Source organism: Bacteroides muris (ex Fokt et al. 2023), from assembly GCF_024704895.1.
Lineage (GTDB): Bacteria > Bacteroidota > Bacteroidia > Bacteroidales > Bacteroidaceae > Bacteroides > Bacteroides muris.
In genome coordinates, this window is sequence record NZ_JAMZEE010000012.1 from 57,672 (window position 1) to 103,412 (window position 45,741).

At 45.7% G+C, this 45,741-nt stretch carries 42 protein-coding genes, 2 tRNA genes and 6 pseudogenes (1 of these 50 cut by a window edge); 26 read left to right on the top strand and 24 right to left on the bottom strand.

Features of this window, described 5'->3' with window-relative positions; all coding sequences use genetic code 11:
- Window positions 1-2,458: the 5' portion of an ATP-dependent chaperone ClpB gene (clpB, locus tag M1B78_RS06895; protein ID WP_136011073.1), read on the bottom strand. The gene continues 137 nt to the left of window position 1, outside the view; 2,458 of the gene's 2,595 nt are visible here — the first part of the coding sequence; its start codon is at window positions 2,456-2,458; its stop codon lies off the left edge, out of view.
- 538 nt (window positions 2,459-2,996) lie between these two features.
- On the opposite strand from clpB, the gene M1B78_RS06900 reads away from it, so the two are divergent.
- The 8 genes and pseudogenes from M1B78_RS06900 to M1B78_RS06935 all read left to right on the top strand — a co-directional run bounded on the left by M1B78_RS06900 (window position 2,997) and on the right by M1B78_RS06935 (window position 8,492).
- Window positions 2,997-3,563, top strand: coding sequence for a Crp/Fnr family transcriptional regulator (locus tag M1B78_RS06900; protein WP_016272831.1), 567 nt, complete (start codon window positions 2,997-2,999; stop codon window positions 3,561-3,563).
- A gap of 83 nt (window positions 3,564-3,646) precedes the next feature.
- Window positions 3,647-4,393: a hypothetical protein gene (locus M1B78_RS06905; protein WP_257940239.1), complete on the top strand. Its 747-nt coding sequence runs from the start codon at window positions 3,647-3,649 to the stop codon at window positions 4,391-4,393.
- Between the two features lie 184 nt (window positions 4,394-4,577).
- Window positions 4,578-5,168, top strand: a complete 591-nt coding sequence (locus tag M1B78_RS06910; protein WP_257940240.1) for a DUF6621 family protein — start codon at window positions 4,578-4,580, stop codon at window positions 5,166-5,168.
- 80 nt (window positions 5,169-5,248) lie between these two features.
- Window positions 5,249-6,268, top strand: a complete 1,020-nt coding sequence (locus tag M1B78_RS06915; RefSeq protein ID WP_257940241.1) for a YeiH family protein — start codon at window positions 5,249-5,251, stop codon at window positions 6,266-6,268.
- 263 nt (window positions 6,269-6,531) lie between these two features.
- A pseudogene (locus M1B78_RS06920) lies at window positions 6,532-6,627 on the top strand (XRE family transcriptional regulator); the annotation flags it as partial.
- Window positions 6,628-6,754: 127 nt separating this feature from the next.
- Window positions 6,755-7,270, top strand: coding sequence for an RNA polymerase sigma factor (locus M1B78_RS06925; protein ID WP_257940242.1), 516 nt, complete (start codon window positions 6,755-6,757; stop codon window positions 7,268-7,270).
- Window positions 7,251-7,775 carry a hypothetical protein gene (locus M1B78_RS06930; RefSeq protein WP_257940243.1) on the top strand — a complete coding sequence of 175 codons (525 nt, stop codon included), beginning with the start codon at window positions 7,251-7,253 and terminating at the stop codon, window positions 7,773-7,775. The genes M1B78_RS06925 and M1B78_RS06930 overlap by 20 nt, the downstream gene beginning before the upstream one ends.
- Before the next feature lie 6 nt (window positions 7,776-7,781).
- Window positions 7,782-8,492, top strand: a complete 711-nt coding sequence (locus tag M1B78_RS06935) for a DUF4252 domain-containing protein (RefSeq protein ID WP_005832692.1) — start codon at window positions 7,782-7,784, stop codon at window positions 8,490-8,492.
- Between the two features lie 67 nt (window positions 8,493-8,559).
- On the opposite strand, the gene recA is transcribed toward M1B78_RS06935, so the two are convergent.
- From recA to M1B78_RS06950, 3 genes are read right to left on the bottom strand one after another with little or no spacing between them, the layout of a single operon-like run.
- Complete coding sequence (gene recA / locus M1B78_RS06940) at window positions 8,560-9,597, bottom strand: recombinase RecA (RefSeq protein WP_136011067.1); 1,038 nt, start codon at window positions 9,595-9,597, stop codon at window positions 8,560-8,562.
- 18 nt (window positions 9,598-9,615) lie between these two features.
- A complete protein-coding gene (bcp, locus tag M1B78_RS06945) occupies window positions 9,616-10,062 on the bottom strand; it encodes a thioredoxin-dependent thiol peroxidase (RefSeq protein WP_257940244.1) in 447 nt (148 codons plus the stop codon).
- A 24-nt stretch (window positions 10,063-10,086) separates the two neighbouring features.
- Window positions 10,087-11,280, bottom strand: coding sequence for a saccharopine dehydrogenase family protein (locus M1B78_RS06950; protein WP_257940245.1), 1,194 nt, complete (start codon window positions 11,278-11,280; stop codon window positions 10,087-10,089).
- Window positions 11,281-11,475: 195 nt separating this feature from the next.
- On the opposite strand from M1B78_RS06950, the gene M1B78_RS06955 reads away from it, so the two are divergent.
- Window positions 11,476-12,267, top strand: coding sequence for an META domain-containing protein (locus M1B78_RS06955; RefSeq protein ID WP_257940246.1), 792 nt, complete (start codon window positions 11,476-11,478; stop codon window positions 12,265-12,267).
- Window positions 12,268-12,350: 83 nt separating this feature from the next.
- Here M1B78_RS06955 and M1B78_RS06960 read toward each other — a convergent pair whose 3' ends face one another.
- Both M1B78_RS06960 and M1B78_RS06965 read right to left on the bottom strand, forming a co-directional pair.
- Entirely contained in the window at window positions 12,351-12,926 is a 576-nt protein-coding gene (locus M1B78_RS06960) for a Crp/Fnr family transcriptional regulator (RefSeq protein ID WP_035457723.1), read from the bottom strand.
- A gap of 53 nt (window positions 12,927-12,979) precedes the next feature.
- Window positions 12,980-14,380: an MATE family efflux transporter gene (locus M1B78_RS06965; RefSeq protein ID WP_257940247.1), complete on the bottom strand. Its 1,401-nt coding sequence runs from the start codon at window positions 14,378-14,380 to the stop codon at window positions 12,980-12,982.
- 443 nt (window positions 14,381-14,823) lie between these two features.
- On the opposite strand from M1B78_RS06965, the gene dnaK reads away from it, so the two are divergent.
- From dnaK to M1B78_RS06995, 6 genes and pseudogenes are all read left to right on the top strand, one after another.
- Window positions 14,824-16,743 (top strand): molecular chaperone DnaK, encoded by a 1,920-nt coding sequence (gene dnaK / locus M1B78_RS06970; RefSeq protein ID WP_005831748.1) that lies wholly within the window; start codon window positions 14,824-14,826, stop codon window positions 16,741-16,743.
- A 155-nt stretch (window positions 16,744-16,898) separates the two neighbouring features.
- On the top strand, window positions 16,899-17,285 hold the full coding sequence (locus M1B78_RS06975) for an ISAon1 family transposase N-terminal region protein (RefSeq protein ID WP_257940248.1): 387 nt from the start codon (window positions 16,899-16,901) through the stop codon (window positions 17,283-17,285).
- Window positions 17,286-17,352: 67 nt separating this feature from the next.
- Window positions 17,353-17,808 carry a transposase gene (locus tag M1B78_RS06980; protein WP_257940249.1) on the top strand — a complete coding sequence of 152 codons (456 nt, stop codon included), beginning with the start codon at window positions 17,353-17,355 and terminating at the stop codon, window positions 17,806-17,808.
- Window positions 17,809-17,904 (top strand): annotated as a pseudogene (locus tag M1B78_RS06985) (helix-turn-helix domain-containing protein); the annotation flags it as partial. It abuts the gene before it with no gap.
- Window positions 17,891-18,184, top strand: coding sequence for a DUF3876 domain-containing protein (locus tag M1B78_RS06990; protein WP_257940250.1), 294 nt, complete (start codon window positions 17,891-17,893; stop codon window positions 18,182-18,184). The pseudogene M1B78_RS06985 and the gene M1B78_RS06990, both read left to right, overlap by 14 nt.
- Before the next feature lie 53 nt (window positions 18,185-18,237).
- Window positions 18,238-18,531: a helix-turn-helix domain-containing protein gene (locus tag M1B78_RS06995; protein WP_257940251.1), complete on the top strand. Its 294-nt coding sequence runs from the start codon at window positions 18,238-18,240 to the stop codon at window positions 18,529-18,531.
- Between the two features lie 282 nt (window positions 18,532-18,813).
- Here M1B78_RS06995 and M1B78_RS07000 read toward each other — a convergent pair whose 3' ends face one another.
- Both M1B78_RS07000 and M1B78_RS07005 read right to left on the bottom strand, forming a co-directional pair.
- Window positions 18,814-20,031: a site-specific integrase gene (locus tag M1B78_RS07000; RefSeq protein WP_257940252.1), complete on the bottom strand. Its 1,218-nt coding sequence runs from the start codon at window positions 20,029-20,031 to the stop codon at window positions 18,814-18,816.
- A 271-nt stretch (window positions 20,032-20,302) separates the two neighbouring features.
- Window positions 20,303-20,375 (bottom strand) — tRNA-Lys (locus tag M1B78_RS07005).
- Window positions 20,376-20,514: 139 nt separating this feature from the next.
- On the opposite strand from M1B78_RS07005, the gene ettA reads away from it, so the two are divergent.
- The 3 genes and pseudogenes from ettA to M1B78_RS07020 form a co-directional block, all read left to right on the top strand.
- The gene (ettA, locus tag M1B78_RS07010) at window positions 20,515-22,212 is read left to right on the top strand and encodes an energy-dependent translational throttle protein EttA (protein ID WP_136011126.1); all 1,698 of its coding nucleotides are present in this window, start codon (window positions 20,515-20,517) and stop codon (window positions 22,210-22,212) included.
- 310 nt (window positions 22,213-22,522) lie between these two features.
- A pseudogene (locus tag M1B78_RS07015) lies at window positions 22,523-23,412 on the top strand (transposase); the annotation flags it as partial.
- Window positions 23,411-24,049: pseudogene (locus tag M1B78_RS07020) on the top strand (ISAon1 family transposase); the annotation flags it as partial. The pseudogenes M1B78_RS07015 and M1B78_RS07020, both read left to right, overlap by 2 nt.
- 251 nt (window positions 24,050-24,300) lie before the next feature.
- On the opposite strand, the gene M1B78_RS07025 reads toward M1B78_RS07020, so the two are convergent.
- The 4 genes from M1B78_RS07025 to M1B78_RS07040 all read right to left on the bottom strand — a co-directional run bounded on the left by M1B78_RS07025 (window position 24,301) and on the right by M1B78_RS07040 (window position 30,890).
- On the bottom strand, window positions 24,301-25,650 hold the full coding sequence (locus M1B78_RS07025) for a DNA/RNA non-specific endonuclease (RefSeq protein ID WP_176469656.1): 1,350 nt from the start codon (window positions 25,648-25,650) through the stop codon (window positions 24,301-24,303).
- A gap of 85 nt (window positions 25,651-25,735) precedes the next feature.
- On the bottom strand, window positions 25,736-27,220 hold the full coding sequence (locus tag M1B78_RS07030; protein ID WP_257940253.1) for a BACON domain-containing protein: 1,485 nt from the start codon (window positions 27,218-27,220) through the stop codon (window positions 25,736-25,738).
- A 27-nt stretch (window positions 27,221-27,247) separates the two neighbouring features.
- Window positions 27,248-30,517, bottom strand: a complete 3,270-nt coding sequence (locus M1B78_RS07035; RefSeq protein WP_257932532.1) for a TonB-dependent receptor — start codon at window positions 30,515-30,517, stop codon at window positions 27,248-27,250.
- A gap of 190 nt (window positions 30,518-30,707) precedes the next feature.
- Window positions 30,708-30,890, bottom strand: a complete 183-nt coding sequence (locus tag M1B78_RS07040) for a hypothetical protein (RefSeq protein WP_257940254.1) — start codon at window positions 30,888-30,890, stop codon at window positions 30,708-30,710.
- A 377-nt stretch (window positions 30,891-31,267) separates the two neighbouring features.
- On the opposite strand from M1B78_RS07040, the gene M1B78_RS07045 reads away from it, so the two are divergent.
- The 6 genes from M1B78_RS07045 (at window position 31,268) to M1B78_RS07070 (ending at window position 35,065) form a co-directional block, all read left to right on the top strand.
- Window positions 31,268-31,355 (top strand) — tRNA-Ser (locus M1B78_RS07045).
- 273 nt (window positions 31,356-31,628) lie between these two features.
- The gene (locus M1B78_RS07050; RefSeq protein ID WP_257940255.1) at window positions 31,629-32,858 is read left to right on the top strand and encodes a site-specific integrase; all 1,230 of its coding nucleotides are present in this window, start codon (window positions 31,629-31,631) and stop codon (window positions 32,856-32,858) included.
- 672 nt (window positions 32,859-33,530) lie between these two features.
- Window positions 33,531-34,064, top strand: a complete 534-nt coding sequence (locus M1B78_RS07055) for an antirestriction protein ArdA (protein ID WP_257940256.1) — start codon at window positions 33,531-33,533, stop codon at window positions 34,062-34,064.
- Between the two features lie 92 nt (window positions 34,065-34,156).
- The gene (locus M1B78_RS07060; protein WP_257940257.1) at window positions 34,157-34,333 is read left to right on the top strand and encodes a hypothetical protein; all 177 of its coding nucleotides are present in this window, start codon (window positions 34,157-34,159) and stop codon (window positions 34,331-34,333) included.
- Between the two features lie 19 nt (window positions 34,334-34,352).
- Window positions 34,353-34,571, top strand: a complete 219-nt coding sequence (locus tag M1B78_RS07065) for a DUF3873 domain-containing protein (protein WP_257940258.1) — start codon at window positions 34,353-34,355, stop codon at window positions 34,569-34,571.
- Window positions 34,572-34,582: 11 nt separating this feature from the next.
- Entirely contained in the window at window positions 34,583-35,065 is a 483-nt protein-coding gene (locus M1B78_RS07070; RefSeq protein WP_257940259.1) for a DUF7258 domain-containing protein, read from the top strand.
- A 219-nt stretch (window positions 35,066-35,284) separates the two neighbouring features.
- On the opposite strand, the gene M1B78_RS07075 is transcribed toward M1B78_RS07070, so the two are convergent.
- From M1B78_RS07075 to M1B78_RS07125, 11 genes and pseudogenes are all read right to left on the bottom strand, one after another.
- Entirely contained in the window at window positions 35,285-35,605 is a 321-nt protein-coding gene (locus tag M1B78_RS07075) for a hypothetical protein (RefSeq protein ID WP_010799827.1), read from the bottom strand.
- A gap of 6 nt (window positions 35,606-35,611) precedes the next feature.
- A complete protein-coding gene (locus M1B78_RS07080; protein WP_257940260.1) occupies window positions 35,612-36,079 on the bottom strand; it encodes a DUF3872 domain-containing protein in 468 nt (155 codons plus the stop codon).
- 13 nt (window positions 36,080-36,092) lie between these two features.
- Window positions 36,093-36,674 (bottom strand): conjugal transfer protein TraO, encoded by a 582-nt coding sequence (locus M1B78_RS07085; RefSeq protein WP_257940261.1) that lies wholly within the window; start codon window positions 36,672-36,674, stop codon window positions 36,093-36,095.
- A gap of 2 nt (window positions 36,675-36,676) precedes the next feature.
- Window positions 36,677-37,612 carry a conjugative transposon protein TraN gene (gene traN / locus M1B78_RS07090; RefSeq protein ID WP_257940262.1) on the bottom strand — a complete coding sequence of 312 codons (936 nt, stop codon included), beginning with the start codon at window positions 37,610-37,612 and terminating at the stop codon, window positions 36,677-36,679.
- Window positions 37,613-37,641: 29 nt separating this feature from the next.
- On the bottom strand, window positions 37,642-38,967 hold the full coding sequence (traM, locus tag M1B78_RS07095; protein ID WP_257940263.1) for a conjugative transposon protein TraM: 1,326 nt from the start codon (window positions 38,965-38,967) through the stop codon (window positions 37,642-37,644).
- Entirely contained in the window at window positions 38,945-39,241 is a 297-nt protein-coding gene (locus tag M1B78_RS07100; protein ID WP_257940264.1) for a TraL conjugative transposon family protein, read from the bottom strand. The genes traM and M1B78_RS07100 overlap by 23 nt, the downstream gene beginning before the upstream one ends.
- 4 nt (window positions 39,242-39,245) lie before the next feature.
- Window positions 39,246-39,869: a conjugative transposon protein TraK gene (traK, locus tag M1B78_RS07105; RefSeq protein WP_007653041.1), complete on the bottom strand. Its 624-nt coding sequence runs from the start codon at window positions 39,867-39,869 to the stop codon at window positions 39,246-39,248.
- Window positions 39,870-39,889: 20 nt separating this feature from the next.
- On the bottom strand, window positions 39,890-40,885 hold the full coding sequence (traJ, locus tag M1B78_RS07110) for a conjugative transposon protein TraJ (RefSeq protein ID WP_004326113.1): 996 nt from the start codon (window positions 40,883-40,885) through the stop codon (window positions 39,890-39,892).
- 19 nt (window positions 40,886-40,904) lie between these two features.
- Window positions 40,905-41,531: a DUF4141 domain-containing protein gene (locus M1B78_RS07115; RefSeq protein WP_257940265.1), complete on the bottom strand. Its 627-nt coding sequence runs from the start codon at window positions 41,529-41,531 to the stop codon at window positions 40,905-40,907.
- Complete coding sequence (locus tag M1B78_RS07120; protein WP_215682849.1) at window positions 41,528-41,884, bottom strand: DUF3876 domain-containing protein; 357 nt, start codon at window positions 41,882-41,884, stop codon at window positions 41,528-41,530. The genes M1B78_RS07115 and M1B78_RS07120 overlap by 4 nt, the downstream gene beginning before the upstream one ends.
- A gap of 11 nt (window positions 41,885-41,895) precedes the next feature.
- Window positions 41,896-43,107: pseudogene (locus tag M1B78_RS07125) on the bottom strand (TraG family conjugative transposon ATPase); the annotation flags it as partial.
- A 453-nt stretch (window positions 43,108-43,560) separates the two neighbouring features.
- Here M1B78_RS07125 and M1B78_RS07130 point away from each other — a divergent pair.
- The gene (locus tag M1B78_RS07130) at window positions 43,561-44,142 is read left to right on the top strand and encodes a Crp/Fnr family transcriptional regulator (RefSeq protein WP_007656457.1); all 582 of its coding nucleotides are present in this window, start codon (window positions 43,561-43,563) and stop codon (window positions 44,140-44,142) included.
- A 154-nt stretch (window positions 44,143-44,296) separates the two neighbouring features.
- On the top strand, window positions 44,297-44,707 hold the full coding sequence (locus M1B78_RS07135) for a hypothetical protein (RefSeq protein WP_007656455.1): 411 nt from the start codon (window positions 44,297-44,299) through the stop codon (window positions 44,705-44,707).
- Between the two features lie 794 nt (window positions 44,708-45,501).
- Here M1B78_RS07135 and M1B78_RS07140 read toward each other — a convergent pair.
- Window positions 45,502-45,741: pseudogene (locus M1B78_RS07140) on the bottom strand (hypothetical protein); the annotation flags it as partial.

The following is a 45,741-nucleotide window of genomic DNA, read 5'->3' on the forward strand; positions in this document are numbered from 1 at the left end:
GGGCGCCGAATTCAGGGTCATAACCTGCATTGGCAAGGAAGTTTATGGCGGTATTTGTCAGAACCAGTTCCACACCGTTATCGGAAAGCATCTTCTGCACACTCTTGATTTGGAGTACCACAATCTGCTTGATTTCGGACTCTGTCAGCGGCAGAAACATGATGGTTTCGTCGATACGGTTCAGGAACTCCGGACGGATGGTCTTTTTCAGCATATTCATCACTTCCTTCTTGGTTTCCTCTACGATTTGCTCCTTATTGCTACTGTTGAGCTTCTCCATCTGGCTTTGGATATAGCCACTGCCCATGTTGGAGGTCATGATGATAATCGTATTTTTGAAGTTGACCGTACGTCCTTTGTTGTCCGTCAGACGTCCGTCATCCAGCACTTGCAGCAAGATGTTGAATACGTCCGGATGCGCTTTCTCGATTTCGTCAAACAGAACGACAGAATATGGTTTCCGCCTTACGGCTTCTGTCAGTTGTCCGCCTTCATCGTAGCCCACATATCCCGGAGGCGCTCCGACCAGACGGGAAACGCTGTGTTTCTCCTGATACTCGCTCATGTCGATGCGGGTCATCATCGTCTCGTCGTCAAAGAGGAACTCCGCCAGTGCCTTTGCCAATTCCGTCTTACCCACACCGGTGGTTCCCAGGAAAAGGAATGAGCCGATAGGACGTTTCGGGTCTTGCAGTCCGGCACGGCTGCGGCGTACGGCATCGGATACGGCCTCGATGGCTTCGTCTTGCCCGATAACCCGCTGGTGCAGTTCCGCTTCCAGATGCAACAGTTTCTCCTTTTCACTTTGCAGCATCTTGCTTACCGGTATGCCGGTCCAGCGGGATACTACGTCGGCGATGTCTTCAGCATCCACTTCCTCTTTAATCATGGCCTTGTCGCCCTGCATTTCGTGCAATTTTTGCTGTGTTTCCTCAATCTCCCGGTTCAGCGTTTGCAGTTTGCCGTAACGGATTTCGGCCACCCGGCCATAGTCGCCTTCCCGTTCTGCCTTGTCGGCCTCGAACTTCAGGTTCTCTATTTCCACCTTATTCTGCTGGATTTTGTTGACAAGGGTCTTTTCACTTTGCCATTTCGCCTTGTACGAATTTTCCTGCTCCTTCAGCTCGGCAAGTTCTTTGCCGATTTGTTCCAGCTTGGGCTTGTCGTTTTCGCGCTTGATGGCTTCACGTTCAATCTCCAGCTGCTTTATCTTACGCGAGATTTCGTCCAGTTCTTCCGGAACGGAATCGACCTCCATACGCAGCTTGGCAGCGGCTTCGTCCATCAGGTCGATAGCCTTGTCCGGCAAGAAACGGTCGGTGATGTAACGGTTGCTCAACTCTACGGCGGCGATGATGGCATCGTCTTTGATGCGGACGTGGTGATGGTTCTCATAACGTTCCTTCAGACCTCGCAGAATGGAAATGGTGCTCAGCGTGTCCGGCTCGTTCACCATGACAATCTGGAAGCGGCGTTCCAACGCTTTGTCCTTCTCGAAATACTTCTGATATTCATCAAGGGTAGTGGCCCCGATGCTTCTCAGTTCACCGCGTGCCAGGGCGGGTTTCAGGATGTTGGCAGCATCCATGGCGCCTTCGCCCTTACCTGCACCCACCAAGGTATGGATTTCATCAATGAAGAGGATAATCTCTCCTTCGGACTTCTTTACTTCGTTGATGACGGCTTTCAGGCGTTCTTCAAATTCGCCTTTGTACTTGGCGCCAGCTACCAGTGCACCCATATCCAGGGAGTAGACTTGTTTGTTCTTCAAGTTCTCGGGGACGTCTCCACGCAAGATACGGTGGGCAAGTCCTTCTACGATAGCAGTTTTACCGGTACCCGGTTCACCGATAAGAATCGGGTTGTTCTTGGTACGCCGGCTCAGAATCTGCAGGACACGCCGTATCTCTTCGTCACGACCGATGACGGGGTCCAGTTTGCCGCTGCGGGCTGCTTCGTTCAGATTGATGGCATACTTTTCCAATGACTGGTAAGTGTCTTCGCTGGATTGTGAAGTTACTTTTTCTCCTTTCCGTAGTTCGTTGATAGCTTCCCGCAGTTCGCGTTCCGTCATTCCGGCATCTTTCAGAATGGTGGATGCAGTGCTTTTCACGTTCAGCAAAGCCAGCAGCACCGGCTCCAGGGAGACGAATTCATCACCCATTTCCTTGGAATATTGGGTGGCTTTCTGGAACACTTCGTTCGTTTCACGGCTCAGGTACGGTGTTCCGCCGGACACCTTGGGCAGAGAATCAATTTGCTTGTCCAGTACAAGTGCTATCTGCTGACCGTTCATGCCCAGCTTCTGGAAGATGAAGTTGGTGACATTTTCGCCTACTTTCATCACACCTTGAAGCACATGCACGGGCTCGATGGTCTGCTGTCCACGGCCTTGTACCAGGTTCACAGCTTCCTGCACTGCTTCTTGCGCTTTAATGGTAAAGTTGTTAAAGTTCATATTTTTGTTCTCCTTTCTATTTTATCAGTTTCGTAACGCTTTGGAAGGCGCAAAAGATTTGCCATTGGCATATTTCGGACAAATTGTCTGCATATAAGTCTTGTATTGTGACAAATTGTCTGTAAATCAGTCGTTTTGTTCCTTTTCTTTCTACTTCTTTAGAACAGGAGTTGGAGCAAAGTTCCTTTTCGCATTGAACTCTATTGGATAAGGAGAAGGACAATAGATGTGTTGTGCATGAGATGTACATCTCATGTGTGACGAGATGCACATATCGCGATACACGAGATGCATATCTCATGCAGTAAGGGACTTGTGCTTTAGTAGCTAAGTCTTCGTGTTCTCCCCTTCTCCGGGAAGGAGGGGTGCCCAACGGGCGGGGTGGTAGGGAGCACAAAACTTAGGAAAGAAGGCTTGAATGGAATTTGAAGCAGCTTCTAAAGTCTCATAATAGTTTCCAAAAGAATTGCGCATGTCATTGATTATTCCGATGTTTGTATCCGACAATTATTTACGCACTGTATGTCCCTAAGTACGTATGGAGAATTTCAACACCTATCTGGCGAATATTGATACCGGTTTCTGGCGCAACATCTGCGCTGAGAATGGAATGTTGCGTCGTTATAAGAAAGGAGACTGTTTTTGCCGGGCTGGTGAGGCAAAGAGCCTGCTCGGTTTTATCACGACCGGCATCTTCAAGTATGTTATCACTGATTCCAATGGAAATGAATGGGTTACCGGATTTGTATTTGCTGATACTCCGGTAGGTGATTTCTTGAATCTGGTTTCGGACGACCTTACCCGAACGGACATCATTGCCGTTACTGATGCCGATGTTTTTGTATGCGAGGGCTTTGTGGTAGGCTGTTTGTTTCGGGAAAATCGGGCATTGTTTGCCCGAACGGCCGAAGGGCTTCTCAGGCAGACTTACAACCGTTTTCTGAATTTATACGGCCAGTCACCGAAAGAACGTTATCTGGCTCTCGTTGCCCAATGCCCTGAGATTTTGCAACAAGTATCTTTGAAAGAGTTGGCGTCTTATCTGCAAATCACGCCGACACACCTGAGTCGTATCCGCAAAGAAATCACTTTCAACAGGGAATAGGGTATCCGGAACCTGCAACTCTCAACTTAGGTTGAGAACATTTTCGCTTCGTGTCCGTAGCTTTGCGGAAAAAGTTCTCGGTTATGAAAAGAATATTTGCGATGTTATTCGTTGGCATTCTTTGGTGGGGGTGCCTGAGTGAAAATGAAGATGAAAAGTTTGTGCTGGCCGGCCGCTACAAGTTGCCTTCGACCGCAACGTTCGGAAAAGTGCGTATGTACACATCCCAAGGGGCAGTGACTGATGAGGCAAAAATCAGGAAGTTCTTGTCCGGGGTGCCTAAGCCGGACTTGCAAGAGGGTGCCGTGGATTATGCGGAACTCTTTTCTTTTGATACCTTCTCACGCCCCGTCGGCGATGGAGAGCAGTTGGATGTTACATTCTATTCGGATAAAGCCGTTGTGCAGACAAACCTGCTGTCCGGTTTCGGGGTGGCTCCTGATGAACCTTACGAAGCATCTGTTTTTAATTCCGGCAACCTGTTTATAGTAAGTAAAGGGAAATCTGCTATGGATGTGCCTATAACGAGCATAACAGAATTCTTCGAGAAAGATGGTGTGAAGAGAATCAGTACGGAGTCCCACTACCTGCGTACTCCTGTCACCTATATGCCCGGCAGAATAAATTTTGCCTTGCTGGAGCAAAACGGACAGCTCATCTTGCCTTTCTTGCATTACGTGCATGGGCGGCATTTGCAGCACGATATCCGTAGCTACAGTGCAGAATCGACGTGCAACCTGCTTAATGCGGACTTTATAAAGCATATCCCTGTGGGTGATACAATCGTAGTTCGGGAAAGCTGGGGTGTCTTGCAGAAGCAAAAGCACTGACAGGCCGGTCTGGTTCAGGAGCTGTCCTTATTTTGTTCCGGCTTTCTTCTGAGAGTTGTTTTTTAATAGAAGATAAACTTCATGGCCGGGACTGAAAGAATACTTCCTGTATATTGATACTTATGCCGACATTTTCACTATCTTTGGGCGCTTGAATTATTTATGGAGCAATATGGAAAATAATGTGAAGTTTTCAAAGAATGTGATATTGGTGGACGTTTCGTTTCTTGACGAAACGGTTTCGGACATAAAGTCTTTTTTAGGAGAACGCTTGGGGCGCACCCTGCCCGATGTGGACTTGCCTGCCTGGCTCAGCTACTTGGCTCTTGATGCCGGATTGCGCGAGGGAGACAACGAGATACAAGTACTGTTGGTACACGGTGGAGAAGTGTCCGCATTGCCTCACTGCCGGCCTGCGGATTTGAAAGAACTGGACGGTGTGGCTTGTCGCACGCCGTTAGGCGAGTTTGCCTTTTCGCGCGTCAGCTCTGCCGGTATGGCCGCTTCCTCGGATTTGTTTATAGACCTGATGCATCTGGCCTTGGACTCGGCCGATGTGGAGTGCCTCGCACTGGTCCCTTTCCATCGCTTGTATGCCGGCAAGGTGGAAGAGGAGTTGCGGAAATGTTTGGGCAAGCAGGAAAAGCAGAAAGAAGCCGGACGGGTGGTTTACTTCATGATGGCTGCTCCGCAAGTTCCTATTCCCTGTGTGACGGACTCCGTACTCTATTCGCTGTCGCACGTATTGGGCATAAAACCGGAAGAGCTGGAATAACAGCAGCCCCCTTGCTCCCTTGGCAAGCTTGCTATTGATAAAAGTCGAATGAACAATAAAATAAAATATTATAAAGTATTATGGTTTCAAATCAAATGTCAACCAAAGGCTTGATGCCTTTTCTGCAATACCACCGAAAGACGATTTACGTATCTCTCTTGGCCTTGCTTTCTCTCTTCCTGTTGTTGGATTATCTACCCGGTATGCATGCCTATTCGGCGTGGGTCACTCCGCCGGTAGCCTTGTTCTTAGGCTTGGCTTTTGCCTTGCTGTGTGGGCAGGCACATCCGAAGTTCAATAAGAAGACTTCAAAGTACCTGTTGCAATACTCTGTCGTAGGGTTAGGATTCGGAATGAATCTGCAGGCTTCCCTGGCTTCGGGCAAGGAAGGAATGGAGTTCACGATTATTTCTGTAGTGGGGACATTGCTCATAGGCTGGCTCATTGGGCGTAAGTTCTTGAAAGTGGACCGTGACACTTCTTATCTTATCAGCTCCGGTACGGCTATCTGCGGAGGCAGTGCCATTGCGGCTGTGGGTCCGGTGTTGAAGGCAAAGGACAGTGAGATGTCTGTGGCATTAGGCACCATCTTTATATTGAATGCCATTGCATTATTTGTTTTCCCGTTGATAGGCCACGCTTTGAACATGAGCCAGCATGAGTTCGGCACATGGGCGGCCATTGCCATACATGATACGAGTTCGGTAGTAGGAGCGGGTGCCGCATACGGCGAGGAGGCATTGCAGGTGGCAACGACCATAAAGCTGACACGTGCCTTATGGATTATTCCTTTGGCTCTGGTAACTTCGTTCATCTTTAAGAGTAAGGGACAGAAAATCAGTATCCCCTGGTTCATCTTCTTCTTTGTGCTGGCTATGATTTTCAATACTTATGTGCTGGGCACTACCGAAACGGGTGCCATGATTGGGGAGGGAATCAATTCTTTGGCCCGCAAGATGCTGACCATCACTCTGTTCTTTATCGGTGCCTCTCTGTCACGTGATGTACTGAAGGCAGTAGGTCTCAAGCCTTTGATACAAGGCACCTTGTTGTGGATAGTGATTAGTGTGGGCACGTTGGCATATATCTACTTGTTCTGATGGCATCGGTCCGGCAGTTCTTGAAGTATGACTTCCGGTTGAAGAAGTCGGTAGGATTTTTGTAATGTATTTCTTTCCTCATTGGATATATAGACGAATACACATCTCGGGATGACCGGGGTGTGTATTTCTTTTAATATCCTTCTCCATCGACGCCGGACCGGAGCAAGTGGAAGCCAGGTTATGATACCTTTTGCTTCCAGCATTGCTTTTGTCCTCGGTTCGGCGTGCTGACCAGTTAATACAATGTTCCAGAAAAGTGGCTCTCCACAGCGAAAGTGTTGGTGGAGCTTGAGCTGAAGCCTGAAGAGATTGCAAAATTGAATCTCAAAAAGCGGATTGCTGATGTCTTGAAATAAGCGTATTCTTGGACTGGTGCTGTTGGTGTTTTCATTTTTTCCCATTTTTTCTTTCTGATCGTGTAACAAAATCCTTTCCTCCTACGTCTGAAGGGTATAAACAGAATCTACTATTGATAAATAGCCCATGGACGCTGAAAGTTTTAAAAAAGAGTTTCTGCCATATCACCGCAAGCTGTACTGCATAGCTTATAGGCTATTGGAGAATGCTGCCGACGCTGAAGATTTGGTGCAGGAAGCTTATCTGAAGTTGTGGGACAAGCGGGAAGGACTGGCCATAATCAGCAATCCGGAGGCATTCAGCGTTACTTTGGTAAAAAATATGTGCTTTGATTTGCTTCGCTCGGGAAAGTACACTTTGAGCAGGCAGAGTGTGGAGTTGGCCGAAGTGCATAATGTGTCTCAAGCAGATAACTTTGAAGCGCGGGATGAAGCGCGGCAGGTAAGGCACATCATTGCCCGTCTGCCGGTGCAACAGCAGAAGATAGTAACGTTGCGTGATGTCAAGGGATGCTCTTATGAAGAGATAGAGCAGGTCACCGGATTGAACGCCACCAATGTTCGTGTACTGTTGTCCCGGGCAAGAAAAAAGATACGTGAGGAATTTAATAAATGGAGTAACTATGAAAGTCGAGGAAATTGAAAGGCTGCTCGCCGAATTTTATGAAGGGAATGCCAACGAGCAGGAAGAAGAGTTGCTGAAGGAAGCTTTCAGAACCGAAGAAGTGCCCGAACGCTTGCAGACGGACAAGAAACTCTTTCTCGGTTTTTTCTCCGGGGAAGTGGCGGATAATGTTCCCGCCGGATTGGAGGATAAACTGAGCCGGATGATTGATGAAAAGGCTGAAGAGGAACAACTTTTCTTCCACCGTAACAAGTCCAAACGTAATTGGCGTTGGATAGGAGGTATTGCTGCCACCATTCTGGTTCTTGTAGGTGTAGGTTATGGCATTACGAACATGGGGGAGGATATGCGTCCTCCTACGCCTCAGGATACTTTCTCTGATCCGGAAGCTGCTTATAAGGCATTGCAGGCCACTTTAATCGAGGTGTCTGCGAATCTGAACAGGGGAATTGAGCAGATAGAGGAAACACGGATAGACGTAACGAAGGTGAACCAGGAAGTAAGAAAAGAAATTCAACAATAATCTGATATGAAAACAATGAAAATGATTTTGGCAGGTGTACTGCTGATGTTGCCTTTGCTTTGCCAGGCACAAAAGAACCTATTCAACAAGTATGGAGATATGAAAGGCGTGTCGTCCGTCTACATATCCAAGGCAATGATAGAAACGAATCCCAACTTGTTTACTAAAGATGTTTATATTGGGAAAGTGTCCGGACAGTTGAACTCTGTGCAGGTACTTTCTACAATGGATAATAATGTAAAGAAAGAAATGCGTAAGGATCTTCGTTCTTTGGTGCAGTCTTCCAGATATGAATTGCTGATGAAGCAGAAGGGAACAGTCTCCAGTTCTGAATTCTACATGAGCCGTAAAGGGGAAAAGGTGAAGGAGCTGATTATGATTGTAGATGGTGCAGCCACTTTGAAATTTGTTTATCTGGAAGGTGATATGACTTTGAAGGATATACAGAATATCATGATGTATCAGAATACCAGCTGGAATGGGAACAATGTGAATATACAGCTTCCGGATATAAACTGGGCGGAGATAGAGAAGCTGAAGAACCGCGATTGGCTTGGAGAATTGAAGCATTCGCAAGAACTGGCATTGAAAGGGCTGGAAAATGTAGCTAAACTGAAAGACAACAAGTATCTGAAAGAACAAATGGATACCGATACATGGAAACGTTTTGAAAAAAGCATGGAGGCTTTGGAAGAACGTTTGGAAAAGATGGAATAGGAAGCGGTAACCTTTTAGGGAAACTTGCCAATAGAATGTTTTGTTTTTCTATTGGCAAGTTTTTTTGTTATTTGTCTTTTCTCAATTCTGCAAAGATAAGCCCTTCCAGCTCTTCTGCCAGTTCCGGATTGTCAAGGATGACCTGCTTGGCGGCGTCGCGTCCCTGGGCAATTTTCGTCTCGTTATAGCTGAACCATGAACCGCTTTTCTTGATGATGCCAAGCTCTGCACCCAAGTCAATGATTTCGCCTGCACGGGAGATGCCTTCACCGAACATGATGTCGAATTCCGCTCTACGGAAAGGAGGAGCTACCTTGTTCTTCACAACTTTCACTTTGGTCTGCTTGCCGATTACTTCATCGCCGTTCTTGATGGCTTGGCTTCCACGGATGTCAAGACGTACGGAGGCATAGAACTTCAGTGCATTACCGCCGGTAGTTGTTTCGGGATTGCCGAACATGACCCCGATTTTTTCGCGCAACTGGTTGATGAAGATGCAAGTGGTGCGTGTTTTGCTGACAGCTGCCGTCAGTTTACGCAAGGCTTGTGACATGAGCCGGGCTTGCAGACCTACTTTGTTGTCACCCATATCGCCTTCAATTTCAGCTTTCGGGGTCAAGGCAGCCACAGAGTCCACTACAATGATGTCAATAGCGGAGGAACGGATCAGTTGCTCTGCGATTTCCAGTGCTTGTTCGCCATTGTCCGGCTGTGATATCAGCAGATTGTCCACATCCACACCCAGTTTTGCTGCATAGAAGCGGTCGAAAGCATGTTCTGCATCAATGAATGCGGCAATGCCTCCTGTCTTTTGCGCTTCGGCAATGGCATGAATGGCAAGGGTTGTCTTACCGGAAGATTCGGGGCCGTAAATCTCGATGATACGTCCGCGGGGATATCCTCCTACGCCAAGAGCCACATTCAGGCCGATGGAACCTGTGGGAATAACCTCTACTTGTTCGACACTCTCGTCGCCCATTTTCATGATAGAGCCTTTACCAAAGCTCTTTTCTATCTTGTCCATGGCAGCCTGTAGGGCTTTCAGCTTTTCGCCCGATGCCAGATTGCTGCCATTTTCAAAATTCAGTTCGTCTTTTTTTGCCACGTTGTTAATGTTTAATGATTATAAAATTTGTGCCGCATGGTCTTTGGTCTTCACTTCTTTCGGAGTGATGATGCGTTCTACAATACCTTCTTCATTAATGATGAAAGTCGTGCGGAACGTTCCCATATATTTGCGGCCATACATGCTTTTTTCGCCCCATACTCCGAATTGTTCTACCAGATTCTTGTCGGTGTCTGCAATCAGAGTAAAAGGTAGATTGTTTTTCTCAATAAATTTCTGGTGTGACTTTTCGCTGTCCACACTGACGCCGATGACTTCATAGCCGGCTTTGCATAGGTCGGCATAATTATCCCGCAGGTTGCAGGCTTGTGCCGTGCAGCCGGACGTCATGTCTTTGGGATAGAAGTAGAATACAATCTTTTTTCCCTTATAGTCGCTCAAACGGATTTCTTCACCTTTTTCGTTGATGCCCAATACTTCGGGTGCTTTATCTCCTATATTCACTTTGTCAATGATTAATGTTTAATATCAAACTTCCAAGTCTCCGTCGATAATCTCATGCCAAGGCAGGCCTTGCTTGTTGAGCTGTTCCATGAACGGGTCCGGATTGAATTCCTCGACATTCCATACCCCCGGCTTTTTCCACAGTCCCTTGAGGAACATCATGGCACCAATCATGGCAGGTACACCGGTGGTATAGCTTACGCCCTGCATGCCGGTTTCCTTGTAGGCTTCCTGGTGGCTACAGTTGTTGTATACATAGTAGGTACGCTCTTTGCCATCCTTTAGTCCGCGGATGCGGCAACCGATGGATGTTTCGCCTTCGTAGTTTTCGCCCAGGTCTTGCGGGTTGGGGAGGACGGCTTTCAGGAATTGCAGCGGAACAATCTTCATGCCGTTGTATTCCACTTCGTCTATGCGTGCCATGCCGATGTTCTGGATAACGCGCAGGTGGGTTAGGTACTCTTGTCCAAACGTCATCCAGAAGCGTGCACGCTTGATGGTGGGGAAATTCTTCACCAGAGATTCCAGTTCTTCGTGATAAAGCAGATAGGAGTCGCGCGGACCGATGTTCGGATAAGTCAGGTCTTTGTGGATTTCCAGCGGCTTGGTTGTCACCCATTCTCCGTTTTCATAATAGCGACCGTTCTGTGTAATCTCACGGATGTTGATTTCCGGATTGAAGTTGGTGGCGAATGCTTTATGGTGATTTCCGGCATTGCAGTCTACGATGTCCAGGTACTGTATTTCGTCAAAATGATGTTTGGCGGCGTATGCAGTATATATGCCGCTTACTCCCGGGTCGAAACCGCAACCGAGGATGGCGGTCAGTCCGGCATCTTCAAAGCGTTTCTTGTAGGCCCATTGCCAACTGTATTCAAAGTGGGCAACATCTTTCGGCTCATAATTGGCGGTATCCAGATAGTTGACTCCACTTTGCAGACAGGCCTCCATGATGGTGAGGTCTTGGTAGGGGAGGGCTACGTTGATGACGATTTCGGGTTTGAAACAATTGAAGAGTGCTACCAGTTCGTCCACGTTGTCGGCGTCTACCTGGGCGGTTTTGATGTTCGGGTTACCGATTGCCTTGACAACAGCGTCACATTTGGACTTGGTGCGGCTGGCTATCATGATTTCTGTAAACACATCAGGATTTTGAGCCACTTTGTGCGCAACAACGGTACCTACACCGCCTGCACCGATAATAAGAACTTTACCCATTTCTTTGTACTATGTTATTATATTAGGTTTATAAAAAATACGGAGAGCAAATATAAGGGTTAATTCTTAGATAAACATTAAAATCCTGCTAAATACTTTGGGGTAAATGCTTCAAATATTAAACAAATTATTTGCATTTGGGTTATTTTCTATATATTTGTTCCTTGAATAAATTAACTTAAACAACGAAGAACAATGAAAAAAGTATTTGTTTCCCTATGCATGGCAAGCGCATTGATGGGCTTGTCTTCTTGTGCATCAACCAAAAATGCCGCTACTCTTTCTTCCATCAGCGGTGAGTGGAATATCATTGAAGTGAACGGTACCGCCGTAGTTCCTGCTCCGGGACAGGAGTTTCCCTATATCGGTTTTGACACAAAGACCGGAAAAGTATTTGGCAACAGTGGTTGCAACCGTATGATGGGTTCGTTTGACGTGAATGCCAAGCCCGGCTCGATTGACCTCGGCTCTTTGGCAAGTACCCGTATGGCTTGTCCGGATATGACTGTGGAAAATAATGTATTGTCGGCTTTGAACAAAGTGAAAAAGTATAAGAAGCTGGGAAAGGAAAATATCGCTTTATGCGGTGCTTCCAATCGTCCCATAGTCGTGTTGCAGAAGAAAGAATCCGTTTCCAAGGTGTCTGATTTGGAAGGAAAGTGGATAATTGGTGAGGCTGTGGGCGAGGCTATCCCCGACGGAATGGAGAAGCAGCCGTTCATTGAATTTAATATTGCAGAAAAGCGCTTGCATGGTAATGCGGGTTGTAATCTGATTAACGGTGCTTTTCAGGTTGATGACGAAGGTTCGTCGGTGATTTCTTTCCCGCAAGTTATCAGTACCATGATGGCGTGCCCTGATATGGAGGTGGAAGACCGCGTGTTGAAAGCCTTGAATTCCGTTCGGTCTTTTGGCAAACTGACAGGCGGAGGCGTCGGGCTATACGATGCTGACAATAATCTGGTGATGGTGTTGGTGAAGAACTGACAAGATAGGTTGAAATAATAAAGGCTCTTACAGAAATAATCTGCTAAGAGCCTTTTTTTTGTATCTTGATATAAAATGGTCTTTTACTTTTTCTTTAGTCCTGCGCGTATCCGGCTCAGGGATTGTGGAGTGATGTAGAGATAAGAAGCCAGATACTTGAGCGGTACATCCTGCAGCAGTTCCGGACTTTCTTCCATCAGCGTCATGTACCTTTCTTTTGCAGTGGGAGGGGTACCGTAGGCTATTGTAGAAGCGTCCACCGACAGAATTTCCCGTTCAAAGATTCTTCTGCCGAAGTTGGCCATATCTATGGAATGCGAAAAAAGGGCTTCCAGCTCAGGCTTACTGATACAATAGGCGATGCTTTCATTTATCGATTCGATGTTGATGGGGGAAACTTCGCTGTCTACATATCCCCACGATGAGCAAGCTGTGTCGCCCGGTGCGGCAAACCAAAGGGAATTTTCCGTGCCGTCTGTCAGGTAGTAGGCACGCCAGATGCCTTTCTTCAAAAGATAGAAGTTGCTGTTCCTTTCCCCTTCGCTGATAATGAGTTCTCTCTTGCCGAAACGGACTTCTGTCATGTGTGACAGAAGTTCGTGCAAAGTGCTTTCCGGTAGTTTATACTTCTTGCAGAATTTCTTTATCATAGTTTCCATACAGCAAAGATAGTGCAAACCGGAGACATAACTTTTATGCTTGCATGAAAAAGTTATGTCGGGGTACAGCCTGTCTTGTCTAAAGATACGGATTTTTCTTTATCTTCTCTTTTCCCGGATATGTAAATCACAAGTATAAAGAGGGTTGTCAACATTTCTGCAAGAGGAGTGGCAAGCCAGATTCCCCGGTCTCCCAATAGCAGGGGCAGCCCGAAAAAGCAGGCTGTCAGTAAAATGAAACCACGCAGCAGGGTGATAACTGTGGCATACTTGGCACGCTCCACACTTTGGAAATAGCCGATGGATACGATGTTGACGGCAAAGAACACGAAGCCGGTGGCATACAAAGGCAACCCTTTTACCGCTATGTCATAGGCCGGATAGCTGCGGTCTATGAACATACTGACAATTTCAGGGCTGCAGAATATTGTGGTCAGGGCAAAACATACACCGCAGCCTATGGCGGTTTTCAGTGCCAGCAAGTAGGCGCGGCGGACACGTTGGCTCTCGTTCAGGCCGTAGTTATAACTGATAATCGGCTGCGCCGACTGCGCAATGGCATTATATACCATAAATATAATAGGAAAGAAATAGCAGGCAATGCTGAATGCCGCCACTCCGTCTTCCTTCAGATAATGGATGAACACTTGGTTGCCTACAAACATCATGCTGGCAATCGCCACCTCGCACAAGAAGGCGGAAGAACCCAAGCGGCACATATAGCCAATGTTGTGACGCATCAGTTGCATGCTTTTCCGGCTCATCTTGACGGGGTGGAAGCGCAGTGCGCACCGGCGGCGCAGCAGATAGGATACTGTCATCAATGCGCCTACCGTAGTACCTATGGCACTTGCCAATGCGGCACCGAACATTCCCCAGCCCAAGGGGAAGATGAACAGATAATCCAATAGGATGTTCAGAACGGCAGCCACCACATTGCACATCATGGCAAAACTGGGCGAACCGTCCAGCCTCAAGAAAAACATACCCGAATTGAGCAATGCGGTGAACAGAGAGAACGGCACAAACCAAAGCATGTATTCCACAGCCAATGGCGTGAGCCGTTCGGATCCTCCGAGCAGCTTTACCACCTGCGGGGCAAATGAACAGAATAGGGTGGAGGTGCACATCAGTAACAAGGAAGATATGACTACCGACTGTGTGATATTGATACGTGCCACCTTGACCTTCCCGTGTGACAGATGAATGGAGGCTACCACAGAGGCGCCGACCCCAAACATAAGTCCTACACCCGTAGAGAACAACCATAGTGGTGACACAATATTGACGGCAGCCAAAGCATCACTGCCAATCCCTTTCCCTACGAAGATGCCGTCAGTGATAATGAATAGTGCGGAGAAAATCATCCCCAGTACAGTAGGGAGCAATAGTTTGCGGAACAATGTCTTGATGTCCGTGTTCTTGAAGTCGATGCTGTCTCTCATCTTTTCCATACTCATCTTATTTATTTCTTTATATGTGAAACACAATCATTTCCGTGCTGCGATTAAGCCCAATGTTAACTAATCCTTAATCGTTCCACCATGGTGGAACGATATTTCCCTCGTGGTGGAACGATATTTTCACCACGGTGGAACAATATTTCCTTCATGGAGGAACGATTAAAGATATGCAAGGAAAATGATTGATGTCGTTCATGTTTTATTATCTCTGATTCGGGCGACAAAAGTAGAGCTTTTGAATGGAATGGAAATTAACAAATGGTAATTTCCGACAGAAAAAATGATTTTAATTCTGCCAAACTGACAGATAAACTGCCACAAGTATAAATCTACAGCTGCTCTGAACAATTTGGCACAACGTTTGTCTTTTTATTGGCGTCTGCCACTGAGGCGGACGTCGAAACAGAATAATAACAAATAAAAAAATAACGATCATGGGAAAAATTATTGGTATTGACTTAGGAACAACAAACTCTTGCGTTGCAGTATTCGAAGGTAACGAACCAGTAGTAATTGCAAACAGTGAAGGTAAGCGCACCACTCCTTCAGTGGTAGCATTTGTTGATGGTGGCGAACGTAAAATCGGTGATCCTGCCAAGCGTCAGGCTATCACAAACCCCACCCGTACGGTTTTCTCCATCAAACGTTTCATGGGCGAAAACTGGGACCAGGTGCAGAAAGAAATCGGCCGTATGCCCTATAAAGTAGTAAAGGGTGACAACAACACTCCGCGTGTGGACATTGACGGACGTCTTTATACTCCGCAGGAAATCTCTGCAATGATTCTACAGAAGATGAAAAAGACTGCCGAGGACTATCTGGGACAAGAAGTGACAGAAGCCGTAATTACCGTCCCCGCATACTTCTCAGACTCCCAACGCCAGGCTACGAAGGAAGCCGGACAGATTGCAGGTCTTGAAGTGAAGCGTATTGTGAACGAGCCGACTGCCGCAGCTCTTGCTTACGGTATTGACAAGTCTCACAAGGACATGAAGGTTGCCGTATTTGACCTTGGTGGTGGTACATTCGATATCTCTATCCTCGAATTCGGTGGCGGTGTGTTCGAAGTATTGTCAACCAACGGTGATACTCACCTGGGTGGTGACGACTTCGACCAGGTAATCATCGACTGGTTGGTTCAGGAGTTCAAGAACGACGAAGGTGCCGACTTGACTCAAGACCCGATGGCTATGCAACGTCTGAAGGAAGCTGCCGAGAAGGCTAAGATAGAGCTGTCCTCTTCTACAAGCACTGAAATTAACTTGCCGTACATCATGCCCGTAGGCGGTGTGCCCAAGCACTTGGTGAAGACGTTGACCCGTGCCAAGTTCGAGGCTCTGGCTCACAACTTGATTCAGGCTTGTTTGGAACCCTGTAAGAAGGCTATGAGCGATGCTGGCTTGAACAATGCGGACATCGATGAAGTAATCCTCGTAGGTGGTTCTTCACGTATCCCGGCTGTACAGAAGTTGGTAGAAGACTTCTTTGGTAAAGTTCCTTCCAAGGGCGTGAATCCGGATGAGGTAGTAGCCGTAGGTGCTGCCGTGCAAGGTGCCGTTTTGACGGACGAAATCAAGGGCGTTGTGTTGCTGGATGTTACTCCGCTGTCTATGGGTATCGAGACTATGGGTGGTGTGATGACGAAGCTGATTGATGCCAACACTACCATCCCCTGCAAGAAGAGCGAGACATTCTCTACTGCCGCCGACAACCAAACGGAGGTTACCATCCATGTATTGCAGGGTGAGCGTCCGATGGCTGCACAGAACAAGTCAATCGGCCAGTTCAACCTGACAGGTATTGCTCCGGCACGTCGCGGTATTCCTCAGATTGAGGTGACATTCGATATCGACGCCAACGGTATCTTGAAGGTGTCTGCCAAAGATAAGGCTACCGGTAAGGAACAGGCTATCCGTATCGAAGCTTCCAGCGGTTTGAGCAAGGAAGAAATCGAAAAAATGAAAGCCGAAGCCGAAGCCAATGCCGAAGCCGACAAGAAAGAGCGTGAGAAAGTAGACAAATTGAACCAGGCCGACTCTATGATTTTCCAAACCGAAAATCAGTTGAAGGAACTCGGCGACAAGCTCCCTGCCGACAAGAAGGCTCCGATTGAAGCTGCTTTGCAGAAGCTGAAAGATGCCCATAAGGCTCAAGACCTGGCTACCGTAGATTCTGCCATGGCCGAACTGAATACGGCATTCCAGGCTGCCAGTGCTGAAATGTATGCCCAGAGCGGTGCTCAGGGTGGTGCACAAGCTGGTCCTGATATGAATGCAGGGCAACAAGGCGGTGCTCAGGATAATACAAAGCATGGCGATAATGTGCAGGATGCTGACTTTGAGGAAGTGAAATGATTCCGATAAGGAAACAGATAATAATCAATAAGCAAAAGCGTGCAGATCAATGAGTTGCACGCTTTTTGCGTTTATGGGGTTCATGGTTGCTATGATTCACCGATAAAATCATGTGGGCTTCTCAACAATTAGTATCTTTTCCCTAAAAAACTTTTATGACTAGTTACGATACTCTTTTAGTTCTTGCTCGCTTAATTCTTCCGGTTGAGCTATTGGATTGTTTTGACATTGTTGAAATAGAGAACGATGCTAAAATATTAACCATTCATTTAGATGAGCAGAATCTTCCTCCCTTGTCTCCTACGGTTCACTCTTTAGAGTCCAAAGGTTTTCTTCCTGCGGTGTATATCCGTGATTTTCCTATCCGTGACCGTAAGGTAACCTTATGTGTACGGCGGCGTAAATGGCTCGACAAGGAAACCGATTCTATTATCTGTAACACTTTTGAGCTTACTGCCCAAGGAACGCGACATTCAAAAGAATTCGCGTCTTTTTTAAAAGGACTGCTTGGAGAAATACCCGATTACGGCCCGCTCTCTTGAACGTTATTATCATATTGACGGTGATTAGTTAGAGCGGCAATATAAAGAGTATTTAAGTGACTACCGCATGTGGGATCAATTGCCCCATGCTGAAAACTGGTTGCTGTTTCTTGAGAACCTGGGTCTGTACTTGAGTATTGATGAGACTTCCCTCTCCAATGGGGAGTTATATACTATAATCATCAATAGAGAGGCTCACGGCGGCAAAGGTGCTATCGTAGCTATTGTCAAGGGTACTAAAGCCGACGATGTCATTGCTGTGGTAGAACAAATCCCTGAGGAGGCGCTCCAGATGGTGCAGGAAGTCACTCTTGACTTGTCAGAAAGCATGCGCAAGATCGTTCGCAGATGCTTCACTTCAGCCATCCGTGTGATAGACCGCTTCCACATTCAAAAGTTAGCCTGTGATGCTGTACAAGAAATCAGAATCGGACATCGCTTGGAGGCTGTACAAGAAGAAACAGAGGCCAGACAGGAAGCGAAAGGATTAAAGAAGAAATATGTTTCTCCTACTTTTGTGTAGATTTATTATAAGACTTCCGATATTGAAAGAATTATTGCAGACAGTGAAACGCAAAATCAATCACCCAAACACCCCACGTCTTATGAAAAGAATTAAAAAAGATTATCCGTTTTTCAACCTGTTTTCCATTGTTGGCACATGGGAAAGCATTAATCTGAATCCTACGGTTATCATCTATCAGAGCGACAAAGAGTATCTTCTTTCTATTATATATGTATCGGAAACAACCAAACAGGCTTCACCTGCTACTTATGAGATACAGCAAGATGGTAGCCAGTATTTTATTGCCCCTGCATCCAAACGGCTCTATGTAGATTATGATCCGGCAAAAGACGTACTTAACATTTCGTCTTTGGGTCACTATCTGCGTAACTAACCGGCTATCTAGCCATCTTGAAATCAATATTTCAATAAAACAATCTTTCAATCATGGAACTAATAAATAAAGATACCCCACAAGTCAAAGAATTTATTTCTTCGCTCGATTCGATGCTGGATGGTATTGAATCTATTGTAAAGCACTACAAGCCCCACCTGAATGGGGAACGCTTTCTTTCTAATAATGAGGTTTCCAAGAAACTGAATGTCAGTTTGCGAATCCTGCAAGAATGGCGAGATATAGGACTAATTCCCTTTATCCAGATAAAAGGTAAAATCATCTACCGTCAGAGTGATATTGATAAACTGCTCCAAAAGCACTACTTTGAAAGTTGGAAAGAGTAACCTGCCAAGCCCAAAACATTGTTTTTCGGAATTTAGTTTGAATCATTGACTTTCCCAGTGAAGTATTTAGTCTGTGCAAGTCTTTAGATGAAAATACGCTCGAACATAGTGAGAGGAAGATTTTCATCTAAACCGAAGGCTCGGACCTGAACAGGCTAAATACGGAACTTATCTTTGTCAATGCTTCATATTGAGTTCTGGAAAACTTACTATAAAAGAAAAGGATTGAGAAAATGAAATTCATTCTTCCCAATCCTTTTTCAATATTAGCTACTATCTTTATTATATAGCCAATTCCGACAGGCAGCTATTTACTTTTTGCATATCCTTGAAAATATTCTGATCCAATACCCTTGCATAGTGTTTTGTTACGCTTGTATCTGCATGACCTAACATCTTAGCAACATTCTCCATACTTACGCCATTTGCAAGGCAAATGCTTGTAGCATAGCTATGACGGGCGGTATGTGTGCTAAGATTTTTATGAATTCCGCACACATCGGCAATCTCCTTCAAATAACTGTTCATGCGTTGATTACACAATACAGGTAAAAGTTTTCCGGTACACTCTGCCACATCCTTATATTTATCAAGTATGGAAGCTGCCACAGGCAGCACAGGAATGTTACACATGATTTTTGTCTTTTGCCGGTTCTTCCTTATCCGAAGTTCCCCTTTGTTGTCTTTTACCAAGTGTTCGGGTGATAAATCTTTCACATCGCTGAACGCCAAACCAGTAAAAAAACTGAAAATAAATATATCACGAACTTGTTCCAGTCGTTTGCTGGCAAACGTCTTTTGATATATCCGGTCTAATTCTGCCTGTTCAAGAAAATCCCGTTCTACATATTCAAATTTCAGCTTATATGCCCCGAAAGGATTAAAAGTAATCAGTCCCAAGTTGTGGGCAAACAGAACAACAGTTCTGAAACGCTGTATAAACTTCATGGCTGTATTGTGGGTACACGGATAATTCTCCCGGATAAATAGGTAGAAGCCCTCGATAAACACGACATTTATTTCCCGAAAGGTAATATCCTCCACATTATATTTATTGTGGATATATTCGGCAAGGCGATTTTTGGTAAGTTCATAACGGGTATATGTCTTTTGCGTGGCTGTTTTCCCTACTTTCAGCGCATATTGTTCATTATGCTGGGAAAATACCTGTAAGAGAGTTTTTGCTTTTTCCTCTTTACCTAAGAACACATTGCGTACTTTCTCTGCGGTTACATAGCTGTCCCGTTCTAAAATGGTCTGATAGTGTCTGTGCAAGGTAGCCTTGATGCTATCCAGCATTTCATTCATGCGGGTAAATTCCGCTCCTCTGCCATTTACCTTTCCGGTTTTGGCAGACCAGTTTTTAGGATTGACTTCAAGTTTAGTGTTGAATTGGGCTAATTTCCCGTCAATGGTAATACGTGCCATGATTGGCATATTACCGTTCTTTTTCACCTTGTCCCGTTTCAGGAAGAACAATACTCGGAATGTTGATTTCATACCTCATTTTTTAAGTTACAAAACTACTTTTATTAACTCATAATGAGATAAATGCAGGGTCGCCAAATCTCGACAACATTTCGCCATTTTCCGACAAATCGTACCCCTTTTTAAAGAATTTTGTCGGGGGTACGAATAAGGCACTAATTTTTGTCTGTCAGTGACCTTTTCGTGGCGGTCAAGGTAGCCAAAAGACAATAAAAAAAGTCCCACAAAATATTGATTTTGTAGGACTTGTCTTTTTCTTGTCGCCTTTTGGCTTTTCTTTCAGTGATCCGCCTGGGGCTCGAACCCAGGACCCCAACATTAAAAGTGTTGTGCTCTACCTGCTGAGCTAGCGAATCAATCCTTCATTGCTGTTAAGCGGGTGCAAAGATAGATACTTTTTTGAAATTAGCAAAACAATACCATCTTTTTTCTTATCTTTGTCCCCGTTAATCCTTGATATTGATCATTAATCACTGAACATTAATCATTAAATACATGGCAACAGTAGACGATAAAAAGATTATCTTTTCTATGGTTGGGTTGAATAAAACCATTCAGCAGAACAACAAGCAGGTACTGAAGAACATTTATCTCTCGTTCTTCTATGGAGCAAAAATCGGCATTATCGGTCTGAACGGTTCGGGTAAATCGACCCTGCTGAAGATTATCGCCGGATTGGATAAGTCCTATCAAGGCGAAGTGGTGTTCTCGCCGGGATATTCAGTGGGGTATTTGGCTCAGGAACCGTACCTCGATCCCACAAAGACCGTGAAGGAAATTGTTATGGAAGGTGTGCAGCCCATTGTGGATGCGCTCGCAGAATACGAGGAAATCAACCAAAAGTTCGGCTTGCCCGAATATTATGAGAATCAGGACAAGATGGACAAACTCTTCTCCCGTCAGGCCGAGTTGCAGGACATCATCGATGCGACCGATGCCTGGAACCTCGACAGTAAGCTGGAGCGCGCCATGGATGCCCTCCGTTGTCCGCCCGAAGGCCAGTCCGTAGAACATCTTTCCGGTGGTGAGCGCCGCCGTGTGGCCCTCTGCCGCCTATTGTTGCAGAAGCCCGACGTGCTTCTCCTCGACGAGCCCACCAACCATCTTGATGCCGAATCTATCGACTGGCTGGAACAACACTTGCAGCAGTATGAGGGTACAGTGATTGCCGTAACGCACGACCGCTATTTCCTCGACCATGTAGCAGGCTGGATTCTTGAGTTGGACCGTGGTGAAGGTATTCCTTGGAAGGGCAACTACTCCAGCTGGCTGGAACAGAAGACTAAGCGTATGGAACAGGAGGAAAAGTCTGCCAGCAAGCGCCGCAAGACGCTGGAACGCGAGCTGGAGTGGGTGCGCATGGCTCCCAAGGCCCGCCAGGCAAAGGGGAAGGCGCGTTTGAACTCCTATGACAAATTGCTGAACGAGGACGTGAAGGAGAAGGAAGAGAAACTGGAAATCTTTATCCCGAACGGTCCCCGTCTGGGTAATAAGGTGATTGAAGCCAAGCATGTGGCGAAGGCGTTCGGCGACAAATTGCTGTTCGATGACCTTAACTTCATGCTTCCGCCCAACGGCATCGTGGGTATCATCGGTCCCAACGGTGCCGGTAAGACCACGCTTTTCCGCCTTATTATGGGCTTGGAAAAAGCAGACAAGGGCGAGTTTGAGGTAGGGGAGACCGTAAAGGTGGCCTACGTGGACCAGCAGCATAAGGACATAGACCCCAACAAGAGTGTATATCAGGTTATCTCTGGTGGAAACGACCTTATCCGCATGGGGGGACGAGATATCAATGCACGCGCCTATCTGTCCCGTTTCAACTTTTCCGGTGCCGATCAGGAGAAGCTTTGCGGAGTACTTTCTGGTGGTGAGCGCAACCGCCTGCATCTGGCACTATGTCTGAAGGAGGAAGGTAATGTGCTATTACTGGACGAACCCACCAACGACATCGATGTGAATACGCTCCGTGCCCTCGAAGAAGGTTTGGAGGACTTTGCCGGATGTGCCGTGGTCATCAGTCACGACCGTTGGTTCCTCGATCGTATCTGTACGCATATTCTCGCTTTCGAAGGAGATTCCAATGTGTTCTTCTTTGAGGGGTCATATTCAGAATATGAGGAGAATAAACAGAAACGTCTTGGGAAAGAAGAGCCTACCCGTGTACGTTATAGAAAGTTGATGAATGACTGATTTGAGTATTTCTTCTTATCTACTCACCACTTAGGGGAGTGTGTAATATACCCGTTGGCAGAATTGAATATTGCGCTAAGTCAATTTCGCCAACGGGTTGTTTCGTGAATGATGACATCGGATACTTTCCCGTTTGTATTTCATTATCAATCGGTTCTTTCTTACTTTAGGGACATTCAGCAAATAGTATAAAATTAGCTAATTAATTTATACACAAAGTATTGCGAACTGGTTGGCTTTTTGTATCTGTAGGTATTCCCTCGAAAATGAGGTTTGGTAGCCCAAACGGGGGAAATCCCTCAATAAAGATATGGCTAAGATACAAAATATTTCAGAAATTCACCCTACTTTGGGCTTTACAGAATTTGATGTTCTGGAAAAATGTCGCAAGAGTTTTAATGAGAGTGAGCTTGGCAGACACTTCATTCAGTCTTTCCGTTTGAGCGTATGGCAAAAGCCGCATGTCTGTCTGAACAGCATCTGGGTCGTAGGAATATATTCAGTCCTTCCGCAAAGATTGCCCTTATAGTCCTAAAAGCATACACCGGATTCTCTGACAGGCATCTGGTGGAACATCTAAACGGAAACATACACTACCAGATGTTCTGCGGAATCATGATAAATCCGTCTTTTCCCATAACCAACTATAAGATAGTCAGTGCCATCCGTAATGAGATAGCATCCCGTCTTGATATTGATTCCCTTCAAGAGATACTGGCCTCACACTGGAAACCTTATCTTGATAACCTTCACGTGTGCATGACCGATGCTACATGCTATGAGAGTCATATGCGTTTTCCTACGGACATGAAACTCCTCCGGGAAAGCCTCAAATGGCTCTACAGATATATCTGCAGGCATTGTGGGGAGCTTGGCATAAGACGTCCCCGCAACAAATACAAGAGTGTAGCAGAGTCCTATCTGTCCTATTGCAAGAAAAGAAAAAGGAAGGCTTCAAGGACAAGGATGCTCAAGCGTCGTATAATCAGACTTCTTGAGAAACTCCTCATATAGAGAGATGAGATTCATCGAGAGTACGGAACCTTACTCCGCTATACTCAGGATTACCAGAAGCGTCTTTCCATCATCAGAAAGGTTTTTGTACAGGAAAAGTAAATGTTTGAAGGGAAGAAAGTCATTGACCGCATCGTCAGCATTGACCGCCATTATGTACGTCCAATAGTAAGAGGCAAGGAAACTTGACTTGTCAGAAAGCATGCGCAAAATTGTTCGCAGATGCTTCACTTCAGCCATCCGTGTGATAGACCGCTTCCACATTCAAAAGTTAGCCTGTGATGCTGTACAAGAAATCAGAATCGGACATCGCTGGGAAGCTATACAAGAAGAAACAGATGCCAGACAGGCAGCGAAAGGATTAAAGAAGAAATATCTTTCTCCTACTTTTGAGAATGGCGACACACGTAAGGAGCTATTGGCGAGGAGCCGATATCTGCTTTTCAAATCTGCTGAAAAATGGACTGAATCACAGAAACGCAGAGCTGCAATATTATTCAGAGAATATCCGGATATTAAACGGGCATATTCCCTTAGTCATTCCTTAAGGATGATTTTTAATAAAGGATCGATAAAGGCAGGAGCAAGAACCAATTTGGCGAAGTGGTATCAGGAAGTAGAGCAATCAGGGTTTGACTCGTTTAACACCATAGCAGCTACATTATATGACAGAAGTGAGGAAATATTAGACTTCTGTATTCATAGGGCATCAAATGCGGCAGCGGAATCGTTTAACGCGAAAATAAAACAGCTCAGAGCACAATTTAGAGGAGTTATAGATATACCGTTTTTCTTGTATAGACTAACTAAAATTTATGCATAACCCCACTAGAATCTACGAGTGACCCAGAAAAAGGACAATAACAATGGCATATAAAGTGATTATATTCTATCACTTTATATGCCATCTTACGTTTTAGGGACATTTACCGAATGTTCCTACTTTATATTTATTTGAAATAAAGTATCGCTGTGATACCGATAAAGTATCACTTTAATGCCGATAAAGTAATGCTGTAATATCGTTGTTTATGTTTGGATTCACGAATATTTTTTTGTGGACAACACATGATACTACCAGGTCCAATCGTCGACATTATAGCTACTTTCCACTTCATCCTCAATATAATCGGGAAGATTGCAGAAGAAGTCTATGCCTGTCTTTTTTTCAAGTTCATCAATGCTGATGGCTTTTGCTTGGGCGTCATTCCTATTCAGCGGATGTTCGAGAGTATAGCCGTAATCATCACGATGTTCCACCCAAAAACCGATGGCCTGATATGATGTAGCTATGTCAACAAGCTGATTGGCACGATGAGCTAATATGGCGATGAAGTAATATTGCGGAACAGGCAATCCTTTTGATGTGAACCCCTTTGAGTCTGTAGCAGGCATCACTCCATCTCCTCCTGCCTTAGTTCCCTTATAATCGGTCAAAAGCTTGTCGAGCGTTCCGCCTTTTGCAACATAGATTTTGTCGTATGTACTTCCAAAGACATTGCCTTTGCGCGCCCATGAATTGAGTAACTGCTCGAAGGTAACCCAGTAACCGCTATTAAATGAGTTGAGTTGTGGGCTCATGTTGCTGAAGTAGAAAGTCTGCTTATTGGCTTCTGTAGAAAAAGAACGGTCATCGGAGGCACAGAGATGTCCTCGGTCGAACCCATCATTGGTATGCCAGCTGTTGTCAACCCTCATGCTCTCCGGTAGCAATGGGTCTACTGCCCAGGCATCATCACTTCTGGTTACATTTTTTGCACCTGTAATGGCATCGTAGCTATAGGCCACCCAGCGAGAATGTTTCATGTGGTCGTTCCATTCCATTGCATAGTTAAGCACCTTGTTGCCACCGACTGTAACTTCATGCTCCACGTAGGTATTACCCTCCATAAGATGTGGTATTTCGTATTCTGTCACATAATTTTGTCCTTGGGTGGATATATTCATATTTTTGTTTTCTATCACAATTCTTTGGGCTGCATTGTGTTCCACTCCTACATTTATTCCGTCAATGTATGCGATGCGGAGCTTGAACATGGCAACTTGTGAAGGAAGCTGATAGCGTACCCAATAAGAAGTTTTTGCTTTTGCCACAGCCTTGTCACTCCATTGCTTTATGGTGGAGTAATCGGGAAGTGACGATAGGTCATTAGTATCAAATTCTTCTGAAAAGGTGAATCCGTTACCGGAAATAGTCTTATTTGCTGCAATATTGATTTGAGAACGGATTGATTCATCCAATGTTAAGCCTTTGCCGCCATCAATAGCATATAGTACTTCACGCTTGGAACCCTGTTCAGTGAGTTGGATGTCATTGATAGTGGGATGTTCGCTCATTTCTGAAGAATCATCTGAACTACATCCACAGAACAATGGCAGCAACAAGCAAATCGCTAAAATCAGATTGTAATATCTTTTATTCATGACATATAATTATTAAAAGAAATCCGCACTGCCATCACTGTGTATGTAGATGACATTGCGGATTTACTGTATGATACAAAATTCTTTATTCAGTCACTTTAGAAATGAAGAATCCGCTTCCCACTTGATCGGAATCTCTGTAGCTGGCACGAACACCGCATATAGTAATCTTATCACCTTCAACAATACCCAGTGATTCGAACTGTTTGCTTGCGCCATTCCAGCCTGTAAGAAGACCATAAACATATACCTTGCCGCTTTCATCTGCAATATCAAAATTACCATAAACGGTATTTGCGATATTTGATACGGTACCGGTCAGCTGGTAATATTGTGAAGAATTTTCTTCTTTTTCAAGGAATTCGGCAACAGTAACTGCTTTTACATTTTTCACTTCCTCTGCCACGGCATTAGTCATCTGTGGCTTACCGTTGTATTCGGCACGTGGACCAACGAGAGTTACAATATCACCTTCCTTGATATTAGAATCAGCAAAATCTTTGATACCATAGATATATACATCACCCGAGAAATCCTTGATGTAGATATTACCATATTTTTTATTAGCAATCTTGGTTACTACACCACTAATGCGGTATTGTGTAGCACCAACCTCGGCGGCAATGAATTCAGCAACAGTAGCTTCCACAATAGCGCCCTTCTGTGAGAGTTCAGTCTTGCTTGTGTAATCTTTCTTACCGTCAGTAGTGCGGAATGTAATGCTGGTTGAACGGTCACCACCTTCGTTTCTGGCAGCCTGGAACTTCACGCAAGCATCTGTACCGTTCTGGTCGATAGAGACAATAGACAACCATTCTTTGGCATCCTCAGGAATTTCTACAGAAACGCCGTCACCTTTGGTTATAATGTATGCTTCGAAGATACCACCCTCAACCGGAAGTACATCATTGTAGACAGAGTCGACCTTGATGAGCGATTTGTTAATCTTGAGCACAGTAACATTTTTAAGCTGAGGAGTACCTTGGTAGCTTTCTTTAGGACCTTGTATTGTTACTTCATCACCTTCTTCCAGACCAAGGCTGGCAAAATTCTTCTCATTGCCTTTGGCATCCAAAGTACCATAGACGTAAACCTTACCGGTGGCATCCACAATATTCCAGTTGCCGTAAACGGTGTTGGAAATATTTGAAACAACACCGGTCACTTTATAAATCTTCTTTTCGGGACCGGCTATTACCTCGGCACAAGTAGCTTCCGAAATGACTGGCAAGCCTTGCATGATAGTCAAGTTCTGAGTTTCATTGGCACTGCTCAGCTTCAGTTCCACTGAACGGCCATCCACAGCTTCATCAGCAGAGAATGTGATTTTGCTTTCGCCTTGAGGACCTTGAGTAGTAGAGATGGTAAGCCAATCGGCCTTGTCGTTACCTGTGATAATCCATTCGGACTTCGATTCAATTGTAATGTCGGTGCTACCTCCTTCAATCGGCAGCGCAACATACGACTGTGAAACTTTCAATCCTGACAAGCCTATTGCTGCATCATCTTCAGCGCAGCTTGAGAAAAGAGAAATCACAGCAGCAAGTACTATAAATAGATGTTTTTTCATTTTCTTCAATTATTCTTAATTTGATAATCAGTTAAAACAATACTTAATACCGATAGAAGCATACCAGCACTGACCGATAGCATGGTTGAGAGTCCAAGTCTTGGTGTTGCCATTTATAGACGTCGGAGTTGAGAATGTAGCAAAACCTTCAGCGTCTACACCTTCATACTTCAAGATACGGGCTTCGTTACCGATAGCAGGATTCAAATGCTTACTTACTCCCCAGCTTGAATTGAAGAAGTTAAGTACGTTCTTCATGTCAAAGCTCAACTGCAATTTGTGCTTGGCACCACGTACATTTAAGTTGAAATCGTGCTTATAAGAGAAATCTATACGGTGTACCCAAGGAGAATAAAGGCTGTTAGGTTCAGCATATTTACCCTGATTATTCTTAAGGTATGAGTTGTTGTGTACATAATCCATGAAGCGTGTCTTGTCATCCTCGCTGACGAAACGGAATGAACCATCGGCAACTTGCTTGTCTGTAGGAATATAAATAGCATCGTAATTATAACCGTCACCATTCATGTCGTTGGCAAGCATGTAAGAGTAATTGTAACCGCCACGCCAAGTTTCGTAAATAAAACTATAGTGGTTGCCACTCTTGTCGTTGATAGTGGCACTTGCAATGAAACGGTCGGGAGTAACGTTAAGGCCATTGTGCAAACGGAAGTTGTTGACACCTTCGTATGTAGAAAGGTAGTTGAGTACTGATGACGCATTGGAACCCGGAAGTGAAGTCACCTCTTTGGATACTGTATGCGTATAAGCAGCCATCAAGTTAATCCATTTGGCAGGCGTTGCGTTCACGGTAATGCTGGTCGACCATCCGTAACCGCGGCTTGTATTCTCAAGCATGTAAGCACTTGGCAGACTCTTGCCGGCTTCGTTCGTATAAGTAGCGTCGGACGGGAATACAGGACGGTTATCAGCACCATTGAAGCGTGTAAAGCCGTTTACGTCTTTCTGGCTCCAGTCTCTCAACATGGCGGCATTTAGAGTCTTGTTGTAGATTCCCTCTACCGTTACGTTCAATGGGAATGATACGGGTACTGTATAATCTACAGCAATTGAAGACTTCCAGACCTGTGGCATTTTAAAGTCGGGATCGACACCGCAAATGCTTGAAGGAACTGTACCGTCCTCCGGTGTGATTGTCTTAGGATACCCCAAATCATAAAGCTTTTGTTTCAGAGCTTCTGTACCAAGGATTCCACCTTTGAATTCATCCATAGTGAAACCTTTGTCTGCTGCATTCTTGGCATTAATCTGTGCCTGATATTGAATCATACCGCCATTGGTAGGCATATTGGTAAAGAATACCAAAGGCAGACGTCCGGAGAACAAACCGCTACCACCACGCAGCTTCAAAGTGTTGTCTCCCAGAATATCCCAAGTAAAACCTACACGAGGAGATACTGTCAATGAGCTTCCTGGCCATTTGCCGGTATCGATATGACGACCGTTGTAGTCGAGATTGAGAATAGCATTGTTGGTCATCAAGTCACTATTATCAAAGAAGAGTCCATCGAAGCGTACTCCTGCTGTAACCTTGAAATCAGAGCGTACGTTCCATTCGTCTTGCAAGTAGAAGCCCAATTTATTGTACTGAACACGTGATGCAGGTTCGTTTTCACCGTTATAGCCATAAGTCAAACATACAATTTCCGGAGCAGCTCCTTGAATAAAGTCATCCAGGCTGGTATAGCGGTAATATCCTGTACCGTTACGTAGATACTGGTTGTCGGCCATTTGATGCTCATAGTTCAAGCCAACCATGATTTTATGATTGCCGGCATAGTAAGTTACATCGTCCTTAATGTTCCATACTGTGTTGTGGACTGCGTTATTGTAAGTGAAAAGTTCTTCACCAAAAGAAATGTAGTTCTGATTGTCTTTCAAGATATCGACAAACGGGAAAATGCTGGAATTGGTACCACGTACGTCATCCAACTTAGAGAATGTTGCCAAAAACTGGTTGGACAAGGCAGCGGAGAAGCGGCTGTTAAGGTCGAAAGACACTGAATGTACCAGGTTGTCCATTGAATACATGGAGTTGGCATACGACATGGCATACTGTGAAGTACGACCACCCGACATGCGAGTACCACCGTCCATAGAGGAAGAGTTAGGACTATTCCATATGATATTCTTGGTATAGTTATAACGCAAAGCCAAGTGATGGTTGTTGTTGATGTTCCAGTCTATACGTGCCAGTAATTTAGTATTCTTATTGTCAGAAGGGAAGCTGCTGAACGAACCGGTGTCATAGCCATATTTTTCTTTTGCTATGTCGGATACTGTCTGCAAATCGGCAACAGTTGCACGTGAGATGTAAGCATCTGCATTGGCAACTCCGTCTTCGGAGGCACGCCAACGATTGGCGATTGCCGGAGTGTTCCGCATCTCGCCGTTTGCAAAGAAGAAGAGCTTGTCCTTGATTATTGGACCACCGATAGTAAAGCCGTATGTAGTAGACTGGTCTTTCTCGCGAGCACCGGAAATTGCTTCACGATCAATGGCGTCACCGCGCATGTTTTCATTTTGGTGATAAACATAAGCTGTACCCTTATAAGTATTAGTACCAGATTTGGTAATGGCATTGATACCGCCACCAATGAAGTTGGTCTGGCGTACGTCAAACGGAGAGATGACAATCTGAATTTCGTCAATTGCCTCGATAGAGACGGGATTGCCGCCACCAGGTAGGTTAGAACTCAAACCGAAGTTATTGTTGAAATTGGCACCATCGATTGTGAAGTTGGCAGTACGGCCGTCAGATCCAGCAAACGACATACCATTGCCACCGTAAGCAGACAAACGGGAATAGTCGGTAATGCTGCGGCTTATAGAAGGCATGTTGGCAATCTGTGTATTGGAAATGTTGGTTGTCGCTCCAGTCTTCTCGGAAGCGAATTTAGTCTTTTGAGCTGTAACGATTACTTCGTCAAGAAGTTCAGATGATTCTTGCATCTGTACATTCAAATTGTAGACTTCACCTAATTGAAGGGTCACATCCTTAAACATCATTGTTTGGTAACCGATGTAAGAAACTTCCACACTGTAAGGTCCGCCTGCTCGCATACCTTGAATGGTATAACGACCATCAATGTTCGTAATTGCGCCATATCGTGTTCCAGAAGGCTCGTGTATAGCCTGAACTGTTGCACCGATAATGGCTTCCTTGGTTGGGTCTGTTACCTTTCCACTTAATGAGGCGGTAGTTACCTGAGCCTTGGCTGTCATTGCAACTATCACCATAATTGTGGAAAGAATGAATCGCATTCTTTTTGCCATGAGATTTTAATTAATTTGATTAAACTATTAAAAAACGTTGCAAATTTAAATAATAACTTTCAGATTGCTGTTACATATAGGTTACTTTTATTATATATTCAGCGTAAAAATGTGAAATTGGGTGTTTGGGTATTTCGAACGATGACATGCTGATATATCCGGCAGTTACCATTTTGCCCCGAACGCGTTGTCAATCGGTATCATGAGAAACTCCCTGTTTTTTTCCTGTGCTGTTGTATCCAAAAGTGGAGATTTCCTTGATAATCGCATAATTATCTCTCTTTTTGGGGCGTGACGATTTGAGTTGAAAAGTTGTTTTAGCTTTGTTCAAAAACTCAAAACAATGAATCGGGGCAAATATATCTTCGTTCAAATTACAGGTTTTCTTCCCCGTCGTGCCTTTGATTATTTGGCAGAAAAGTATCCGGGAATAGGAACTATTACGACCACACGTCGGTATAATCATTCAGAGTAAAGTGATAAAGTGGTTCTAGCCCGCTGCCATTGGGACAGAGGCCTTTTTTTGGGGGGGCTGCAACTCACCGGACTGATTGAAGCTACTGTTATCTGTTTTGTCCTTTCGTATGTCATACTTCATGAAACGGGAAGTCAGGTCACGGTAATGGTAAGTATGTTTTGTTGAGTGTTGAAAGTCCGTTCTGGTAGTGGTTGCTTGAACAGACTTTTAATATTATTTGCCCGAACATTTGGTAATTTCAAAAACTTCCCTTACCTTTGCGCCCCGAACAAGGAGAGGTGCTCGAGTGGTTGAAGAGGCACGCCTGGAAAGCGTGTATACCCCTAAAGGGTATCGGGGGTTCGAATCCCCCTCTCTCCGCTGAACTTACTGGACAGAAATGGTCAGTAAACGGACAAAAAGCTACAAATCAATGATTTGTAGCTTTTTTTATTACCCGAAAGTCCAGCTTCCAAGACTTCAAAAGTACGGTAAAAGACAAAGTTTCGTTACTAAATCGTTACCTATTCCCCGCCGGACAAAAACGGTAACGATTTGTCCTCAAATGACCTGATAATGACTTGATTAGTCCATAGTCTGCATAACTCGAAAACGAGAGGTAAAAATTAATTTTGCAACTAAAAAAAGTGAGTTATGAAATCAACATTCAAGGTTCTTTTTTATTTGAAGAAAGGTTCTGAAAAGAAAAACGGCGAGGTTATGATTATGGCACGCATCACCATAGACGGCAAACTTTGCCAGTTCAGCACGAAACAGAGCATCCAGCCCGACAACTGGAACACGGCTGCGGGCAAAGCCAAAGGCAGGGATGCCGGAAGGATAAACGCCCTTTTGGACGACATACGTTCTTCCCTGAATACCATTTACCACGAAATGCAGCGGCGTGACAACTACGTGACCGCCGAGAAAGTGAAGAACGAGTTTTTAGGTCATAGCGAGAGCCACGAAACAATCCTTACCCTGTTCCAAAAGCACAATGACGATGTGAAGCAGTTGGTCGGCATATCCAAGACGATAGCGACCTACCGCAAGTATGAAGTGACCCGCCGCCACCTTGCCGAGTTCATCCGCAGCAAGTACAACGTATCGGACATATCCATAAAGGAGATAAGCCCGATGTTCATTACCGATTTTGAGTTGTATTTGCGTACAGCCTGCAAGTGCGGCTACAACACCACCGCCAAGTTCATGCAGTTCTTCAAGCGCATCATCATCATTGCCCGCAACAACGGCATACTGGTGGGCGACCCGTTCGCCAGCTACAAAATCCGGCTGGAGAAAGTGGACAGGGGTTATCTGACAGAGGACGAAATAAAAATCATCCTTAAAAAGAAAATGGTTTCCGAGCGGCTGGAACACGTCAGGGACTTGTTCATCTTTGCGTGCTTCACCGGGCTTGCCTATATAGATGTAGCCGGGCTTACCCAAGACAACATTCGCAAATCCTTTGACGGCAACCTTTGGATAATGACAAAGCGGCAAAAGACCAACACGGACGTTAATGTTCCCCTGCTGGATATTCCCAAGATGATTTTGAAGAAGTACAAGGGCAAGTTGCCGAATGGCAAGATACTTCCCATAATCAGCAATCAGAAGCTAAATGCCTACTTGAAAGAGATTGCTGATGTATGCGGAATTAAAAAGAACTTGACATTTCACCTTGCCCGGCACACGTTCGCCACGACCACCACGCTGTCAAAGGGCGTACCCATTGAAACGGTGTCCAAGATGCTGGGACACACGAACATTGAAACGACCCAAATCTATGCCCGCATCACCAACAGCAAGATAGGTAGCGATATGCAAGGGCTTGACAAGAAGTTTGTCGGCATCGAGAAGATTTACAAGGAAGTCGCCATGTAAATTTTCAGTTACCTATATACCGTTGGTAACAAAACAGGTAACGATTTCGGTAACGAATTTCCACCTAACAAGCTATATCCCAACAAAGTACATTCTTCCACCTTGCGGGCAGTCCACCGACTACCCGCATTTTTTATTCCCTTTTCCACTGGCACATTCCCCGAAACGCCAGCCGTGCGTGGCATGGCTGACTGTATTTCGTGAAAAGAGCCGTTGGAAACCCGCACAAGCGTACCGCAAGATGAACTTGCCATACCCTTGCCTTTCCCGCCCGCATGGAGTGTTCCCTAAAGGATGAAAGGGAACAAGCACTTTTCCCCTGTTTCCCTATCTGTAAATCTTCCTCATTATGCAGTCCCCCAGCCGGGACAGTCGTTTTTATCATTTCAATAGGCAAAGGTAGCTACGGGGGCTTTTGGCTCTGCAAATTGGGTTTCATCGAAAAAAATTGTTCCAGCTTCCCGTTGGTCGGAAAAAATTTTTGTCGGAAAAATTTGCATAGCAAGACCCCTTCACCAACCAGCCTATGTGAAACGAAAACGACCGACCCGACCGGAAGACGCATAAAAAAAAAGTCGGATTTACGGGAAACAGGAAAAAAGTTCAGTGAAACTTCAACTCCCTCACCTCTCAAATCCGCATAAAATCAAAAAACTTAAAAATTATAGCAATATGGAAGCAAAAGTATTATCGGAAGCAAAAGTTTATGTAGGCACTTACGGCAAGTACAACAACGGTTCATTGTCCGGCGCATGGCTCGACCTTTCGGACTATTCGGACAAGGAAGAATTTTACGAAGCCTGCCGGGAACTTCACAAGGACGAGGAAGATGCGGAATATATGTTTCAGGACTGGGAGAACGTGCCGGAGGGCTTAATCGGCGAAAGCTGGATTTCTGAAAACTTCTTTTCCTTGCGTGATGCGGTAGAGGATTTGGACGACACCGAGCAGGAAGCCTTTTTCGTGTGGTGCAACTACAAAAGCCATGATTTGAGCGAGGAAGATGCGGACGACCTTATACGTGATTTCCGGGACGAGTATCAGGGACAATATGACGATGAAGAAGATTTCGCCTATGAAATTATCGAGGAATGTTACGACCTGCCGGAGTTCGCAAAGACCTATTTCGATTATGAAAAGTTCGCCCGTGACCTGTTTATGTGCGATTACTGGTTTGATGACGGTTTTGTGTTCCGTGCGGCATAATCAAATACCAATCCGGGCGGGGTGTCAAAGCCCTGCCCGCTAAAAATACAAAGCGATGAAACGGAAAAAGCATTTATAAAATCCTTTGGCGGGTGTTGCTGTTCTGCCTTGCATGGCGGTTTACCAGTGTAGCCGGAGCAGGTACGGCGATAACGGTATATATCGTTTTTTGTGCCGCCCGTTTTCTGTTCCGGGTCTGCCTGTCAGCCCTTTATCTGCTGGGCGTGGCTCTGCTTTTCCTGCTGTTGCTTTCCTTACTGATATTATAACCATAAAAAATAGAACATCATGCAGTCACTTAACAAAAACGGGGTAAGCATTACCCAAACACCGGGAGAGGAAAAGTTTGTCAAATGCCGTTTGAGCGCATTTAAGGGACAGACATTTTACCAGTACGATTACCGCCATACCGATATGGAACTTTTCAGCACGGTAGCCAAAACGCTGGACGAGTGCCGCCGCAGGCGTGACGGGTGGATAGCGAAGAAGCAACAGAGTAATAAGTAAATTTTAGGGATATGAAAACGACAGAAGTAAACAAGGAGCTTATCGGCAAGCGTTGCGAGTGTATTTTTACGGGCTTAATGGTAACGGGCGTTATCGAGGACACAGAAGAAAACGAACACACCATAGAGGTCAAAGTCCGTTTCGACCACCCGCACCAGTGGGGCGATGATTTGTATAATGATGTGTGGGCGTGGGGGCGCAAAACTGACGAGTTCGGCACGCTGCACCATTTGCAACTGTTAGAGGACAAACCGGACTTTCAGATAATGACGGTAGTTTTCGGCGAGCCAATCAGCCGGATAGACCGCAGTGTTTTTGAAGATGTGGAAACGTGGGGTGTCTGTTCCCTGCAAGGCTGGGTAAATAGCTACGAGAGTGTCCGGTTTGTAGCCATAAACGACCATACGGCAATCATTACGGGCGAATACAACATGGAACAGGTAAAGGTGTGGTTAGAGAAATACACGTCCATAAAGAGCCTTAAAACCAGTTGATAGAGAACGGCGGCTGTTTGCCGCCGCCACTTTCTTTCGTGAGTGCCGGGAAATAAAGTGGCAAAGAAACCCGCCCTGTTCCCTAACATGAAAAGTCCACCCGCCGAACTGTCAGCGGGTGGACTGCCATAACATACGCCTTGCGTATCATTCCCTATTTGGTGTCCCCTGTCTGTCGTTGCTTTTCACGTATATATGCAACCGATAAGGAAATAAAACCTATAAATCTTCATGTTGGAAGAATTTTACACCAAGTATGCACACGGTTTCTTCTTCCTCGATGTCGTATTTCCATGTTCGTTTATAGACAAGCATTTCCGTGTCGCAGTCGAACCATTCCATTACAGGCGCATCATCTTCTTCGTCCGCCCATTTGAAAACCTGATTGGACGGCGTTTTCCACAATTCAGCCCTGTCACGTGCGGAAATGCAGTCCTTATCCACGATAATGATGTCACCTACTGCCGGAACTGTATCTGTTTCCAACGTGGTTTCTATGTACCACGAGATACCTTTTATATCCAATTCTATTTTTACCATGTCATTTTATTGTTTAGGGGTCGTTATTGTTTCCGTTTCTTCCTTGCCGTTGTCATTATTGAACGATAGCGAAAGTTGCTGCACCTGTCCAAAGCTGTCAATCACATAAATGTCTATCGTCTGCTGGTCGGTCGATGCCGAGGTGTAATAGAGCCGGAACGTTTCATTCTCCAGCGGGTACAGGTCATTGGGCAGGAACACCGTGCCGTTATCCATTTCTAATTTCCCCTTGCCGTCCGGCTGGAAGTACCTTATCTGATAGGTAGTCGGCTGGTAATAGCCGCCACGCACCAGTCGGCAGCGTATTTCGGCGGTTTCCCCGACTTTCAGCCTTTTGGATACTGGCAGCGTTTCGATGCTGAACGGGTACGCCTGCTGAATATCCAAGTTATCATTACAGGCGGTGACAAGCACGAGGGCGGCCACGATGTAGCAGCCCATGATGATTTTATACATTACATTCTTCATATACATTGTTATATAGCGGTCAGTTGATAATGAATTTCAGTCCCAAAGATACCTGCGAGTGGAACTTGCCTATGTCCGAGCCGAACAACGCCCGTTCCCTTGCGCTGACAAGCAAGGCTATCCGGTCGGTCAGGTAGGCTTCCAGTTCCAGCGTTAAAGCCCCGCCGTACACAAAACAATCCTTATCCAGCAAAGTAGAGCCGTCCGGCAAGAGCTTTTCGCTTCGGTTGCTTGTTTCGTACCCGGCGAGAGCTGACAATCCCAGCGACAGGAAAAAGGTCTTTCGCCTGTCCGAAAGGAATTTCAGGTAATAGCCGCCCTCTGCGGTGAACTGTTCTACGGGTATCTGCATATCCTTGTAGTCATACTTCTTGTGCAGGTATTCGCCGCCAATCACCCAGCGGTTGGCGTTCTTGGTGTAAACGCTGTACGCCGCCCCAATGTGGTAGGCGAAATCACTGCCAGCGTTCCAATGCACCCCGTCCGCTATGCCCGCCGTGACCTGCAAGCCTTTCATGCCCGGCAGGTATCTTTGTGCGTGTGCCTGGTTGAAATGCAGGCACAGCACAAAGAGTATTCCGATAAATAGAAACCGTTTCATCCCTATTTGATTTTTAGTTCGTTAATCGCTTCTGCATTCACGATGTCGGCATTTTCCACCCGTATGGTCTGATGCCGCCCGCCGTTCTTTTCGTAAAGCTCCACCAGCAGCAGTTTGTCGTCCGGGATGGTGAACTTCGGCAGGGCGTACACCGTGCGCACGGTACTTTTTCCTGCAATTTCTACCACCTCGTTGTAGCTGCGTACCGCATCCAGCACCGTTTCCTGAATAGCCGTGCGCTTCGGCACTTTCTTATCTACTATCTTAAACTTGATGAAATCGGTATCGAAAGGCACGTTGGAACTATTCTTCGTCTGCGTATGCAAGTAGAGCATCCCGTTATAGGTATAAATGCCCTTGATTAAGAACTGTATGCCGAAACGCTTGCTACCCAAGTGGCGCACTTTCCGGTCATTGTTCTTGTAGATGCTCTGCATTATCAGTTTCACTAATAGCGGGCTTTCATTACCCAGTTCCCGGAAATAGATGTTCATGCGGGTATGCGAAAAGTCGCTGGTGTCCTCGTTCTCCAAGAAGTCTTTCATTTCGATGTTGAGCATTTCCGGTTCACGGGCGTACTTGGCATTGAACGAAAAGAAACTGCCGTCCTCGCAGATAACGGAGAAGTTCGTTTCGCCCGGAAAGCCCTCTGTCGTGGCTTTCACCCTGATAACATTTTCCGCACCGTCCGCCTTTCCCGCTATGATGTGGTTGCTTCCCAAATCCACGTAGCGGACGGCGGCGGGGAAGATGATGTGTACCGTCTTGGCAAAGGTCACTTCCACGCCGTAGGGCGTAACCATTTGGCGGTACGGGAGTTTCCGGGTAATCCCCCGGTACAAGTCGTTGCCAGCCGCATACTTCACGGTGTCAGCAGTTTGTGCGTTTGCCGCACACACGCCCAGCAAGAGGGCGAACATTACAAAAATCTGTTTCATCGTTAATTGAAATTTTAGTGGTTAAATAATTATTGTTGTTTGGCGTAAAGCATCACCTTGTACCCGGCTTTCAACTTCACTTTCACGGTTCGGAACTTCTTGGCGAGGTAGCCGGACGTGCCTTGCAGCAAGCCCCTTGTCACGTCCATAGCCACCTGCTGTCCGGCACTCCGTGCAAAGGAAATGCTTGTACCCAGTCCGCTTCCGATATTCGCCATAGCTTCGTTGAACGCTTCCTGCTCCATTGAGGACGGAACGGACAGCCCTTTTTGTCCGTCCGTGTCGAACACGGCGAGTTCCACCGGGATGATGTTGCCCGCATACTCAATCGAGGACACCAGTATGTCGAGCCGTTCGCCCTGCACCTTTGCCGTCCCCGCCACAAGGGTATTCTTCGGTACAACGATATTTCCCGCCTGCATGGGTTCGAGCAGCCGGAGTTTCACCGCCTGCCCGTCCGTCAGGGTTTGGTCTTGGTGTATGCAGGCGGCTACCGTGTTCTTTCCCATAGCGTAGCCTGTTCCTACCGCCGTGTTGAAGCCGTAGTTTCGTGGCTGGCTGTAAGCCCGGATGAAGTCGGCATTGCTCATGGGCTGCTGCAATCCCGATACGGTCGTTTCCCGGATTGCCTGCACGGGCTGGGCTTGCGGCTTTTGCGTGACAGTCCCGACAACAGGCACTTGTGCCGTTTGCCCGTTCTGCCCGCCCTCATTCATGTATTTTGCCGCCAGTTCGTAGGACTTTTCCAAGAGTGCCATTTGGTCGTCAGCCGTAGGCGTGGCGTTCTGCTGTTGTTGCAGTCGGTCTGTCAGTTCCGCCACCTGCCGCTTCAAGTCCTCTTTTTCCTCGTCCACAGCCGGGGTTTCGTAGAACGTGCTTAACTGGCGGTTGATGTCCCGGTAAGCGTTTGCCGAATAAGAAGCACCGCCGCCCCTTTGTAGCTTCGCATCATCTTCCGGCATCAGGTCGATTTCCGCTTGCGGTTCTTCCGTTTCATCGTCCAGCGTGAAACCGAAGTCCTGCAAGGATTGTATCTTGTCCTGCTGTTTGCGGCTTATCATCGCCTGCTCGTATGCCTTTTGCTTGTCGGCTATAATTCCGTCCTCTGCGGGCAGGGGTATGTCGGCATTGAAGCCGACCACGCTTTCCATGTTCACGTCCTCTTTGCCGGAGGGGGCGAATATCAGGTACATGCACCCGGCAAAGGCAAGGAACATCAGCGGGAAGACTATCATTTTCCTGCGCTGCTGTACCTGTTGGGGTGTCAGTTCCCGTTTGGGTTTATCTTCCTTTTTCGGCTTCCCGTCCGCCTGCGGTACGGTCGTGCCGTTCTCATTTTTCTGTACTTCGTCCATATTCCGGTCTGTTTAAGGGGTTGATACTGTTGATTGTGTCATTGCCTTGCAATGGCAGTTGTCTGATATGTTCTATTTGCAGCCGCCTGCCGTCCCGTTTCCCGATATTGTAGATTGATGAAACGGTGATGTAGATAGACAAGCCGCCGAAAAAGAAGAACATCACGAGGATAACCGCCAGCCTTTTGCCCGGCGTAATCCGTCCGCACATCCGGCGCAGTCGGTCGTCCGCCCAGTCCTGCACCTTTTCGATGTAGTTTCGTTTTCTCTCCATAAGGCTACCTCTTAACGGTTTGCAAATCCTTGTTCTCGGTAATGGTGAACGCTTCGATGATGAAGCCGTGCGGGTTGTTGTCGCTCCGTGTGGCGTTGAGTAGGCGGCACGAAGTCACAAGGCTTCGCACCGTCAGGCTGCTTTCCCGGACAATCAACTGGCGGGCATACGTGTTCACCTTGTAGGGGTACTGGTCGAAGTCACACTTCACGCTGTCAATCTCCACCGTCTGCGTGACGTTTCCGGAAATTACCCGGTTGTAGTAGCCCTTTTCCGCCAAGTCCTTGTAATAGTTGAAAGCGGTCTTGTCGGCGAGGAACAGCGAGCGTTTGATGTTGCTTTCGATAGCCCCCTTGTCGGGCGAGAGCGTGAAGAAAAGCTCGTGGAAACGCCGCACGTGCGATTTGGCTTCCACGGGTCTGTTCTGTGATAAATCCTGCGAGAGTGCCAGCATCAGGCTTTTGCCGTTGTCGAGGACGTATATCTTCTGCCGCTGCTTTTCGGCGAAGCTGTACGAGTTCCACACGGCAAAGCCTGTCACCAGTGCGCACAGGCAGATGAATACCAGCGCAAAGAGCCGGATTTGCCGGAAACTCGTTTCGATGTTCGTTAATGACTTAAATTCCATATATTAAATTTTGATGTTGGTTATTTGAGTAGTTTCCCGGTTACTTTCCCGCTTGCCGCACCGACCGCAGCCCCGGCGATTGACCCAGCCCGTGCCACGTTGCGGTTATAGGCGGACGTGCCGCCAGCCGACACTATCCAGCTTGCCACCGTTGGAATGGTGAAGTAGCCCACGATGCCGATAATCATAAAGATTACATACACGGTGCTGCTCCCGTCCGGGATGAAATTCGGGTCTGAAAGTTCCTGAATGTCCTTTTGGAGCATCAGCGTTTGTATGCGTGCCAGCACGCTGCTGAACAGGTCGGACACGGGCAACCACAGGTAAATGGAGATATAGCGTGAAATCCACTGGGTCAGTGTGCTTTGGAAACCGTCATAGACGGAAATCGCAAACGCCAGCGGACCCAGTATCGAAAGCACAATCAGGAAGAACGTGCGCAACGTGTCTATAATCAGCCCCGCCGCCTGAAAGAGCATTTCCAGCAACTCCCTGAACCAGTCCCGGACGGACTTCTTGATATTGTACGCCGCCCTGTCCATGTACATACCCGTCATAGTCACCATGTCGGAGGGCGACCAGCCCAGTTCTTCCAGTTGTCGGTCAAATTCCTCGTCCGATGCGAGGTAAGCCGTTTCGGGGCTTCGCATCAGGGCTTCATATTCCAGTCGGTCTTTCTGCGCCCGGTACTCGTTCATGTCGAAAGTCTGCGTTTCCATAAGCTGGTTGCACCCTTTCACCACTGGCGACAGCACCGTGTTGATAGTCCCCAGCACAAACGTGGGAAAGAACATGATGCACAGCCCCAGCGCAAAGGGGCGCAGGAGCGGGTACACGTCTATGGGTTCGGCACGTGCGAGCGACTGCCACACTTTGGCGGCTACATAGAACAAAGCTCCCAGCCCGGCTATCCCTTTCGCTACCCCCGTCATGTTGCTGCACAAGGGCATCATTTCATCGTACAGCACCCGCAACACTTGGTGCAGGTTGTCAAAATCCACTGCTGCTAATAACATAGGCATACCGATTTATATGTTACCAGTAGCGTTCATCCGCCGAGCCGTAGAGAGCCAGCACCCGGTCGGTGTCGTTCTTCTTCTTTGCCCGCAGGTAGGACACGGATATGTTCTTGCGGGTGTAGTAGTTCACGAGGTTACGGTAATTCAATAGGCTTCGGTAGGCATTATCAATAATAGCCAGCCGTTCGGCATCCGTCAGCGACATACCCGTGATGTTCACTACATTTTTCAAGTCCTGCAACACGTCCGAGCTTTCCGACATCAGTTTGGCATAGCCGAACGATATTGCGGAAAGTTCGTCAGGCGTGAAATTCGGGTCTGCCAGCATGTTTTGGAAGTTGCGCACGTAGATTTCGGAGATTTCCGCCACCAGTTCGATAGATTTTCCTACCTTGACACCGCCCTTAACCACGTCATGCACCGCTTTGAGCGCATCGTAATATTTTTTACCCTGCTGGAAAATCTTCTGCGCTTCCATGAAGCCGTCCAGCGTGTTCTTGGCAGTGGTGGAAGTCTGCACTATCTGCTTGGTGGTGTTGATGATACCCTGTGCCAAGTTGCCGGGATCTGACACCACCCACTGTGCGGATGCCTTGCCGATGAAGCAAAGGCATACCGCTATAAGGAGAATTGTTTTCTTCATCTTGTTCTGTTTTTAGGGTTTGTAACTCGCTTGTATTCGCCACCGGGTGAAAGGGTTATCCGGTCACGCCCTTTATCATACGTCAGCAGTATGGCAAAGCCAGTTTCGATAAACAGTTTTCCGTCCTGTTCCGACACTTGATAGGCGGTTTCCAGTATCTTGCCCCTGATATTCGCTTTCCGGGTGACGGTGTATTTGCCGCCCGTTTCCGAGAGCGTGAAAGCCGGGTGTCCCTTGACGTGTACCCATTCACCACGCATCTTTTCCAGTTGTTTTTCCCCACTGCCAGTGCAGCCAGCCAATGACAGGCAGGCGCATAGCAGCATGGGAAACAGTCTATTTATCTGTTTCATGTTTCCTTATTTTAAGTTGTTGATGATTGGGGATTGCGTTTGCTTTCGGCAAGCCGTTTGATAGCCAGTTCAAGGTTGCCGCCCAGCTTCTCGGCGAGGGCGAACAGTTCCATTTTCTCGCTTTCCTCTGTCGTGAACGTGTAATATTCTTCCAGCGAAACTTCCGTGGCATATACCGCCGACTGCGTGCCGCCCAGCGAGAAGAAAACTTCCTTGTACTTCCGTCCGGGGTGGTTCGCCATGTTGATAGACAATATTTGCGAACGCTCCTTGTCGGTCAGTCCCAAGAGGTTTTGTATGCTGTCGAACTTGTTCAGGTATTTTCGCTGGTCTAACAAGATTTTGCAGTCCGAGTTATTGATGATACTCTCTTTCACTATGGGCGAGGAAATAATATCTTCCACTTCCTGCGTTACCACAATCGCTTCCCCGAAATACTTCCTGACGGTTTTGTACAAATATTTTATGTAGTCCGCCATATTCGCCGATGCAATCGCTTTCCACGCTTCTTCAATTAGTATTAACTTCCTTATCCCCTTTAACTTGCGCATCTTGTTTATAAAGGCTTCCATAATGATGATAGTCGTTATCGGGAATAAAATCTTGTGGTCTTTGATGTTGTCCAATTCAAAGACAATGAAGCGTTTATGCAGTAAATCCAGTTCCTTGTCGGAGTTCAGCAGGTAGTCGTATTCACCGCCACGATAGTACGGTTCAAGCACGTTCAGGAAATTGTCAATGTCAAAATCCTTTTCCCTGACGTTTTTCTGTTCAAGCTGTCGGCGGTAATCATCCCGGACAAACTCGTAGAACGTGTTGAAACAGGGCGTTACCGAACGGTCATTGCCTATCAGTTCGATATAGGCACTTACCGCATTGGACAACGCCACTTCTTCCGACCGCTTGGGGGCTTCATCGTCCCGCTTCCACAGGGTGAGTATCAGGGTCTTGATACTCTCTTTCTTCTCGATGTCAAATACCCCGTCTTCGACATAGAACGGGTTGAACGCTATCGGGTTCTCGTTGGTGTAGGTGAAATAAATCCCGTCCTCGCCGTGCGTGCGGTTGTGGATTAGCTGGGACAGCCCCAAGTAGCTGTTACCCGTATCGACCAGCAGCACGTGCGCACCCTGCTCGTAATACTGGCGCACCATGTGGTTGGTGAAGAAAGACTTCCCGCTACCACTCGGCCCAAGTATAAACTTGTTGCGGTTGGTGGTGATTAATCCGTACCAACATTTATTTATTTAATACTGAATATCAGTTAATTATAGTATAAAACACATCAATATTAATATTTTTAAAGCATACAATTTGCATACAAATAGAGTGATTATAAGAAAACAGAAAAGGATATTTGTTGTTAAGGGGTAAATGTGGTAGGAGATGTTTTTATATCTGTTTTCTCTCGTTTTTCAGTGAAAAATAGACATGATACTGGCAAAAAGAGAAAGAAACTCTGTTTTTCTTTTTTCGCCAGCATATATAATTTGCTGTCTAAATAAGTTTAGTTCGTTTTGGATATACAGACAAAGAAACGTACTAAACCTTTGAACTTAAAAATATAACAAACATGTTATGTTACATACTTTTTTGAATATTTAAACAATGTAGTTAAGTACTATCAAGCATATTTCAGGCATTTTTTATACATTTGCACCAATGACAAGTAAATGATGACTGAATTTAATTCATATATGAGCAATATAGACATAGATTTTTTTAAAGAATTGTGTCTAAAACATGGAGAGTTACGACATTATAAAAAGAATGAGTTTATTCTCCATGAAGATGATGCATGTTCTTTCTTCGGGTTTATCTTGTCAGGTGTAGTCAAATACAGTTGTACCAACCGGACAGAAAACAAGCCGTATAATGTCGGTTTTTCCTTTCCAAATGAATTTATAGGCGATTACCCCACTTGCTTATATGGCATGAAATCAGAATTGAATATACAGGCAATAATCCCGTGCGAGATTTACATCTGTTCTTCTGCATTCTTACAGCAAAAATTCGAGGAGAACAAAGAAAGCCAACGGATAGCCCGTATCGCAGCCGAACAGATGTTTTTCCAATCATATTCACGTTATTTGGATTTATTCAGATTCACACCGGAAGAGCGTTACCTCCAACTTTTAAAAAAATGCCCTGCAATCCTTCAAATGGTATCACTAAAAGAAATAGCATCCTACCTTAAAATTACACCCGTACACATGAGCCGAATCAGACGCAAGCAAAGTCTTGACAACAAAAAATAAACATAGGTTTAGAAATTTACATTCATAACAATATTCCAAGAGTATCTTAATCTGCCAAAGGATTCTTTTTTTTATCTTTGTCTTATCTTTGGTTGGTTCAACGAAGAAACAAAATAAAGATTGAATGAGTTAAACAAAAAATAAAAAAGAGAATATGAAAACAAAAGAAATTCTTGGAATACTTATGCTATTCCTCTGTACATTCTGTTTTATAAACTGCGATGATGATAATGAACAGACAAATGAATTAACCCCCGAAGCACTTTATCAGACTTCATGGCGTGGAACAGGGCATTGTGAGGCTTGGACAGTACAAAATATGGGGGTCGGTATGCAATTTGTAGATACTCAGAAAGGGAAAGTAAATTGGGAAGGTTACGATGAAATTGATATTACTTATACAATAGAAGGGAAATATATCACATTTAATAGCAATGCTTTATATTTGGGTGGAGCCCCTTGGATTATCAAAAGCTATACCCAAAAACATATAACCATTATACAGAATGAAATTAGTCCAGATAAAGAGAAAGTAGCTACGATTGAATTAGAGAAAATAGATTAAACTGAATCATGGAACATTAAGTTGCATAAATGTATGCTATAACAGAACAAAGAGAACCGTGAGATTCGCAAATTGAACAAAGAAAGGATGAAAGAACATATAAATACCTTGTAAACAAAGGGGAAAATGCAGATTCATCTAATATTCCTTTATGTGCTATTATCGAGCTGGTCTATGGGCTGAAATACAAGGAAAAGAGATTCACCTTGTTCTCTTACATAGGATTGGTTATTGGGATAGGATGACAATTTATATGCTACTGTTAATAAGGTCAATGTAAATCAAAGTAATATGAAACTGAAGTATATATTGAATGCTATACTATTTGTTTTGGCATTATCTTTTTTGTCTATGTGTATATTTAAGACTACAGAGTTAAGTTTAAAATGTATGCAATTTGCTGTATCTATCTCTTGTATAGGAGCAATGTTTTCTACAAAAAGCAATAGATACATATTTGCATCTATTGCTTTAATCATTATAGGAATATCTTTTTTACTTTAGATGTCCATAATAACGATAATGATTTGATTGTTGCTAATGTCTTTATAATAGTATCTGTCAAGCATATTTACTTTAGCAAACGCCTCCCCCTCAGGTGCAGTTCCTATTCACTATTAAATCATTGCCTAATCATCATCCAAACAATCCAGCGGATTGGGGATTTTTGCTTTTCAAATTAGACTATCCACAAATATAGAAAAAGTGCAGTACACCACGAAGATGCACTGCACTTTTCTCCACATATTGTGCGGGCTTTAACATTTACAGTTTGTATCCTTTGTTTTCCCGGTTTATGGCTTACCCAGTCGGTTGGCTTCCTTTTTCAACCGCTCGGCTTGTTCATTGAGCAGCCTTGCACGTTCCAACGCTTCCGCCTGCTTCCTGCTGCGGAATTCAAAATCCGTCACCGAATCAGTCAGGTTTTGGATGAAAGCGTTATCCCGTTCCCTACTAAAATTCGTTTCCAGCAAATCAAGGCAGCCCCCGTCCGCTTCCCCTTTCATCAGAATGTAGCGGTATTTCATATCGTT

Excerpts from the sequence above, each read along its gene's own strand:
- M1B78_RS06900 (WP_016272831.1), top strand. The coding sequence starts at position 2,997 with ATGGAGAATTTCAACACCTATCTGGCGAATATTGATACCGGTTTCTGG.
- M1B78_RS06905 (WP_257940239.1), top strand. The coding sequence starts at position 3,647 with ATGAAAAGAATATTTGCGATGTTATTCGTTGGCATTCTTTGGTGGGGG.
- M1B78_RS06915 (WP_257940241.1), top strand. The coding sequence starts at position 5,249 with ATGGTTTCAAATCAAATGTCAACCAAAGGCTTGATGCCTTTTCTGCAA.
- M1B78_RS06925 (WP_257940242.1), top strand. The coding sequence starts at position 6,755 with ATGGACGCTGAAAGTTTTAAAAAAGAGTTTCTGCCATATCACCGCAAG.
- M1B78_RS06930 (WP_257940243.1), top strand. The coding sequence starts at position 7,251 with ATGAAAGTCGAGGAAATTGAAAGGCTGCTCGCCGAATTTTATGAAGGG.
- M1B78_RS06935 (WP_005832692.1), top strand. The coding sequence starts at position 7,782 with ATGAAAACAATGAAAATGATTTTGGCAGGTGTACTGCTGATGTTGCCT.
- M1B78_RS06950 (WP_257940245.1), bottom strand. The coding sequence starts at position 11,280 with ATGGGTAAAGTTCTTATTATCGGTGCAGGCGGTGTAGGTACCGTTGTT.
- M1B78_RS06955 (WP_257940246.1), top strand. The coding sequence starts at position 11,476 with ATGAAAAAAGTATTTGTTTCCCTATGCATGGCAAGCGCATTGATGGGC.
- M1B78_RS06960 (WP_035457723.1), bottom strand. The coding sequence starts at position 12,926 with ATGGAAACTATGATAAAGAAATTCTGCAAGAAGTATAAACTACCGGAA.
- M1B78_RS06965 (WP_257940247.1), bottom strand. The coding sequence starts at position 14,380 with ATGGAAAAGATGAGAGACAGCATCGACTTCAAGAACACGGACATCAAG.
- dnaK (WP_005831748.1), top strand. The coding sequence starts at position 14,824 with ATGGGAAAAATTATTGGTATTGACTTAGGAACAACAAACTCTTGCGTT.
- M1B78_RS06975 (WP_257940248.1), top strand. The coding sequence starts at position 16,899 with ATGACTAGTTACGATACTCTTTTAGTTCTTGCTCGCTTAATTCTTCCG.
- M1B78_RS06980 (WP_257940249.1), top strand. The coding sequence starts at position 17,353 with ATGTGGGATCAATTGCCCCATGCTGAAAACTGGTTGCTGTTTCTTGAG.
- M1B78_RS06990 (WP_257940250.1), top strand. The coding sequence starts at position 17,891 with ATGAAAAGAATTAAAAAAGATTATCCGTTTTTCAACCTGTTTTCCATT.
- M1B78_RS06995 (WP_257940251.1), top strand. The coding sequence starts at position 18,238 with ATGGAACTAATAAATAAAGATACCCCACAAGTCAAAGAATTTATTTCT.
- M1B78_RS07000 (WP_257940252.1), bottom strand. The coding sequence starts at position 20,031 with ATGAAATCAACATTCCGAGTATTGTTCTTCCTGAAACGGGACAAGGTG.
- ettA (WP_136011126.1), top strand. The coding sequence starts at position 20,515 with ATGGCAACAGTAGACGATAAAAAGATTATCTTTTCTATGGTTGGGTTG.
- M1B78_RS07025 (WP_176469656.1), bottom strand. The coding sequence starts at position 25,650 with ATGAATAAAAGATATTACAATCTGATTTTAGCGATTTGCTTGTTGCTG.
- M1B78_RS07030 (WP_257940253.1), bottom strand. The coding sequence starts at position 27,220 with ATGAAAAAACATCTATTTATAGTACTTGCTGCTGTGATTTCTCTTTTC.
- M1B78_RS07035 (WP_257932532.1), bottom strand. The coding sequence starts at position 30,517 with ATGGCAAAAAGAATGCGATTCATTCTTTCCACAATTATGGTGATAGTT.
- M1B78_RS07050 (WP_257940255.1), top strand. The coding sequence starts at position 31,629 with ATGAAATCAACATTCAAGGTTCTTTTTTATTTGAAGAAAGGTTCTGAA.
- M1B78_RS07055 (WP_257940256.1), top strand. The coding sequence starts at position 33,531 with ATGGAAGCAAAAGTATTATCGGAAGCAAAAGTTTATGTAGGCACTTAC.
- M1B78_RS07065 (WP_257940258.1), top strand. The coding sequence starts at position 34,353 with ATGCAGTCACTTAACAAAAACGGGGTAAGCATTACCCAAACACCGGGA.
- M1B78_RS07070 (WP_257940259.1), top strand. The coding sequence starts at position 34,583 with ATGAAAACGACAGAAGTAAACAAGGAGCTTATCGGCAAGCGTTGCGAG.
- M1B78_RS07075 (WP_010799827.1), bottom strand. The coding sequence starts at position 35,605 with ATGGTAAAAATAGAATTGGATATAAAAGGTATCTCGTGGTACATAGAA.
- M1B78_RS07080 (WP_257940260.1), bottom strand. The coding sequence starts at position 36,079 with ATGTATATGAAGAATGTAATGTATAAAATCATCATGGGCTGCTACATC.
- M1B78_RS07085 (WP_257940261.1), bottom strand. The coding sequence starts at position 36,674 with ATGAAACGGTTTCTATTTATCGGAATACTCTTTGTGCTGTGCCTGCAT.
- traN (WP_257940262.1), bottom strand. The coding sequence starts at position 37,612 with ATGAAACAGATTTTTGTAATGTTCGCCCTCTTGCTGGGCGTGTGTGCG.
- traM (WP_257940263.1), bottom strand. The coding sequence starts at position 38,967 with ATGGACGAAGTACAGAAAAATGAGAACGGCACGACCGTACCGCAGGCG.
- M1B78_RS07100 (WP_257940264.1), bottom strand. The coding sequence starts at position 39,241 with ATGGAGAGAAAACGAAACTACATCGAAAAGGTGCAGGACTGGGCGGAC.
- traK (WP_007653041.1), bottom strand. The coding sequence starts at position 39,869 with ATGGAATTTAAGTCATTAACGAACATCGAAACGAGTTTCCGGCAAATC.
- traJ (WP_004326113.1), bottom strand. The coding sequence starts at position 40,885 with ATGTTATTAGCAGCAGTGGATTTTGACAACCTGCACCAAGTGTTGCGG.
- M1B78_RS07115 (WP_257940265.1), bottom strand. The coding sequence starts at position 41,531 with ATGAAGAAAACAATTCTCCTTATAGCGGTATGCCTTTGCTTCATCGGC.
- M1B78_RS07120 (WP_215682849.1), bottom strand. The coding sequence starts at position 41,884 with ATGAAACAGATAAATAGACTGTTTCCCATGCTGCTATGCGCCTGCCTG.
- M1B78_RS07130 (WP_007656457.1), top strand. The coding sequence starts at position 43,561 with ATGACTGAATTTAATTCATATATGAGCAATATAGACATAGATTTTTTT.
- M1B78_RS07135 (WP_007656455.1), top strand. The coding sequence starts at position 44,297 with ATGAAAACAAAAGAAATTCTTGGAATACTTATGCTATTCCTCTGTACA.